General features: G+C 52.5%; 50 protein-coding genes, 1 pseudogene and 1 riboswitch (1 of these 52 cut by a window edge). Of the genes and pseudogenes, 33 read left to right on the forward strand and 18 right to left on the reverse strand.

Annotated features, from left to right (window positions below):
- Positions 1-333 precede the first annotated feature (333 nt).
- Entirely contained in the window at positions 334-1,179 is an 846-nt protein-coding gene (araC, locus tag ACLJXE_RS13465; RefSeq protein WP_410751134.1) for an arabinose operon transcriptional regulator AraC, read from the forward strand.
- A 119-nt stretch (positions 1,180-1,298) separates the two neighbouring features.
- Positions 1,299-2,066 (forward strand): DedA family protein, encoded by a 768-nt coding sequence (locus ACLJXE_RS13470; protein ID WP_410751135.1) that lies wholly within the window; start codon positions 1,299-1,301, stop codon positions 2,064-2,066.
- Positions 2,067-2,122: 56 nt separating this feature from the next.
- On the opposite strand, the gene thiQ is transcribed toward ACLJXE_RS13470, so the two are convergent.
- The 4 genes from thiQ to sgrR form a co-directional block, all read right to left on the reverse strand.
- A complete protein-coding gene (gene thiQ, locus ACLJXE_RS13475) occupies positions 2,123-2,824 on the reverse strand; it encodes a thiamine ABC transporter ATP-binding protein ThiQ (protein ID WP_410751136.1) in 702 nt (233 codons plus the stop codon).
- Positions 2,808-4,418, reverse strand: a complete 1,611-nt coding sequence (gene thiP / locus ACLJXE_RS13480) for a thiamine/thiamine pyrophosphate ABC transporter permease ThiP (RefSeq protein ID WP_410751137.1) — start codon at positions 4,416-4,418, stop codon at positions 2,808-2,810. Before thiP ends, thiQ begins: the two co-directional genes overlap by 17 nt.
- Entirely contained in the window at positions 4,394-5,377 is a 984-nt protein-coding gene (gene thiB / locus ACLJXE_RS13485; RefSeq protein WP_410751138.1) for a thiamine ABC transporter substrate binding subunit, read from the reverse strand. Before thiB ends, thiP begins: the two co-directional genes overlap by 25 nt.
- A 31-nt stretch (positions 5,378-5,408) precedes the next feature.
- Positions 5,409-5,621: riboswitch (TPP riboswitch) on the reverse strand.
- A gap of 33 nt (positions 5,622-5,654) precedes the next feature.
- Positions 5,655-7,310, reverse strand: coding sequence for an HTH-type transcriptional regulator SgrR (sgrR, locus tag ACLJXE_RS13490; protein WP_410751139.1), 1,656 nt, complete (start codon positions 7,308-7,310; stop codon positions 5,655-5,657).
- Positions 7,311-7,409: 99 nt separating this feature from the next.
- Between sgrR and sgrT the strand changes: the two genes are divergently transcribed.
- On the forward strand, positions 7,410-7,532 hold the full coding sequence (gene sgrT, locus ACLJXE_RS13495; protein WP_410751140.1) for a glucose uptake inhibitor SgrT: 123 nt from the start codon (positions 7,410-7,412) through the stop codon (positions 7,530-7,532).
- A 175-nt stretch (positions 7,533-7,707) separates the two neighbouring features.
- Positions 7,708-8,886, forward strand: coding sequence for a sugar efflux transporter (locus ACLJXE_RS13500; RefSeq protein WP_410751141.1), 1,179 nt, complete (start codon positions 7,708-7,710; stop codon positions 8,884-8,886).
- Between the two features lie 90 nt (positions 8,887-8,976).
- Here ACLJXE_RS13500 and leuD read toward each other — a convergent pair whose 3' ends face one another.
- The 5 genes from leuD to leuL all read right to left on the reverse strand — a co-directional run bounded on the left by leuD (position 8,977) and on the right by leuL (position 13,834).
- Entirely contained in the window at positions 8,977-9,582 is a 606-nt protein-coding gene (gene leuD / locus ACLJXE_RS13505; protein WP_286630740.1) for a 3-isopropylmalate dehydratase small subunit, read from the reverse strand.
- A 10-nt stretch (positions 9,583-9,592) separates the two neighbouring features.
- Positions 9,593-10,993, reverse strand: coding sequence for a 3-isopropylmalate dehydratase large subunit (gene leuC / locus ACLJXE_RS13510; protein WP_286630741.1), 1,401 nt, complete (start codon positions 10,991-10,993; stop codon positions 9,593-9,595).
- A 2-nt stretch (positions 10,994-10,995) separates the two neighbouring features.
- Positions 10,996-12,087, reverse strand: coding sequence for a 3-isopropylmalate dehydrogenase (leuB, locus tag ACLJXE_RS13515; RefSeq protein ID WP_271440489.1), 1,092 nt, complete (start codon positions 12,085-12,087; stop codon positions 10,996-10,998).
- Positions 12,087-13,658, reverse strand: coding sequence for a 2-isopropylmalate synthase (gene leuA / locus ACLJXE_RS13520; RefSeq protein ID WP_410751142.1), 1,572 nt, complete (start codon positions 13,656-13,658; stop codon positions 12,087-12,089). Before leuA ends, leuB begins: the two co-directional genes overlap by 1 nt.
- A gap of 89 nt (positions 13,659-13,747) precedes the next feature.
- Positions 13,748-13,834, reverse strand: coding sequence for a leu operon leader peptide (leuL, locus tag ACLJXE_RS13525; protein WP_075551415.1), 87 nt, complete (start codon positions 13,832-13,834; stop codon positions 13,748-13,750).
- Positions 13,835-14,486: 652 nt separating this feature from the next.
- On the opposite strand from leuL, the gene leuO reads away from it, so the two are divergent.
- The 23 genes from leuO (at position 14,487) to mutT (ending at position 41,683) form a co-directional block, all read left to right on the forward strand.
- Complete coding sequence (leuO, locus tag ACLJXE_RS13530; protein ID WP_410751143.1) at positions 14,487-15,434, forward strand: transcriptional regulator LeuO; 948 nt, start codon at positions 14,487-14,489, stop codon at positions 15,432-15,434.
- 319 nt (positions 15,435-15,753) lie between these two features.
- On the forward strand, positions 15,754-17,478 hold the full coding sequence (gene ilvI / locus ACLJXE_RS13535) for an acetolactate synthase 3 large subunit (protein ID WP_410751144.1): 1,725 nt from the start codon (positions 15,754-15,756) through the stop codon (positions 17,476-17,478).
- Positions 17,479-17,480: 2 nt separating this feature from the next.
- The gene (gene ilvN, locus ACLJXE_RS13540; RefSeq protein WP_410751145.1) at positions 17,481-17,972 is read left to right on the forward strand and encodes an acetolactate synthase small subunit; all 492 of its coding nucleotides are present in this window, start codon (positions 17,481-17,483) and stop codon (positions 17,970-17,972) included.
- 252 nt (positions 17,973-18,224) lie between these two features.
- Entirely contained in the window at positions 18,225-19,229 is a 1,005-nt protein-coding gene (cra, locus tag ACLJXE_RS13545) for a catabolite repressor/activator (protein ID WP_003018794.1), read from the forward strand.
- Positions 19,230-19,838: 609 nt separating this feature from the next.
- Positions 19,839-20,297, forward strand: coding sequence for a division/cell wall cluster transcriptional repressor MraZ (gene mraZ / locus ACLJXE_RS13550; RefSeq protein WP_271440493.1), 459 nt, complete (start codon positions 19,839-19,841; stop codon positions 20,295-20,297).
- Position 20,298: 1 nt separating this feature from the next.
- Complete coding sequence (gene rsmH / locus ACLJXE_RS13555) at positions 20,299-21,240, forward strand: 16S rRNA (cytosine(1402)-N(4))-methyltransferase RsmH (RefSeq protein ID WP_286630746.1); 942 nt, start codon at positions 20,299-20,301, stop codon at positions 21,238-21,240.
- On the forward strand, positions 21,237-21,602 hold the full coding sequence (ftsL, locus tag ACLJXE_RS13560; protein WP_000625651.1) for a cell division protein FtsL: 366 nt from the start codon (positions 21,237-21,239) through the stop codon (positions 21,600-21,602). The genes rsmH and ftsL overlap by 4 nt, the downstream gene beginning before the upstream one ends.
- Before the next feature lie 15 nt (positions 21,603-21,617).
- Entirely contained in the window at positions 21,618-23,384 is a 1,767-nt protein-coding gene (gene ftsI / locus ACLJXE_RS13565) for a peptidoglycan glycosyltransferase FtsI (protein WP_286630747.1), read from the forward strand.
- Positions 23,371-24,858 carry a UDP-N-acetylmuramoyl-L-alanyl-D-glutamate--2,6-diaminopimelate ligase gene (gene murE, locus ACLJXE_RS13570; protein WP_410751146.1) on the forward strand — a complete coding sequence of 496 codons (1,488 nt, stop codon included), beginning with the start codon at positions 23,371-23,373 and terminating at the stop codon, positions 24,856-24,858. Before ftsI ends, murE begins: the two co-directional genes overlap by 14 nt.
- Positions 24,855-26,213 carry a UDP-N-acetylmuramoyl-tripeptide--D-alanyl-D-alanine ligase gene (gene murF / locus ACLJXE_RS13575; protein ID WP_410751147.1) on the forward strand — a complete coding sequence of 453 codons (1,359 nt, stop codon included), beginning with the start codon at positions 24,855-24,857 and terminating at the stop codon, positions 26,211-26,213. Before murE ends, murF begins: the two co-directional genes overlap by 4 nt.
- On the forward strand, positions 26,207-27,289 hold the full coding sequence (mraY, locus tag ACLJXE_RS13580; protein ID WP_213134512.1) for a phospho-N-acetylmuramoyl-pentapeptide-transferase: 1,083 nt from the start codon (positions 26,207-26,209) through the stop codon (positions 27,287-27,289). Before murF ends, mraY begins: the two co-directional genes overlap by 7 nt.
- 2 nt (positions 27,290-27,291) lie before the next feature.
- Positions 27,292-28,608 (forward strand): UDP-N-acetylmuramoyl-L-alanine--D-glutamate ligase, encoded by a 1,317-nt coding sequence (gene murD, locus ACLJXE_RS13585; RefSeq protein ID WP_410751148.1) that lies wholly within the window; start codon positions 27,292-27,294, stop codon positions 28,606-28,608.
- Entirely contained in the window at positions 28,608-29,852 is a 1,245-nt protein-coding gene (gene ftsW, locus ACLJXE_RS13590; protein WP_271440499.1) for a cell division protein FtsW, read from the forward strand. The genes murD and ftsW overlap by 1 nt, the downstream gene beginning before the upstream one ends.
- Complete coding sequence (murG, locus tag ACLJXE_RS13595) at positions 29,849-30,916, forward strand: undecaprenyldiphospho-muramoylpentapeptide beta-N-acetylglucosaminyltransferase (RefSeq protein WP_410751149.1); 1,068 nt, start codon at positions 29,849-29,851, stop codon at positions 30,914-30,916. The genes ftsW and murG overlap by 4 nt, the downstream gene beginning before the upstream one ends.
- A gap of 51 nt (positions 30,917-30,967) precedes the next feature.
- Positions 30,968-32,443 (forward strand): UDP-N-acetylmuramate--L-alanine ligase, encoded by a 1,476-nt coding sequence (murC, locus tag ACLJXE_RS13600; RefSeq protein WP_003837436.1) that lies wholly within the window; start codon positions 30,968-30,970, stop codon positions 32,441-32,443.
- Positions 32,436-33,356 (forward strand): D-alanine--D-alanine ligase, encoded by a 921-nt coding sequence (locus ACLJXE_RS13605; protein WP_410751150.1) that lies wholly within the window; start codon positions 32,436-32,438, stop codon positions 33,354-33,356. Before murC ends, ACLJXE_RS13605 begins: the two co-directional genes overlap by 8 nt.
- 1 nt (position 33,357) lies before the next feature.
- Positions 33,358-34,191 (forward strand): cell division protein FtsQ, encoded by an 834-nt coding sequence (gene ftsQ, locus ACLJXE_RS13610; protein ID WP_271440502.1) that lies wholly within the window; start codon positions 33,358-33,360, stop codon positions 34,189-34,191.
- Positions 34,188-35,450, forward strand: a complete 1,263-nt coding sequence (ftsA, locus tag ACLJXE_RS13615) for a cell division protein FtsA (RefSeq protein WP_003018755.1) — start codon at positions 34,188-34,190, stop codon at positions 35,448-35,450. The genes ftsQ and ftsA overlap by 4 nt, the downstream gene beginning before the upstream one ends.
- Positions 35,451-35,511: 61 nt before the next feature.
- Positions 35,512-36,663 (forward strand): cell division protein FtsZ, encoded by a 1,152-nt coding sequence (ftsZ, locus tag ACLJXE_RS13620; protein WP_003018753.1) that lies wholly within the window; start codon positions 35,512-35,514, stop codon positions 36,661-36,663.
- A gap of 100 nt (positions 36,664-36,763) precedes the next feature.
- The gene (gene lpxC, locus ACLJXE_RS13625; RefSeq protein WP_048212691.1) at positions 36,764-37,681 is read left to right on the forward strand and encodes a UDP-3-O-acyl-N-acetylglucosamine deacetylase; all 918 of its coding nucleotides are present in this window, start codon (positions 36,764-36,766) and stop codon (positions 37,679-37,681) included.
- A gap of 283 nt (positions 37,682-37,964) precedes the next feature.
- A complete protein-coding gene (secM, locus tag ACLJXE_RS13630) occupies positions 37,965-38,471 on the forward strand; it encodes a secA translation cis-regulator SecM (protein WP_271440503.1) in 507 nt (168 codons plus the stop codon).
- Between the two features lie 60 nt (positions 38,472-38,531).
- Positions 38,532-41,237, forward strand: coding sequence for a preprotein translocase subunit SecA (gene secA, locus ACLJXE_RS13635; protein ID WP_286630755.1), 2,706 nt, complete (start codon positions 38,532-38,534; stop codon positions 41,235-41,237).
- Between the two features lie 56 nt (positions 41,238-41,293).
- Positions 41,294-41,683: an 8-oxo-dGTP diphosphatase MutT gene (mutT, locus tag ACLJXE_RS13640; RefSeq protein ID WP_410751151.1), complete on the forward strand. Its 390-nt coding sequence runs from the start codon at positions 41,294-41,296 to the stop codon at positions 41,681-41,683.
- A gap of 88 nt (positions 41,684-41,771) precedes the next feature.
- On the opposite strand, the gene yacG is transcribed toward mutT, so the two are convergent.
- Genes yacG through coaE form a run of 3 tightly spaced genes read right to left on the reverse strand, consistent with a single transcriptional unit; the run spans position 41,772 to position 43,339 of the window.
- Positions 41,772-41,966 (reverse strand): DNA gyrase inhibitor YacG, encoded by a 195-nt coding sequence (yacG, locus tag ACLJXE_RS13645; protein ID WP_005124648.1) that lies wholly within the window; start codon positions 41,964-41,966, stop codon positions 41,772-41,774.
- A 9-nt stretch (positions 41,967-41,975) separates the two neighbouring features.
- Positions 41,976-42,719, reverse strand: coding sequence for a cell division protein ZapD (gene zapD, locus ACLJXE_RS13650; RefSeq protein ID WP_271454457.1), 744 nt, complete (start codon positions 42,717-42,719; stop codon positions 41,976-41,978).
- Positions 42,719-43,339 carry a dephospho-CoA kinase gene (gene coaE, locus ACLJXE_RS13655; protein WP_410751152.1) on the reverse strand — a complete coding sequence of 207 codons (621 nt, stop codon included), beginning with the start codon at positions 43,337-43,339 and terminating at the stop codon, positions 42,719-42,721. The genes zapD and coaE overlap by 1 nt, the downstream gene beginning before the upstream one ends.
- Before the next feature lie 225 nt (positions 43,340-43,564).
- On the opposite strand from coaE, the gene ACLJXE_RS13660 reads away from it, so the two are divergent.
- A complete protein-coding gene (locus ACLJXE_RS13660) occupies positions 43,565-44,608 on the forward strand; it encodes a GMP reductase (RefSeq protein WP_286630758.1) in 1,044 nt (347 codons plus the stop codon).
- Between the two features lie 107 nt (positions 44,609-44,715).
- Here the strand turns inward: ACLJXE_RS13660 and hofC are convergent, their stop codons facing one another.
- The 4 genes from hofC to nadC form a co-directional block, all read right to left on the reverse strand.
- Complete coding sequence (hofC, locus tag ACLJXE_RS13665; RefSeq protein WP_410751153.1) at positions 44,716-45,918, reverse strand: protein transport protein HofC; 1,203 nt, start codon at positions 45,916-45,918, stop codon at positions 44,716-44,718.
- Positions 45,908-47,293: a type II secretion system protein GspE gene (gspE, locus tag ACLJXE_RS13670; protein ID WP_410751154.1), complete on the reverse strand. Its 1,386-nt coding sequence runs from the start codon at positions 47,291-47,293 to the stop codon at positions 45,908-45,910. Before gspE ends, hofC begins: the two co-directional genes overlap by 11 nt.
- 9 nt (positions 47,294-47,302) lie before the next feature.
- Positions 47,303-47,740 (reverse strand): prepilin peptidase-dependent pilin, encoded by a 438-nt coding sequence (gene ppdD / locus ACLJXE_RS13675; protein ID WP_410751155.1) that lies wholly within the window; start codon positions 47,738-47,740, stop codon positions 47,303-47,305.
- 236 nt (positions 47,741-47,976) lie between these two features.
- Positions 47,977-48,870 carry a carboxylating nicotinate-nucleotide diphosphorylase gene (gene nadC / locus ACLJXE_RS13680; protein WP_410751156.1) on the reverse strand — a complete coding sequence of 298 codons (894 nt, stop codon included), beginning with the start codon at positions 48,868-48,870 and terminating at the stop codon, positions 47,977-47,979.
- An 87-nt stretch (positions 48,871-48,957) separates the two neighbouring features.
- On the opposite strand from nadC, the gene ampD reads away from it, so the two are divergent.
- Both ampD and ampE read left to right on the forward strand, forming a co-directional pair.
- Positions 48,958-49,521 carry a 1,6-anhydro-N-acetylmuramyl-L-alanine amidase AmpD gene (ampD, locus tag ACLJXE_RS13685; protein ID WP_410751157.1) on the forward strand — a complete coding sequence of 188 codons (564 nt, stop codon included), beginning with the start codon at positions 48,958-48,960 and terminating at the stop codon, positions 49,519-49,521.
- Positions 49,518-50,372: a beta-lactamase regulator AmpE gene (gene ampE / locus ACLJXE_RS13690; protein ID WP_410751158.1), complete on the forward strand. Its 855-nt coding sequence runs from the start codon at positions 49,518-49,520 to the stop codon at positions 50,370-50,372. Before ampD ends, ampE begins: the two co-directional genes overlap by 4 nt.
- 75 nt (positions 50,373-50,447) lie before the next feature.
- On the opposite strand, the pseudogene ACLJXE_RS13695 reads toward ampE, so the two are convergent.
- Both ACLJXE_RS13695 and aroP read right to left on the reverse strand, forming a co-directional pair.
- Positions 50,448-50,531, reverse strand: a pseudogene (locus ACLJXE_RS13695) (glycosyl hydrolase); the annotation flags it as partial.
- A 138-nt stretch (positions 50,532-50,669) separates the two neighbouring features.
- Positions 50,670-52,043, reverse strand: a complete 1,374-nt coding sequence (aroP, locus tag ACLJXE_RS13700; protein ID WP_410751159.1) for an aromatic amino acid transporter AroP — start codon at positions 52,041-52,043, stop codon at positions 50,670-50,672.
- 564 nt (positions 52,044-52,607) lie between these two features.
- Between aroP and pdhR the strand changes: the two genes are divergently transcribed.
- From pdhR to aceF, 3 genes are all read left to right on the forward strand, one after another.
- A complete protein-coding gene (gene pdhR / locus ACLJXE_RS13705) occupies positions 52,608-53,372 on the forward strand; it encodes a pyruvate dehydrogenase complex transcriptional repressor PdhR (RefSeq protein WP_137383704.1) in 765 nt (254 codons plus the stop codon).
- Positions 53,373-53,538: 166 nt separating this feature from the next.
- A complete protein-coding gene (aceE, locus tag ACLJXE_RS13710) occupies positions 53,539-56,202 on the forward strand; it encodes a pyruvate dehydrogenase (acetyl-transferring), homodimeric type (protein ID WP_286630766.1) in 2,664 nt (887 codons plus the stop codon).
- A 14-nt stretch (positions 56,203-56,216) separates the two neighbouring features.
- Positions 56,217-57,671, forward strand: partial view of a pyruvate dehydrogenase complex dihydrolipoyllysine-residue acetyltransferase gene (gene aceF / locus ACLJXE_RS13715; protein WP_410751160.1) — the 5' portion only. The gene runs 426 nt beyond the window's last position; the window shows 1,455 of its 1,881 coding nt (coding positions 1-1,455); its start codon is at positions 56,217-56,219; its stop codon lies off the right edge, out of view.

A 57,671-nucleotide genomic window follows, 5' to 3' on the forward strand; every position in this document is an offset into this window, starting at 1 on the left:
ACTCCATCCAAAAATACGGGTATGGATAAACAGTAGATAGTGGGGATAAAAACCGTCAGGCAGGATCCGCTAATCTTATGGACTAAAATGCTGTGACATCAGAAAGTGTGACGCCGTGCAAATATTCAATGTGGACATTTCTGCCGTAGTTATAGACACTTTTGTTAGCCGTTTTTGTCGCTGGCATCGTACAGGTTTTTAACAAAGTGCTTTTCACAAGCGGGGTTGATGGTCTATTGCTGACGTCATGGCGACGTGCAGGGACGGCGGCGATGAAGTCTCACACAATATGGACAAATTGTTTCTTATCAGAACAGAGGGAGTATTGAAATTATGGCTGAACCGCAAAACGATCCCCTGCTACCTGGGTATTCGTTTAATGCGCATTTGGTGGCGGGTTTAACCCCCATTGAGGCGAACGGGTATCTGGATTTTTTTATCGACAGGCCGTTGGGCATGAAAGGTTATATCCTGAACCTCACCATCCGGGGCGAAGGGATCATCAATAATCAGGGTAAGCAGTTTGTCTGTCGACCTGGCGATATTTTGCTGTTTCCACCCGGCGAAATTCACCACTACGGACGCCATCCCGATGCCAGTGAATGGTATCACCAGTGGGTTTACTTCCGACCGCGAGCCTACTGGCAGGAGTGGCTGGCCTGGCCGGCAATCTTTGCCCAGACCGGTTTTTTCCGCCCGGACGAAGCGCACCAGCCGCATTTTAATGAACTGTTTGGACAGATCATTCATGCCGGACAGGGGGAAGGGCGCTATTCCGAACTGCTGGCGATTAACCTGCTGGAGCAATTATTGCTCAGGCGTATGGAAGCGATTAACGAATCGCTGCATCCCCCGATGGATAACCGCGTGCGCGATGCCTGCCAGTACATCAGCGATCATCTGGCGGACAGTAATTTTGACATTGCCAGCGTTGCGCAGCATGTCTGCCTGTCACCGTCCCGGCTGTCGCATCTGTTCCGTCAGCAGTTGGGCATCAGCGTATTAAGCTGGCGCGAGGATCAGCGTATCAGCCAGGCCAAGTTACTGCTGAGTACCACACGTATGCCTATTGCTACGGTGGGTCGTAATGTTGGCTTTGACGACCAACTCTATTTCTCCCGCGTATTCAAAAAATGCACCGGTGCCAGTCCGAGCGAGTTTCGCGCTGGATGTGAATAAAAAGTGAATGATGTGTCCTGAAAGTTGTCATAACTCGCAATCTATTCAGACAATTGATGGCTTGACGAAGTTGAGAAGGGTTAGCAGAATCCCTGCTTCGTAAATCTGACGGACACATTATGCAAGCATTGCTGGAACACTTTATTCTCCAGTCCGCCATGTACTCTTTGATAGCTGTGCTTCTGGTGGCTTTTTTAGAGTCTCTGGCGCTGGTTGGCCTGATTCTACCTGGCACCGTGATGATGGCGGGGTTGGGTGCCTTAATTGGCAGTGGTGAACTGAATTTCTGGCATGCCTGGCTTGCGGGCATCGTCGGTTGCTTGTTGGGGGACTGGATCTCTTTCTGGCTGGGCTGGCGTTTTAAAAAGCCGTTGCACCGTTGGTCCTTCATGAAAAAGAACAAGGCGTTGCTGGACAAGACCGAACACGCGCTACACCAGCACAGCATGTTTACTATTTTGGTGGGGCGTTTTGTTGGCCCGACGCGTCCACTGGTACCAATGGTTGCGGGAATGCTGGATCTGCCCGTCGCCAAATTCATCGTCCCCAATATCATTGGCTGTGTGCTGTGGCCACCGTTCTATTTCCTGCCGGGTATTTTGGCGGGCGCGGCAATCGATATTCCTTCCGATATGCAGAGCGGAGATTTCAAATGGCTGTTGCTGGCGACTGCATTGCTGCTGTGGGTTGGTGGCTGGCTGTGTTGGCGACTGTGGCGCAGTGGCAAAGCCGCTGTCGATCGTTTAACCGCATATTTACCGCGAGGCCGCCTGCTGTATCTGGCGCCGCTGACGCTTGGGGTTGGCGTAGTCGCGCTGGTGGCGTTATTACGTCATCCACTGATGCCGGTGTATCTCGATATTTTGCGCAAAGTGGTGGGTTACTAAGAGGTGGACTGCCGGATGGCGCTGACGCTTATCCGGCTTACACAATATCAAATCGATTACCCGGTTTTGATGCCCAATAGTGCCGAAGCGCTGGCTTGCCCACTCAATAACGCCTCCGTATTTCCTTGCCATGCAATGCGCCCATCGGCGACCACAATTGAGCGTGGCGCAATGCGTGCCGCATCTTCAACGCTATGGGAGACCATCAGCATCGTCAGTTGTTTGTCACGACAGACCTCGGCAACCAGCGATAGCATCTCCTGGCGCAACGCCGGGTCGAGTGCAGAAAACGGCTCATCAAGCAGTAAAACGGGTTGTTCGCGAACCAGACAACGTGCCAGCGCTACACGTTGCCTTTGGCCGCCGGAAAGCTCGCCGGGGAGTCTGTCCAGCAGGTTATCAAGACCCATTTGTTGGGCGATGTGCTGTAGTTTTTCATGCTGAGACGCGTTCAGTCTTAATCCCGGATTCAAACCCAGGCCGATGTTTTGCTGCACGTTCAGATGGTTGAACAGGTTGTTTTCCTGAAACAGCATGGAAACAGGACGACGAGAGGGCGGTGTGACGGTGTGATCTTCGCCTTCAATCATCATTGTGCCGCTGGCAGGCGTCAGAAATCCGGCAATCAGATTCAATAGCGTGCTTTTCCCGGCGCCGCTGGGCCCGAGCACCGCGACTTGCTCACCGCGCGCTACCGATAATGTGAAACGCATGGGTAAGTGGTGATAAAGCCATGTAATATCAATCAGTTTTAACATTTCGTCCCGGCAATTTTTCAATAACGGTAAACAGTGTAAAGCACAGGATCAGCAGCAATAACGCAGTAACAGCGCCATCCTGACTGCGGTAAGATCCAATCTGCTGATACAGATAAAACGGTAGCGTGCGGAAATCCTCGTTGCCAAACAGTGCCACCACACCAAAATCGCCAATCGACAGTACGCAGGCAAAGGCCATCGCCTGCGCCAGCGGGCGCTTCAGGGCCCGTAGTTCAACCACTTTCAGCCGTGACCATCCTTCAATACCCAAAGACTGACACAACATACTGTAGCGTGCGGTCACATCGCGCATCGGGTTTTCCAGCACCTTCAGTGCGTAAGGGATCGCCATCAGCGCATTGGTGAAAATCACGATGGCGTCAGCCGATTCCGGCAATCCAATGCTGTTATTGAGCAGCAAAAAGAACCCGGTGGCCAGCACGATACCCGGCATGGCGAGTATCATCATGCCGCTCAGTTCCAGTGCCTGACCTGCCAATACCTGCTGCCGGGCACGCAGTTCGCGGCTACTCCACAGCAGCATCATAGTCAGAATGACGCACAATATGCCTGCCGCCAGCGCGATGCGCAGTGACGTCCCCAGTGCTTGCCACAGCACTGGCTGCGTAAGCACATCCAGCACATTGCGGTTTAAACCATCGACAATCACCGCCAGCAACGGTGGAAGCAACAGCAACAGAGCGAGAGCAATCAACATTAAGTCAGCCAGTCGGCTGTGTAGACGATCGTCGGGATCGCGCCAGCCTTGTACCAGCGTAGTACCGGGTGCGATTGCGCGACTCAACCGTTGGCTGATTAGTACCAGCGCTAAACAGCAAACCATTTGGATCAGGGCCAGCATAGCCGCCCGCGCGGGATCGTAATCAAAGCTCAGTGCCTGATAGATAGCCAGCTCGATAGTGGTTGCCTGCGGCCCGCCGCCGAGCGACAGCACGGTGGCGAAGCTGGCGAAACACAGCATAAAGATAAGTGCTGCTACGGGAAGGATCTGACGACGCAGCCACGGCCACTCAACAAAACGGAAGAAATGCCAGCCGCGCATCCCTAACTGCGCCGCGAGCTGGCGTTGCTCGCCGGGGATGTTCTCCAGCGATTGCAGCAGTAAACGACTGGCCATCGGCAGGTTGAAAAAGACATGCGCCAGCAGAATACCCTGTAAGCCGTATGGCGAAAACGTCCACTCCAGCCCGAATGTGTGCCAGAGCGAGGCCAGCCAGCCCTGACGACCATATACGCTAAGGATGCCGAATACGGCGACCAGCACCGGCAAGATCAGCGTCATCGCGCACAGGCGCAACAGGGCCAGACGTCCGGGAAAGCGCCGGCGATAGAGCGCTCTGGCGAGGAAAATCGCCGGGATAACGGACAACACTGCGGATAAAAATGCCTGCCAGAAAGAAAAGCGCACCACGTGCCACAGGTAGCTGTCCTGCCAGAGCGATAACCATTCTCCCTGCGGTGCGTTAAACCACAGTGCCAGAAATGCGGCCAGCGCGACAGCCACCATCAATGTGGCAGCTGAAAGCCCTGGGATCAGCCAGCCGGGAATTAACGGCTGACGGCGCGTTGCCATTCGCTAATCCATGCCTGGCGCTGGGCAGCAACTTGCTGCGGGGTAAATTCCAGTGCGTTGACCGGTTTTTCCAGTTGCTCAAATCCTGGCGGCAGGGTGACCTGCGTCACCGGATACATCCAGTTGCCCGTTGGGATCGCATTCTGGAATGCCGGAGATACCATAAATTTCAGGAATTTTTCCGCCAGCTCTGGTTGCTTGCTGGCAGCGGTACGCGCGGCAACCTCCACCTGCAGATAGTGACCTTCGCTAAAGTTGGCGGCGGCGTAGTTACCCTTTTTCTCTTCGATAATATGATAGGCCGGGGAGGTGGTATAACTCAGCACCAGATCGCTTTCACCCTTCAGGAACAGGCCGTAAGCTTCACTCCAGCCTTTGGTGACGGTGACGGTTTTGGCTGCCAGTTTCTGCCAGGCTTCTGGCGCTTTATCACCATAAACTTTCTGCATCCACAGCAGCAGTCCCAGACCCGGCGTGCTGGTGCGCGGGTCCTGATAAATCACACGCCATTTCTGGTCGCTTTCGACCAGTTCTTTCAGGCTTTTCGGCGGGTTTTTCAGCTTGTTTTTATCATAAACGAAGGCGAAATAACCGTAATCAAACGGGACAAAGGTGTCGTTTTTCCATCCGCCTGGCACACTGACTGCACTCTCCGGCACGTTGCTTTTAGCGAACAGCCCGGTTTGCGTAGCGGCTGACAGAAGGTTGTTGTCCAGCCCCAGTACGATGTCAGCTTTGCTATTTTTTCCTTCCATACGCAGGCGGTTCAGCAGCGATACGCCATCCTCCAGCGCGACCAGTTTCAGTTCGCAGTTGCAGTCAGCTTCGAAGGCTTTTTTGATGGTTGGGCCGGGGCCCCAGTCGGCGGCGAATGAATCATAGGTATAGACAGTCAGAACGGGTTTAGCGAAGGCAGGCGCTGCGCACAATAACAGCAGGGGAAGACATTTTTTTAACACTTTGCACCTCAAGAGTTGGGTGGCAAAGGACTTGAGTTGCAGCCTCAAATCCCTTCGCCGGCATTATCCGGATCAGGTTCGACGGGTATTTTCTCAGCCCATACGCGTCATCCTTCACGCTGCCTGCGTTCGCTCACCCCAGTCACATAGTTATCTATGCTCCTGAGGATTCACTCGCTTGCCGCCTTGATGCATCATGAACGATTTAGCGTATATTTGTTTTCTGGCACCCCGTTGAGAACGGCGTTAGTGTAATGATTTTGTTGCCCGGCAGCAATTAAGGATCCGGCGGCGCAAACCAGGCCGATTTAAAATCAAACCAGCCGAGGGTATTCATCCGTAGGCCACGCATACTGCGCTGCCCCTGAATGATCAACCAGTGATGGATCAATGGCACAATGGCTTTAGTGGCGAGTAGCTGTTGACACCACGAAGCCAGACTCATTTCACCGGTTCGCCAGCGGGCGGCATCGTTTTCCCAGTCTCGCGAGATACAGTTTTGCAGCAGCGGGACTTCACATAAATGGGCGAACAGTGAGAAGTCCAACGGCAAGGTGAAGTTAGCGCTGTTGAGCCAGATATCACTGCTGACATCACCCGCATGCCATTGATCGTAGTCGATCTCCTGAATGGTTAACTGTACCTCATGCGCTGCCAGTAACGTCTGCATAATCTGCGCGATGACCCGATGCTCAATATGATCGCGATAGTAGGTGAGCGTCAGGGTTTCCAGCCCGGCGGGCTTTTCACCATGACCAGGCCTGGCGTGATGCCAGCGGGGCAACAATCCGTAAGCAGGGAACCAGTGTCGTTGATACTGCTCGTCAGCGTGGTAGATCAAATTTGTCGGAGAGAGCACGCGGCTTACCCACTCCCGGACATCCTGCCTGGCGCCACGCGCAGTACGTGCATCAAACAGCAGGTAGTAGCATCCTTCTTCCAGCCGGCTCTCGATTGCCTTTTCATCTTCTGTTGGGCCCTGGAGCGTTAACCCGCCTCCGGGTTCTTCACCAATGTCAGGTAACACCCAAACGTTCACTTCGTCGATCAGCGCCCGGTAGCCAAAATAGTCATCGAACGCGTGAATTTTCAGCTGGTTACTGGTGTTGCGCATTACCGCATACGGGCCAGTACCGATGGGATGGCTGGAAAAATTACTCAGCGTTTCCCATTCTCGCGGCAGGATCATGGCGGGCACTTGCCCCAGTAACCAGGGAAGCCAGCGATCCGCTTGCGCAAGATGAATATCCAGCGTCCAGGCCGTGGGGGAGACGATATGCGTAATGTGCGAGTACAGCGGCAACGTATTAATGCGGGTTAGTGAGGCGATCACATCGTCCATTTCCAGCTCGCGGCCGTGGTGAAAATGGATCCCCGGGCGTAGAAAGAATCGCCAGTGCAAAGGTGAAATCTGCTGCCAGTGATGCGCGATGTCAGGTTCCAGTTCCCCATTTTCCTCATTTACACGAATTAAGGCGCTGAAGATTTGCCGGGCGATATGGGTTTCGGAACGGCGTAATGCTGTTCCAGGTAGCAGGTTGCGCATCGGTCGATAATACAGGACGCGCATGATGTGCCGCCCCTGGCGAAAGCTACGGCCGAGGTGGGAAACCAGCATCTGTCGCACGGCCGTTTTGTCGCCGACCAGTTGTACCAGCTGATCGATGCGATCCTGCTCCAGCAGGTCTTCCGCTCGCTGTTGCTGGAGCGCCAACCCGGTATAGAGGAATGTCAGGCGTGAGCGTTTACCCCGGCCGACCTCCGCTTCCCATGTTAACCAGCCACGTTCCTGCATGGTATTGAGCAGGGTTCGCATATGACGGCGAGAGCAGCTAAGCAACTCCGCCAGCTCGTTCAGCGTAGTGTCTTGCGTTTTGCCGTCACAGCATTGCCACAGACGGATAAACTGTTGTTGCAAACGACCAGAAGACATAAAAGGGGAACTCCTGCACAAAACTCAGCAATTTTATTATCCCTATATTAAGCCAATAATAGATTCCGATGAAGCGATGAGACAACGAAGGGGTCATCTATGCGTCAGTTCTATATGAAGTACTTTACCGCGGCAGAGAAATCGTCCTGGTTGGCTTGCCTGAGCGCGCCGCAGCGCTTAAAGATGCTCGAAGAACTGATGCAGTGGGAGGTGACAGCCTGACCTCTGAATTGAGAATTGCAGACATCATGTGTGACTGAGTATTGGTGCAGGCTGTGTCCTGCCATTCTACCCAGCGTCGATGCCAGGTATAATGGCAGGATACAGCCTCTATTCACCCGCCAGCAGATTTTTTCTGCTGGCTTTTTTCGTATCAGCCCAGCCAATAGGGATAAAAATGCTCTGGATTATGACCATGGGACGGCGCCTCAATGGCGTTTACGCGGCATTTATGTCGGTTGCTTTTATGATGGGCGTGGCGGGCGCGTTACAGGCACCCACGCTGAGTCTGTTTCTGAGCCGTGAGGTCGGGGCGCAGCCATTCTGGGTAGGGTTGTTTTATACCGTCAATGCGATTGCCGGGATCGTGGTCAGCCTCGGGCTTGCAAAACGTTCCGATAACCAGGGCGATCGACGAAAGCTGATCATGTTCTGCTGTCTGATGGCTGTTGGTAACGCGCTGCTTTTTGCCTTTAATCGTCATTATCTCACGTTGATTACCTGTGGTGTGCTGCTGGCCTCGCTGGCCAATACTGCGATGCCGCAGTTGTTTGCGCTGGCGCGGGAATATGCGGATAACTCCGCGCGCGAAGTGGTGATGTTTAGCTCAGTGATGCGCGTACAGCTTTCGTTGGCCTGGGTTATTGGGCCACCGCTGGCATTCATGCTGGCACTGAATTACGGTTTCACGGTGATGTTCTCTATTGCGGCTGGTATTTTCGCGATTAGCCTCGTGCTGATTGCGCTGATCCTGCCCTCTGTTCCCCGGGTGGATCAACCTGTTGATCTACCGCCTGAACAAGCGGGGGGCTGGCAGGATAAAAATGTACGCATGCTGTTTATTGCCTCCACGTTGATGTGGACCTGCAACACGATGTACATCATCGATATGCCGCTGTGGATAAGCCTTGAACTGGGTTTACCCGACAAGCTTGCAGGGCTCCTGATGGGGACAGCTGCCGGGCTGGAAATACCGGCGATGATTCTGGCCGGTTACTCTGTGAAGCGTTTTGGTAAACGGCGAATGATGATTACCGCCGTGGCAGCGGGGGTGCTGTTTTACCTTGGTCTTATTTTCTTTCACAGCCATATGGCGTTGCTTATTTTGCAGCTATTTAACGCCGTATTCATCGGTATTATCGCTGGGATAGGGATGCTGTGGTTTCAGGATCTAATGCCGGGACGCGCGGGTTCTGCCACCACATTATTTACCAACAGTATTTCAACGGGGGTCATTCTGGCGGGGGTGATTCAGGGAGCAGTGGCGCAAAGCTACGGACATTTTGCCGTTTACTGGGTAATCGCGGCGATTTCTGTGGTTACGCTGGTGATGACCGGGCGGGTGAAAGACGTTTAATGATGTTGCCGAATGCGCTGCGCTTATCCGGCCTACACATAATCCATACCTGTAGGACGAAAAAGCGCAGCGCATCCGGTACAACAAGCGCTAGCGCATAAATGCAGGTTGCTTGTGTTCGTACTCGGTAATCGCCGCTTCGTGTTGCAGCGTCAGTCCGATGCTGTCGAGACCATTCAGCATGCAGTGGCGACGGAAAGCGTCAATTTCGAATGGATACGCTTTGTCTCCGGCTTTCACCTCCTGCGCTTCCAGATCAACCTCAAAACGGATGCCCGGATTTGCCTGTACCAGTTTGAACAGCTCATCGACTTCTTCATCGCTTAATTTCACCGGCAGCAGTTGGTTGTTGAAGCTGTTGCCGTAGAAGATGTCGGCGAAGCTCGGCGCAATGACCACTTTGAAACCATAATCGGTCAGCGCCCAGGGCGCATGCTCACGTGAAGAGCCGCAGCCAAAGTTTTCCCGCGCCAGCAGAATTGACGCACCTTTATATTCCGGGAAGTTCAGCACGAACGCCGGATTAGGCTGTTGCCCCTTTTCGTCCAGGAAACGCCAGTCGTTAAACAGATGAGCGCCAAACCCGGTGCGTGTTACTTTCTGCAAAAACTGTTTGGGAATAATGGCATCGGTATCGACGTTGGCGGCATCCAATGGGACAACCAGGCCGGTATGCTGGGTAAATTTCTCTGCCATGGTAGTTTCCTTATTTGATGCTGCGAATGTCGGCAAAATGGCCGGTAACGGCGGCAGCGGCGGCCATTGCCGGGCTGACTAAGTGTGTGCGTCCACCGCGGCCCTGACGGCCCTCAAAATTACGATTGCTGGTAGAAGCACAGCGCTCACCCGGATTCAGACGATCGTTGTTCATGGCCAGACACATGGAACAGCCTGGTAAGCGCCATTCAAAACCGGCTTCAATGAAAATCTTATCCAGACCTTCTGCTTCCGCTTGCGCTTTTACCGGACCAGAACCTGGAACAACCAGTGCCTGAACGCCCGGGGCGACTTTACGACCTTTGGCAATTTCTGCCGCGGCGCGTAAATCTTCAATACGTGAGTTGGTGCAGGAGCCGATGAAGACTTTATCGATAGCGACTTCGGTTAATGGAATACCGGGTTCCAGCCCCATATAAGCCAGCGCTTTTTCTGCTGAAGCGCGTTCCACGGGATCGGTAAATGATGCCGGGTCGGGGATATTATCGTTCACTGAGATGACCTGGCCAGGGTTCGTTCCCCATGTCACCTGCGGCGCGATCTCTTCTGCCTGCAAGGTGACAATGGTATCAAACGTTGCGCCATCGTCGGTTTTCAGCGTTTTCCAGTACGCAACTGCATTGGCAAAGTCGTCACCTTTCGGGGCGTGCAAACGGCCCTGCACATAGTTGAACGTGGTTTCATCCGGTGCGACCAGGCCCGCTTTGGCACCCATTTCAATGGCCATGTTGCACAGCGTCATACGGCCTTCCATGCTCAGTGCGCGAATGGCTTCGCCGCAAAACTCAACGACATGTCCGGTACCGCCTGCGCTACCGGTTTTACCGATAATGGCCAGCACGATATCTTTGGCGGTGATGCCCGGAGCGGCTTTACCATTAACTTCGATCTTCATGGTCTTCGCGCGCCCCTGTTTCAGGGTCTGAGTGGCCAGGACGTGCTCTACCTCGGAGGTCCCGATTCCAAACGCCAGTGCACCGAACGCGCCGTGGGTGGCGGTATGCGAGTCACCGCAGACGATGGTCATGCCCGGTAACGTTACACCTTGTTCTGGCCCCATCACGTGGACGATGCCCTGATATGGGTGGTTCAGATCGTACAGTTCCACGCCAAATTCATTGCAGTTTTTGATCAGCTCCTGCATCTGAATACGCGCCATTTCGCCTGAGGCGTTAATGTCTTTAGTTTGCGTCGAAACGTTGTGGTCCATCGTGGCAAAGGTTTTACCCGGCTGGCGAACCTGGCGGCCATGCGCACGCAAACCATCAAATGCCTGCGGAGAGGTCACCTCATGCACCAGATGTCTGTCGATATATAACAGTGGGGTTTCATTTTGCGCCTCAAAGACGACGTGCGCATTAAACAATTTTTCGTATAACGTCTTAGCCATGATTACACCCCTTCAGCGACGTAGCGAGCGATGATATCGCCCATCTCATCGGTACTGACTGCGGCAGCGCCACGGGCTAAGTCACCGGTGCGAATACCTTCTTCTAATGCGCGGTTGATGGCGCTCTCAATTGCGGTTGCCGCATCATTGGCATCCAGGCTGTAACGCAACAGCAGGGCCAGCGACAGAATTTGGGCGATCGGGTTTGCAATATTTTTCCCTGCGATATCGGGTGCAGAACCGCCAGCCGGCTCGTACAGGCCAAAGCCCTGCTCATTCAGGCTGGCAGACGGTAACATGCCCATTGAGCCAGTGATCATGGCGCACTCATCAGACAGAATGTCACCAAACAGGTTTGAACACAGCAGTACGTCGAACTGAGACGGGTCTTTGATTAATTGCATTGTCGCGTTGTCGATATACATATGCGCCAGTTCAACATCCGGGTATTCGTTGGCGATTTCATTGACGATTTCACGCCACAAGATGGATGTTTGCAGCACGTTGGCTTTATCAATCGACGTGACTTTACGACGACGCTGGCGCGCGGACTCAAACGCGATACGGGCAATACGCTCGATCTCGAAACGGTGATAAACCTCAGTATCAAAGGCTTTTTCATGTTGCCCGCTGCCTTCGCGGCCTTTAGGTTGACCGAAATAGATCCCACCCGTCAGTTCACGTACGCACAGGATGTCGAAACCGTTAGCTGCAATGTCGGCGCGCAGCGGGCAAAAGGCTTCCAGCCCCTGGTACAACTTAGCCGGACGCAGGTTACTGAATAATTTAAAGTGCTTACGCAACGGCAGCAGTGCACCACGCTCGGGTTGCTGGTTAGGCGGCAGATGTTCCCATTTCGGGCCGCCAACTGAGCCAAACAGAATGGCGTCGGCTTGCTCACAGCCTTCAACCGTTGCCGGTGGCAGCGGCTGACCGTGGTTATCGATAGCGGCTCCGCCTACGTCATAGTGGCTGGTGGTAATGCGCATGCCAAAACGGTTGCGAATTGCGTCCAGTACTTTCAATGCTTGCGCCATCACTTCCGGACCAATACCGTCACCCGGCAAAACAGCAATATGATAATTCTTCGACATCACACGGTTTCCTTGTTGTTCTCGTTGTTCTGAGCTTTGCGTTGCAATTCTTTTTCGACTTCTTCAGCGCGCCAGATGTTGTTCAGCACATGTACCATCGCTTTGGCGGAAGACTCGACGATATCTGTTGCCAGACCGACGCCGTGGAAGCGGCGACCGTTATAGTTGGCGACGATATCCACCTGACCCAGCGCATCTTTACCGTGGCCTTTAGCGGTCAGGCTATATTTGACGAGTTCGACGTTATATTCCGTCACGCGGTTAATAGCCTGATAAATGGCATCGACCGGGCCGTTACCGTTAGCCGCTTCGGCTTTGACTTCTTCGCCACAGGCCAACTTGACGGAGGCAGTGGCAATATCATTAGAGCCAGACTGCACACTGAAATAGTCCAGACGGAAGTGTTCTGGTTCTTCCTGCTGTTTGTTAATAAAGGCCAGCGCTTCCAGGTCGTAGTCGAACACTTGACCTTTTTTATCTGCCAGCTTCAGGAACGCGTCATACAGATTGTCCAGGCTGTATTCGCTTTCTTTGTAGCCCATCTCATCCATACGATGTTTCACCGCAGCGCGTCCTGAACGGGAGGTCAGGTTCAACTGTACCTGGTTCAAACCGATGGATTCAGGCGTCATGATTTCGTAGTTTTCACGGTTTTTCAGTACGCCGTCCTGATGGATACCGGAGGAGTGAGCAAAGGCACCACTACCCACAATCGCTTTGTTGGCAGGAATCGGCATGTTGCAGATTTGGCTGACTAACTGGCTGGTACGCCAGATTTCCTGATGATTAATACGGGTTTGCACGTTCAGGATATCTTTGCGGACCTTGATCGCCATGATCACTTCTTCCAGTGAACAGTTGCCCGCGCGTTCGCCGATACCGTTCATCGCACCTTCAACCTGACGAGCACCCGCATGAACAGCCGCCAGTGCGTTACCGACGCCCAGGCCTAAATCGTCATGGGTGTGTACAGAAATAATGGCTTTATTGATGTTTGGCACCCGCTCATACAGACCTGAAATGATTGCGCCAAATTCGAAAGGCATGGTGTAACCGACGGTATCGGGAATGTTGATGGTTCTGGCACCGGCGTTAATGGCCGCTTCTACCACGCGAGCCAGATCGGCTATCGGGGTACGGCCTGCGTCTTCACAGGAGAATTCCACGTCATCAGTGTAATTACGTGCCCGCTTAACCATGTAGACGGCGCGTTCAATCACCTCATCCAACGTACTGCGCAATTTTGTCGCGATGTGCATCGGTGACGTGGCAATGAATGTGTGAATGCGGAAAGCTTCAGCCACTTTCAGGGATTCTGCTGCCACATCGATATCTTTTTCCACACAGCGAGCTAATGCGCAAACACGGCTGTTTTTAACCTGACGGGCAATGGTCTGTACTGATTCAAAGTCACCCGGTGAAGAAACAGGGAACCCCACCTCCATCACGTCAACGCCCATACGCTCGAGGGCCAGAGCTATCTGCAGTTTTTCTTTCACACTCAGGCTTGCCTGTAACGCCTGTTCACCATCGCGTAAGGTGGTATCGAAAATAATGACTTGCTGGCTCATGGTTTGGGTCCTTGGTGTTTAGGGCGCCTTGCTTCGAGCATAAAAAAACCCGCGCAATGGCGCGGGTTTTTGTCTTAACTGGAGCTGACTTAATGCTGAATGTCGTCCACCAGTCTACCGCGCAATGAGAATGCGTTTAGTAGTAGTAGACCGTTAAAACGAGCAATGTAAGTCATCAATCAAGCTCCAGGCGAATGCGATATGCTTTTAGTGGTACTGGATATGAAGATTGATGTCAACCCCATCCCCTAAAAACGCCCCCATTCGGCGAAAAATATCTCCTGAACTTTGAGCGAATTGTGCTGAATTTTTATGGTTGTATAAAATAAATCAGCGTGAGGATTACATACTTTTAACGGTTTGACATATTTGAGCATATTTGTTTTCAGCTATTGTCACGGTATATTGAAGAGACAATTTGTGGATGGATTTTTTATCTTTATGATTTATCGGTTTTTATACTAATTTTGAATGGATGTGAGGTGAGGAGGGAAACATGATTGATAAATAAATGTTAAGCATTGCGGTGTTAATGATATAAACATTTAATTAAATCTTAAATATATATTCACCATTCGTATGATTGTGTATTTGCCATGGTTATGGTTATATTGTTTTCGACACTTAAACGTATGAGTCATCGTGCAGTGACTTCTGCCACACTGCGCTCGCATTGGTTTTTGTTTATTCAGGCTAGTGCCTTTATGTTTTCCTAATTTTAATGCTTTCCCTTTTTCTTATTTTATATGCATGGTAAATCATATTAGCGGAGGTTATTTCTGAGCTCCGTCTGGGAAAAGGGAGTTTAGAGTGACAGTGGAGTTAAATATGCCAGAAATAAAAATAATAGATAAACCTAATCTTTTAGAGATGGGGAAGCCGCAGCTACGCATGGTTGACCTTAATTTATTAACCGTTTTTGACGCGGTGATGCAAGAACAGAATATTACTCGCGCAGCGCATTCTTTGGGGATGTCGCAGCCTGCAGTCAGCAACGCAGTCGCGCGTCTGAAGGTTATGTTTAATGATGAGCTCTTTGTGCGCTATGGTCGAGGCATCCAGCCAACAGCACGGGCTTTTCAGCTATTTGGCTCTGTTCGTCAGGCGCTGCAATTGGTGCAAAATGAATTGCCAGGGTCCGGTTTTGAACCCACCAGCAGCTCACGAGTATTTAATCTCTGCGTCTGTAGCCCATTGGATAATATTCTCACGTCTTTGATTTACAATCGCGTTGAGCAAGTTGCGCCTAATATTCATGTCGTATTTAAATCATCGCTCAACCAAAATACAGAACATCAATTACGGTATCAGGAAACAGAATTCGTTATTAGTTATGAAGAATTTCGCCGCCCTGAATTTACCAGCATTCCGTTATTCAACGATGAGATGGTGTTAGTCGTAAGTAAAAAACACCCGCGCATTAGCGGTCCATTACTGGAGAGTGATGTCTATAATGAACAGCATGCGGTAGTTTCTCTCGATCGCTTTGCGTCATTCAGTCAACCCTGGTATGACACTCAGGATAAACAAGCCTGCGTCGCTTATCAGGGAATGGCATTAATCAGCGTACTGAATATTGTATCTCAAACTCATTTGGTTTCTATTGCGCCACGCTGGTTAGCTGAAGAGTTCTCCGGGGCTTTAGAACTGCAAATATTACCTCTACCTTTAAAATTGAATAGCCGGACTTGTTATCTTTCCTGGCATGAAGCCGCTGGTCGGGATAAAGGACATCAATGGATGGAAGAGCTGTTAGTCTCCATCTGTAAGCAGTGACCTATGGCAGAGTAAATCCGATGATGCATCTGGTTTATTCTGCTTTTTTATTTTTATTTGAAATTTTATGCTGAAATCTGCTTTTGGTTTTTGCCTGTGAGGGTGAAAAAATAGAGTAATCGCTGTAAGTGCTCATTTTTAAGCGATTATTTGTCATTTCATTTGCTTATACTGGTTTAATTCTCCGTTTATTCGGTTCTTTCCTCCGTTTTATTCTTATCCGCTGTTACACCACCACTTCGGTGTCAATTGCCATGCCTTATCGTCAGCGGTTAATGTGTTGTTAAACCGTTATTCATTATAAGAGTGGAGGCAAGCCATGGAGATGTTGTCTGGAGCCGAGATGGTCGTCCGATCGCTCATCGATCAGGGTGTGAAGCAGGTATTCGGGTATCCCGGGGGCGCAGTCCTCGATATTTATGATGCTTTGCATACGGTCGGTGGTATTGATCATGTGCTGGTTCGCCATGAGCAAGCCGCGGTCCATATGGCTGATGGTCTGGCACGTGCCACGGGGGAAGTGGGCGTTGTGTTGGTCACCTCAGGGCCGGGAGCAACCAATGCGATCACTGGTATCGCAACGGCGTACATGGACTCCATCCCGCTGGTGATCCTCTCCGGGCAGGTGGCTACCTCTCTGATTGGCTACGATGCCTTTCAGGAGTGCGATATGGTGGGGATATCCCGTCCGGTGGTGAAGCACAGCTTTCTGGTCAAGCAAACGGAAGATATACCTCAGGTGCTGAAGAAAGCCTTTTGGCTGGCCGCAAGCGGTCGCCCCGGTCCTGTGGTTGTGGATTTGCCAAAAGATATCCTGAATCCTGCGAAGAAATTGCCTTATAGCTGGCCTGAATCAGTAAGTATGCGTTCGTATAATCCGACGACGACAGGGCATAAGGGACAGATAAAACGGGCGCTGCAAACGCTGGTGGCGGCTAAAAAACCGGTGGTTTATGTTGGTGGCGGTGCAGTGAATTCGGCCTGTCATGAGCAACTGGGGCAGATTGCTGAAGCCCTTAACCTGCCTGTCGTGTCCTCGTTGATGGGATTAGGCGCATTTCCGGCAACACATCGTCAGGCATTGGGCATGCTGGGCATGCACGGTACTTATGAAGCGAATATGACGATGCATTATTCGGATGTGATATTTGCGGTCGGCGTTCGCTTTGACGATCGTACAACCAATAATCTGGCAAAGTATTGCCCGAATGCGACCGTGTTACATATCGATATCGACCCCACCTCTATTTCAAAAACCGTTACTGCGGATATTCCAATCGTTGGCGATGCTCGCCTGGTGCTTGAGCAGATGCTGGAACTGCTACCGCAGGAGAAATCACAGCAACCGCTGGATGATAACCGTGACTGGTGGCAACAGATTGAGCACTGGCGCGCCCGGCAGTGCCTGAAATATGACACCCAGAGTGAGAGTATTAAACCACAGGCTGTCATTGAAACCATCTGGCGCCTGACGAAAGGCGATGCGTATGTCACTTCAGATGTGGGCCAGCATCAGATGTTTGCTGCACTTTACTATCCGTTTGATAAACCTCGTCGTTGGATTAACTCAGGCGGCCTTGGCACCATGGGATTCGGTTTACCTGCCGCGTTAGGGGTGAAGATGGCACTGCCGAATGAAACGGTAGTCTGCGTTACCGGTGATGGCAGTATTCAGATGAATATCCAGGAGCTGTCGACGGCGCTGCAATATGAGCTGCCGGTGCTGGTCCTCAACCTTAACAACCGCTATCTCGGTATGGTGAAACAGTGGCAGGACATGATCTATTCCGGGCGTCATTCGCAGTCTTATATGCAGTCGCTACCCGATTTTGTCCGTCTTGCTGAGGCATATGGGCATATTGGTATCCAGATAAATCATCCGGATGAGCTGGAAAGCAAACTGGGTGAAGCACTGGAACATGTGCGCAACCACCGGCTGGTATTTGTTGATGTCACCGTCGATGGCAGTGAGCATGTCTACCCGATGCAAATTCGAGGTGGTGGTATGGATGAGATGTGGTTAAGCAAAACGGAGAGGACCTGATTATGCGCCGGATATTATCAGTATTACTGGAAAACGAGTCTGGGGCATTATCGCGCGTGATAGGCCTCTTCGCCCAGCGCGGTTACAACATTGAAAGCCTGACCGTCGCGCCGACTGACGATCCGACATTATCGCGGATGACGATTCAGACCGTGGGCGATGAAAAAGTCCTTGAGCAAATTGAAAAGCAACTGCACAAGCTGGTGGATGTCCTGCGGGTGAGTGAGTTAGGGCAAGGTGCTCACGTTGAACGAGAGATCATGCTGGTGAAGATTCAGGCCAGTGGTTATGGTCGGGAAGAGGTGAAACGAAACACGGAAATTTTCCGTGGACAAATTATCGATGTCACGCCGTCTATTTACACGGTGCAGCTGGCGGGAACCAGTGACAAACTGGACGCCTTCCTGGCAACACTGCGTGAAGTCGCCAGGATTGTAGAAGTGGCCCGTTCCGGTGTGGTGGGACTCTCCCGAGGCGATAAAATCATGCGTTAACGTGCAGGGAGAACGTAGACCTGATAAGGCGCGCTAGCGTCGCCATCAGGCAATTATACCTTGCCGGATGGCGCGAACGTTTATCCGGCCTACGCGAGATGCATTGGCTATCGGTTGCTTTTTTTTGCGAAATCAGCAGTAACCAGAGACAAAAGCGGTTGCCGCAGTCATTATTCTGCGCTTAGATGTTAATAAATTTAACCCATGCCATCTTAAAGGTTATGGTTTGTACATTTTACGCAAGGGGCAATTGTGAAACTGGATGAAATCGCTCGGTTGGCCGGCGTTTCGCGAACGACTGCAAGCTACGTTATTAATGGCAAAGCAAAGCAATACCGCGTAAGCGACAAAACGGTCGAAAAAGTCATGGCGGTGGTGCGCGAACATAATTACCACCCTAATGCTGTGGCGGCCGGGCTCCGTGCTGGACGCACACGTTCTATCGGGTTGGTGATCCCGGACCTGGAGAATACGAGTTATACCCGCATTGCAAACTACCTGGAACGTCAGGCGCGTCAGCGTGGGTATCAACTGCTGATTGCCTGCTCTGAAGATCAGCCAGATAACGAAATGCGCTGTATTGAGCATCTTTTACAGCGTCAGGTTGACGCTATTATTGTGTCTACCTCATTACCGCCAGAACATCCGTTCTATCAGCGCTGGGCGAACAGTTCATTCCCGATTGTGGCGCTGGATCGTGCGCTGGATCGTGAACACTTCACCAGTGTTGTTGGCGCAGATCAGGATGATGCGGAAATGCTGGCGGAGGAATTACGTAAATTCCCGGCTGAAACGGTGCTCTACCTGGGGGCGCTCCCTGAATTATCGGTCAGTTTCCTGCGTGAACAGGGTTTCCGTACCGCGTGGAAAGACGATCCGCGTGAAGTGCATTTCCTGTATGCCAACAGCTATGAGCGGGAAGCAGCAGCACAGCTGTTTGATAAATGGCTGGAAACGCATCCGATGCCTCAGGCGCTGTTCACCACCTCATTTGCGCTATTGCAGGGGGTGATGGATGTGACATTGCGTCGCGATGGGCAACTGCCGTCCGATTTAGCCATTGCGACCTTCGGCGATCATGAACTGCTCGACTTCCTGCAATGCCCGGTGTTGGCAGTCGCACAGCGCCACCGTGATGTGGCTGAGCGTGTGTTGGAGATCGTCCTTGCAAGCCTTGATGAACCGCGTAAACCAAAGCCAGGATTAACGCGCATCCGGCGTAATCTGTACCGCCGCGGCATCCTTAGCCGTAACTAAGTGGTTGCTATTGATGGCATTGGGGAGAATGCTTTGATGCCATCAATATTTTATTCTCAGAAATAACCTTATTATATTTAAGAATATTCTTTAGAATTATCTGAAATTCATTCTTTAATTATCCTAATTTAAAAATGCAACTATCCTTTTTTGGGTTATTGATACGTAACGACGCGTTACGTTTGTATTATTTTGTTACATGCTTGTGTGGATTTGCCGAATTAACAAACACTTTGCCGCCGAATTGCGGTAATCTCTCGCCTTCCTTGGCCATACGGGCCGTACAGACCGATGAACTGGTACTGTTATCTCGCCGCATATTGTCCTAAAATGCCGCTCGCGTCGCAAACTGACACTTTATATTTTCCTCGGTTGATATTGAGTTGTTTTAAACAATGATGAGTTGTTGGATTTTTTTCTTACAAATATTCATGACGTTAATTTGCTTCGTTTGCTGTATGGAATTTGCTCAACACTGATATTAGCCGTAAACATTGGGTTTTTTGCTCCGCTGAGCGCCGTGACTTGCTTGACAAGGTTTTCCTCCGCTCCGTAAACTCCTTTAAGTGGGATTTTGTGGGATAAAGTGGTAATTGGGGGGAGACTGGCATGTTCCGGGGAGCAACGTTAGTTAATCTCGACAGTAAAGGGCGCTTATCGGTGCCTACCCGTTATCGGGATCAACTGCTTGAGAGCGCTACCGGTCAAATGGTTTGCACCATTGACATCCATCACCCGTGCCTGCTGCTGTACCCCCTGCCTGAATGGGAAGTTATCGAGCAGAAGCTATCTCGCCTGTCGAGCATGAATCCGGCTGAGCGTCGCGTACAACGCTTATTGTTGGGACATGCCAGCGAATGTCAGATGGATAACGCCGGTCGCTTATTGATTGCGCCTATTCTGCGACAACACGCGGGACTGACAAAAGAAGTGATGCTGGTTGGGCAGTTCAATAAGTTTGAGCTGTGGGATGAAACGACCTGGTATCAACAGGTCAAGGAAGATATCGACGCTGAGCAGTCTGTGACCGGCGCGCTGTCGGAACGATTGCAGGACTTGTCTCTATAAGATGATGGAAAATTATAAACACACAACGGTGTTGCTGGATGAAGCGGTAAATGGCCTGAATATTCGTCCAGACGGCATCTACATTGACGGGACATTTGGTCGCGGTGGTCATTCACGTCTGATCCTCTCACAGCTTGGTGAAGAGGGACGTTTACTGGCAATCGATCGCGATCCGCAGGCTATTGCCGTTGCCCAGACGATTACCGATCCCCGTTTCTCCATCATTCATGGACCTTTTTCTGCGCTGGCTGAGTACGTGAGCGAGCGTGGACTTACCGGCAAGATCGATGGAATCCTCCTTGATCTTGGCGTGTCTTCTCCGCAGCTTGATGATGCCGAACGCGGCTTTTCATTCATGCGTGACGGTCCGTTAGATATGCGTATGGATCCTACGCGCGGTCAGTCTGCCGCTGAATGGCTGCAAACCGCTGATGAAGCTGATATCGCCTGGGTGATTAAAACCTTTGGCGAGGAGCGCTTCGGCAAACGTATTGCCCGTGCCATCGTGGAGCGCAACCGCATAGAACCGATGACCCGAACCAAAGAACTGGCGGAAGTCATTGCAGCGGCAATGCCGGTAAAAGACAAATTCAAACATCCCGCGACCCGTACCTTCCAGGCGGTGCGCATTTGGGTAAACAGTGAACTGGAGGAGATAGAGCAGGCGCTAAAAAGCTCGCTCAGCGTGCTGGCACCAGGTGGTCGCCTTTCGATCATTAGTTTCCATTCACTCGAAGATCGCATTGTGAAGCGCTTTATGCGTGAACAAAGCCGCGGTCCTCAGGTTCCGGCTGGAATACCGATGACAGAAGCGCAGATCAAAAAACTGGGCGGTCGTGAGTTGAGAGCACTAGGCAAGTTGATGCCGGGTGAAGAAGAGGTAGCTGAGAATCCTCGTGCCCGTAGTTCAGTTCTGCGTATTGCAGAGAGGACGAACGCATGATCAGCAGAGTGACAGAAGCCCTCAGCAAAGTTAAAGGATCGATAGGAAGCAACGAGCGCCATGCCTTGCCTGGCGTGATCGGTGACGATCTTTTGCGGTTTGGGAAGCTGCCACTCTGCCTGTTCATTTGCATTATTTTGACGGCGGTTACTGTCGTAACAACCGCACACCATACACGGTTACTGACCGCGCAGCGTGAGCAGTTGGTTCTGGAGCGAGATGCGCTGGATATCGAATGGCGTAACTTGATCCTTGAGGAGAACGCGCTCGGTGATCATAGCCGTGTTGAACGGATCGCAACGGAAAAGCTGCAAATGCAGCATGTTGATCCCTCACAAGAAAATATCGTAGTACAAAAATAAGGATAAACGCGACGCATGAAAGCAGCGGCAAAAACGCACAAACCAAAACGTCAGGAAGAACAAGCCAACTTTGTCAGTTGGCGTTTTGCGTTACTGTGCGGCTGTATTTTGCTGGCGCTGGGTTTCCTGCTGGGGCGTGTTGCCTGGCTGCAAATCATCGCGCCAGACATGCTGGTGCGCCAGGGCGACATGCGTTCCCTGCGCGTACAGGAAGTTGCCACATCGCGCGGTATGATAACCGATCGTTTAGGTCGCCCGCTGGCGGTGAGTGTTCCCGTTAAGGCTATTTGGGCTGATCCAAAAGAAGTTCATGACGCGGGCGGTGTGAGCGTCGGCGAGCGCTGGAGAGCACTTTCAACCGCGTTGAACCTGCCACTTGACCAGTTGGCCAGCAGAATTAATGCCAACCCGAAAGGGCGCTTTATTTATCTTGCGCGTCAGGTAAACCCTGACATGGCCGACTACATCAAGAAACTGAAGCTGCCAGGTATCCATCTGCGCGAAGAATCCCGTCGTTACTATCCTTCCGGGGAAGTGACCGCTCACCTCATAGGTTTTACCAACGTTGACAGCCAGGGGATTGAAGGCGTTGAAAAGAGCTTCGACAAGTGGCTCACGGGGCAGCCGGGTGAACGTATCGTACGTAAAGACCGTTATGGTCGGGTCATTGAGGATATTTCCTCTACCGATAGCCAGGCGGCGCATAACCTTGCGCTGAGTATTGATGAGCGTTTACAGGCGCTGGTCTACCGTGAACTGAATAACGCCGTAGCGTTTAACAAGGCGGAGTCAGGTAGTGCGGTTCTGGTGGATGTTAATACCGGTGAAGTGCTGGCGATGGCCAACAGCCCGTCTTACAACCCTAATAATCTTACCGGTACGCCGAAAGACGCAATGCGTAACCGTACTATTACCGACGTTTTCGAGCCGGGTTCTACCGTTAAGCCCATGGTGGTGATGACGGCACTGCAACGTGGTGTGGTACGCGAAAATACCGTGCTGAACACCATCCCTTACCGAATTAATGGTCACGAAATTAAAGACGTGGCGCGTTATAGCGAATTGACCCTGACCGGGGTACTACAGAAGTCGAGTAACGTCGGTGTTTCCAAGCTGGCGTTAGCGATGCCGTCCTCAGCGTTAGTAGATACTTACTCACGTTTTGGGCTGGGAAAAGCGACCAATTTGGGGTTGGTCGGAGAACGCAGTGGCTTATATCCTCAAAAACAACGGTGGTCTGACATAGAGAGGGCCACCTTCTCTTTCGGCTATGGGCTAATGGTAACCCCGTTACAGTTAGCGCGAGTCTACGCAACTATCGGCAGCTATGGCGTTTATCGCCCGCTGTCGATTACCAAAGTTGATCCTCCTGTTCCGGGCGAGCGTATCTTCCCGGAATCTACCGTACGCACCGTGGTGCACATGATGGAAAGCGTGGCGCTGCCTGGCGGCGGCGGCGTGAAGGCGGCGATTAAAGGCTATCGCATCGCCATTAAAACCGGTACGGCGAAGAAAGTCGGGCCAGATGGCCGCTATATCAATAAATACATTGCTTATACCGCAGGTGTTGCGCCTGCGAGTCAGCCGCGCTTCGCGCTGGTGGTTGTTATCAACGATCCGCAGGCGGGTAAATACTACGGTGGCGCCGTTTCCGCGCCGGTCTTCGGTGCCATCATGGGCGGCGTACTGCGCACCATGAACATCGAACCGGATGCGCTGGCAACGGGCGATAAAAATGAATTTGTGAATAATCAAGGCGAGGCAACAGGTGGCAGATCGTAATTTGCGCGACCTTCTTGCTCCATGGGTGCCGGGTGCACCGGAGCGAGCACTGCGAGAGATGACACTCGACAGCCGTGTGGCTGCATCGGGCGATCTCTTTGTAGCAGTAGTGGGTCATCAGGCGGACGGGCGTCGATATATCCCGCAGGCGATAGCGCAAGGTGTGGCTGCCATTATTGCAGAGGCAAAAGATGAGGCCGCAGACGGCGAAATCCGTGAAATGCACGGCGTTCCGGTTATCTATCTCAGCCAGCTTAACGAGCGCTTATCTGCACTGGCGGGCCGCTTTTACCACGAGCCATCTGAAAATATGCGTCTGGTCGGTGTGACCGGAACGAACGGTAAAACCACCACCACCCAGTTGCTTGCACAGTGGAGCCAACTGCTTGGCGAAACCAGTGCAGTAATGGGAACGGTAGGTAATGGCCTGCTGGGTAAAGTGATCCCGACGGAAAATACCACTGGGTCAGCCGTTGACGTTCAGCATGTGCTGGCGGGGCTGGTTGAACAGGGCGCGACCTTTGGCGCGATGGAAGTTTCATCGCATGGCCTGGTTCAGCACCGTGTGGCTGCGCTGAAATTTGCGGCCTCAGTATTTACCAACTTAAGCCGTGACCATCTCGATTATCACGGCGATATGGAACACTACGAAGCCGCGAAGTGGTTGCTGTATTCCACGCACCACTGTGGACAGGCTATCGTCAATGCGGATGACGAAGTGGGTCGCCGCTGGCTGGCGAAGCTGCCGGATGCGGTAGCTGTCTCGATGGAAGACCATATTAATCCCAACTGTCACGGTCGTTGGCTGAAAGCCGTTGAGGTGAACTATCACGATAGCGGCGCAACGATTCGCTTTGCCTCTACCTGGGGAGAAGGCGAAATTGAAAGCCGCCTGATGGGGGCGTTTAACGTCAGCAATTTGCTGCTGGCACTGGCCACACTGCTGGCGTTGGGTTATCCGTTAGCGGAATTACTGAAAACGGCGGCACAGCTGCAGCCGGTCTGCGGGCGCATGGAAGTGTTTAGCGCGCCGGGCAAAACCACCGTTGTGGTTGATTATGCTCATACGCCGGATGCGCTGGAAAAAGCGCTGCAGGCGGCCCGTCTGCATTGCACCGGCAAGCTGTGGTGCGTCTTTGGCTGCGGCGGCGATCGTGACAAAGGCAAACGTCCGTTGATGGGCGCCATTGCTGAGCAGTTTGCCGATGTCGTTGTGGTTACGGATGACAACCCACGCACCGAAGAGCCTCGCGCCATTATCAATGACATTCTGGCGGGTATGCTGGATGCCGGGCAGGCAAAAGTGATGGAAGGTCGTGCTGAAGCGGTCACTAGCGCCATCATGCAGGCAAAAGAAAATGACGTGGTGCTGGTCGCTGGCAAAGGCCATGAAGATTATCAGATTGTCGGTGCCCACCGTCTCGACTACTCCGACCGCGTGACGGCAGCGCGTCTGCTGGGGGGTATCGCATGATTAACGTAACGCTCAGCCAACTGGCGGAAATCCTCGGTGGCGATATGAAAGGGGGCGATCTGACCCTCGATGCGGTCACGACCGATACGCGTAAAGTCACGCCAGGCTGTTTGTTTGTCGCACTGAAAGGTGAACGCTTCGATGCCCATGACTTTGCTGACACGGCAAAAGAGAATGGCGCGGGCGCGCTGTTGGTAAACCGTGCACTGGATACCGACCTTCCGCAGCTGATTGTAAAAGATACGCGTCTGGCATTTGGCGAGCTGGCGGCGTGGGTTCGCGCTCAGGTTCCGGCTCGTGTGGTGGCGCTTACTGGTTCGTCCGGTAAAACCTCTGTTAAAGAGATGACTGCCGCCATTCTGAGTCAGTGTGGCAACACGTTATATACCGCAGGCAATCTGAATAATGATATCGGCGTGCCGATGACGCTGCTGCGGTTAAACAACAATTATGACTATGCGGTGATTGAGCTTGGCGCGAATCACCAGGGTGAAATCGCCTGGACCGTTGGGCTGACGCGCCCGGAAGCGGCGCTGGTGAACAACCTGGCGGCGGCTCACCTGGAAGGTTTTGGCTCTCTGGCGGGTGTGGCGAAAGCGAAAGGTGAAATATTTACCGGTCTGTCGGCGAATGGTATTGCCATTATGAATGCCGATAACAACGACTGGCTGAACTGGCAGAACATCATCGGCGATCGCAAAGTCTGGCGCTTCTCTATGAATGCCGCCAATAGCGACTTTTCGGCGACTAACATCCATGTGACCACGCACGGTACTGAGTTTACTCTGCAAACACCGACGGGCAGCATTGATGTCCTGTTGCCATTACCGGGGCGTCACAATATTGCCAATGCTTTGGCGGCGACTGCGCTCTCGATGGCGGTTGGCGCAACGCACGAAGCCGTGAAAGCGGGTCTGAAGGATCTGCACGCGGTCCCAGGCCGACTGTTCCCGATTCAACTCGCAGAAAATCAACTGTTGCTGGATGACTCCTATAACGCCAACGTCGGTTCGATGACGGCTGCGGTACAGGTGCTGTCTGAGATGCCGGGCTACCGAGTATTGGTTGTGGGCGATATGGCAGAGCTGGGTGCGGAAAGCGAAGCATGCCACGTACAGGTGGGGATGGCTGCGAAAGCTGCGGGCATCGACCGTGTGCTGAGTACAGGGAAACTGAGTCAGGCGATCAGCGACACCAGCGGTGTTGGCGAGCATTTTGCGGATAAAACCGCGTTGGTCGCGCATCTTAAGACACTGATTGCCGAACATCAGATTATGACGATTTTAGTGAAGGGTTCACGTAGTGCCGCCATGGAAGAGGTAGTACGCGCATTACAGGAGAATGGAACATGTTAGTTTGGCTGGCCGAACATTTGGTCAAATATTATTCCGGCTTTAACGTCTTTTCCTATCTGACGTTTCGCGCCATCGTCAGCCTGCTGACCGCGCTGTTCATCTCGTTGTGGATGGGCCCGCGTATGATCGCCCGCTTGCAAAAAATGTCATTTGGCCAGGTCGTGCGTAACGACGGCCCGGAATCACACTTTAGTAAACGCGGTACGCCGACCATGGGCGGCATCATGATCCTCACCGCGATTGTGATTTCCGTTCTGTTGTGGGCCTACCCGTCTAACCCGTACGTCTGGTGCGTGCTGGTGGTGCTGGTTGGCTACGGTATTATCGGTTTTGTCGATGACTACCGCAAAGTGGTGCGTAAAGACACTAAGGGCCTGATCGCGCGCTGGAAATATTTCTGGATGTCGGTCATTGCATTAGGGGTCGCGTTTGCGCTGTATCTGGTGGGCAAAGATACGCCCGCTACGCAGTTGGTGGTGCCGTTCTTTAAAGACGTCATGCCACAGTTGGGTTTGTTCTACATCCTGCTGGCGTACTTCGTTATTGTCGGTACCGGGAATGCGGTAAACCTTACCGACGGCCTGGATGGTCTGGCGATTATGCCAACCGTGTTTGTGGCCGCCGGTTTTGCACTGGTGGCATGGGCGACCGGTAACATGAACTTTGCTAACTACCTGCACATTCCTTATTTACGCCATGCTGGCGAATTGGTGATTGTCTGTACAGCAATTGTCGGCGCCGGTTTAGGCTTCCTGTGGTTTAACACCTATCCGGCACAGGTCTTTATGGGCGACGTCGGTTCACTGGCTCTGGGGGGCGCGCTGGGCATTATTGCCGTACTGCTGCGTCAGGAATTCCTGCTGGTGATCATGGGCGGTGTATTTGTGGTGGAAACCCTGTCGGTCATTCTGCAGGTGGGTTCCTTTAAGCTGCGCGGACAGCGTATTTTCCGTATGGCGCCTATTCATCACCACTATGAACTGAAAGGTTGGCCGGAACCGCGTGTGATTGTGCGTTTCTGGATTATTTCGCTGATGCTGGTCCTGATTGGCCTGGCAACGCTGAAGGTACGTTAATCATGGCTGATTACCAGGGTAAAAAAGTCGTCATTATCGGTCTGGGTTTGACCGGGTTGTCCTGCGTGGATTTCTTTCTGGCACGTGGCGTCACGCCGCGCGTTATGGATACCCGCGCGACGCCGCCAGGCCTGGATAAATTACCGGAAGCGGTTGAGCATCATGTTGGCAGCCTGAATGATGACTGGCTGTTGGCCGCTGATTTAATCGTCGCCAGCCCTGGTATTGCCCTGGCGCACCCTTCGCTGAGCGCTGCCGCAGATGCGGGAATTGAGATTGTCGGCGACATCGAGCTGTTCTGCCGCGAAGCACAGGCCCCTATTGTCGCGATCACCGGTTCAAACGGTAAAAGTACCGTCACGACGCTGGTTGGCGAAATGGCGAAAGCGGCCGGAGTCAACGTCGGTGTAGGCGGTAATATTGGCCTGCCTGCTCTGATGTTGCTGGACGCTGAGCGCGAGTTGTATGTTCTGGAACTGTCCAGCTTCCAACTGGAGACGACCTCCAGTTTACGGGCTGTCGCGGCAACCATTTTGAATGTCACTGAAGATCACATGGACCGTTATCCGTTTGGACTGCAACAGTACCGTGCAGCCAAACTGCGCGTCTACGAGAATGCGAAAGTGTGCGTAGTCAATGCGGATGACGCGTTAACTATGCCGGTTCGCGGTGCCGATGAGCGCTGTGTGAGCTTTGGCATCAATATGGGTGACTATCACCTTAACCGCCAGCAGGGTGAAACCTGGCTGCGGGTGAAGGGTGAAAAAGTATTGAACGTGAAAGAGATGACCCTTTCCGGTCAACATAACTATACCAATGCGCTGGCAGCGTTAGCGCTGGCGGATGCTGCGGGTCTGCCGCGGGCGTCCAGCCTGAAAGCATTGACGACCTTTACCGGCCTGGCTCATCGCTTCCAGATGGTGCTGGAACATAACGGCGTTCGTTGGATCAATGACTCGAAAGCGACCAACGTCGGCAGCACCGAAGCCGCGCTGAATGGGCTGCACGTTGAGGGCACTTTGCACCTGCTGTTGGGCGGCGATGGGAAATCAGCCGATTTTTCTCCGCTAAGCCGTTACCTGAATGGCGATCGCATTCGACTGTACTGCTTTGGTCGTGATGGTGCGCAGCTTGCCGCGCTGCGACCGGAAGTGGCGGAACAAACAGAAACCATGGAACAGGCGATGCGTCTGCTCGCCCCGCGTGTTAAACCGGGCGACATGGTGCTGCTGTCTCCCGCCTGTGCCAGTCTCGATCAGTTCAAGAATTTTGAGCAACGTGGCGACGTCTTTACCCACCTGGCGAAGGAGTTGGGTTGATGCGATTATCTCTCCCTCGTCTGAAACTGCCGCGCGTACCGGGACTCGGAATCCTGGCGTGGGTCTTTGCGGCACTTAAAGGCTGGGTGATGGCTTCGCGTGAGAAAGACGCGGACAGCCTGATCATGTACGACCGCATGCTGTTGTGGTTGACGTTTGGTCTGGCAGCGATCGGCTTTATCATGGTGACATCGGCGTCAATGCCCGTTGGACAACGTCTGGCAGGCGATCCATTCCTGTTTGCTAAGCGTGACGCACTGTATATTTTTCTGGCGTTCTGTCTGGCGATGATTACCTTGCGCCTGCCGATGGAGTTCTGGCAAAAGTACAGCACCACGATGCTGATCGCGTCGATCATTATGCTACTGATCGTGCTGGTGGTGGGGAGCTCCGTAAACGGGGCATCACGCTGGATTGCGTTGGGGCCACTGCGTATTCAGCCTGCGGAGTTTACCAAGCTGTCGTTGTTCTGCTATCTCGCCAACTATCTGGTACGTAAGGTTGATGAGGTGCGTAACAACCTGCGCGGCTTCTTAAAGCCGATGGGCGTAATTCTGGTCCTGGCCGTGCTGCTGCTGGCGCAGCCTGACCTGGGTACAGTGGTCGTGCTGTTCGTCACGACGCTGGCGATGCTGTTTCTCGCCGGTGCGAAATTGTGGCAGTTCATCGCCATCATCGGCATGGGGATCTCAGCGGTTGTGCTGCTGATCCTTGCCGAGCCGTATCGTATTCGCCGTGTGACCTCGTTCTGGAATCCCTGGGAAGATCCATTTGGCAGCGGCTATCAGCTGACACAGTCTCTGATGGCTTTTGGTCGCGGTGAAGTGTGGGGCCAGGGATTGGGTAATTCAGTCCAAAAACTGGAGTATTTGCCGGAAGCGCACACCGACTTTATCTTCGCCATTATTGGGGAGGAGCTGGGTTATATCGGTGTGGTACTTGCTCTTTTAATGGTATTCTTCGTCGCTTTTCGCGCGATGTCGATCGGCCGTAAGGCGCTGGAAATTGACCACCGTTTTTCAGGTTTCTTAGCCTGCTCTATCGGGATTTGGTTTAGCTTCCAGGCTCTGGTAAACGTCGGCGCGGCGGCGGGCATGCTGCCAACGAAAGGGCTGACGCTGCCGTTGATCAGTTACGGTGGGTCGAGTTTGTTGATCATGTCGACAGCCATCATGTTTTTGTTACGTATTGATTATGAAACGCGTCTGGAAAAAGCCCAGGCGTTTACACGAGGTGCACGATGAGTGGTCAACCGAAGCGGTTAATGGTGATGGCAGGCGGTACCGGTGGGCATGTTTTCCCGGGGCTGGCGGTTGCGCACCATTTAATGGCCCAGGGCTGGCAGGTTCGTTGGCTGGGTACCGCCGATCGTATGGAAGCGGACTTAGTGCCGAAGCATGGCATTGACATTGACTTTATTCGCATCTCCGGTTTGCGTGGAAAAGGTCTCAACGCGCTGCTGGCTGCACCTGTGCGTATTTTTAATGCCTGGCGTCAGGCTCGCGCCATCATGAAGCAGTTTAAGCCCGATGTGGTGCTGGGCATGGGCGGTTATGTGTCTGGCCCTGGCGGCCTGGCGGCCTGGTCGTTAGGTATTCCGGTCGTACTGCATGAGCAGAACGGTATCGCCGGGTTAACTAACAAATGGCTGGCGAAGATCGCGACGAAGGTGATGCAGGCCTTCCCTGGTGCTTTCCCGAATGCGGAAGTGGTGGGGAATCCAGTGCGTACTGATGTCCTTGCACTGCCGTTACCCGAAGAACGTCTGGCTGGGCGTGAAGGTCCGGTGCGGGTGCTGGTTGTCGGTGGTTCGCAGGGCGCACGTGTGCTGAACCAGACGTTGCCGCAGGTCGCCGCAAAACTTGGTGACGCAGTGACTATCTGGCATCAGAGCGGTAAGGGCGCACAGCAGACCGTAGAGCAGGCTTACGTTGAGGCCGGTCAACCGCAGCATAAGGTCACTGAATTTATTGATGATATGGCAGCAGCTTACGCGTGGGCGGATGTTGTGGTCTGTCGTTCAGGCGCACTGACGGTGAGTGAGATTGCTGCCGCAGGTTTACCCGCGCTGTTCGTGCCGTTTCAACATAAAGACAGACAACAGTACTGGAATGCGCTGCCGCTGGAGAAAGCGGGTGCAGCCAAAATTCTTGAGCAGCCACAGTTTACTGTGGATGCCGTCGTCAGCACCCTGTCCGGGTGGTCACGAGAAACTTTATTAACCATGGCAGAACGTGCTCGCGCCGCATCCATACCGGATGCCACTGAGCGGGTTGCAACTGAAGTGAGCCGGGCTGCCCGGGTGTAATTGTGGTGATGCCTTTTGCATCACATGAACTGAGAAGTTAATGGCTAAAGAATGAATACACAACAACTGGCAAAACTGCGTTCCATCGTGCCCGAAATGCGTCGCGTTCGGCACATCCACTTTGTCGGCATCGGTGGTGCGGGTATGGGCGGTATTGCCGAAGTTTTGGCCAATGAAGGTTATCAGATCAGCGGTTCTGACTTAGCGCCGAATCCGGTTACGCAGCAACTGACGAATCTGGGTGCCACGATTTTTTTCAACCATCGCCCGGAAAACGTACGTGATGCGAGCGTGGTGGTGGTATCCAGCGCTATTTCTGCGGATAACCCGGAAATTGTTGCGGCCCATGAAGCGCGTATCCCGGTGATCCGCCGTGCGGAGATGCTGGCAGAGTTGATGCGTTTTCGTCACGGCATCGCCATTGCCGGGACCCACGGTAAAACCACGACCACTGCGATGGTCTCCAGTATTTATGCAGAAGCGGGTCTCGATCCGACTTTTGTGAACGGCGGTCTGGTGAAGGCAGCGGGCGTGCATGCACGTCTGGGTCACAGCCGTTATTTGATTGCGGAAGCCGATGAGAGCGATGCGTCGTTCCTGCATTTGCAGCCGATGGTGGCGATTGTCACCAATATCGAAGCTGACCATATGGATACCTACCATGGCGACTTCGAAAATTTAAAGCAGACGTTTATTAATTTCCTGCACAACTTGCCGTTTTATGGTCGTGCGGTGATGTGTGTCGACGATCCGGTGATCCGCGAACTGTTACCGCGCGTCGGGCGTCAGACCACCACCTATGGTTTCAGCGATGATGCTGACGTTCGCGTAGAAGATTACCAGCAGATTGGCCCACAAGGTCACTTCACGCTGCTGCGTCAGGGGATGGCCGATTTGCGTGTAACGTTAAACGCGCCAGGCCGTCACAATGCTTTAAACGCGGCGGCAGCCGTGGCAGTGGCAACGGAAGAGGGTATTGAAGACGACGCGATTCTGCGCGCGCTGGAAAGTTTCCAGGGGACCGGACGCCGCTTTGACTTCCTGGGGGAATTCCCGCTTGAGCCAGTAAACGGTAAAGCAGGAACAGCGATGCTGGTTGATGACTATGGCCATCACCCAACGGAAGTCGATGCCACGATCAAAGCCGCACGCGCAGGCTGGCCGGACAAAAATCTGGTGATGCTGTTCCAGCCGCACCGGTTTACGCGTACACGCGATCTGTACGACGACTTTGCCAACGTGCTGACCCAGGTTGATGCGCTGTTGATGCTGGATGTATATGCCGCGGGCGAAGCCGCGATTCCGGGGGCTGACAGCCGTTCGCTGTGCCGCACGATTCGTGGTCGCGGTAAGATCGATCCTATTCTGGTGTCCGATCCGGCTCAGGTGGCAGAAATGCTGGCACCGGTATTAACCGGTAACGATCTGATTTTGGTGCAGGGCGCTGGAAATATCGGCAAAATCGCGCGTTCCTTAGCTGAAATCAAACTGAAGCCGCAAAACCCGGAGGAAGAACAACATGGCTGATAAAATCGCGGTCCTGTTAGGGGGAACCTCCGCAGAGCGAGAAGTGTCGTTGAATTCTGGCGCAGCCGTACTGGCAGGGTTGCGCGAAGGGGGTGTGGATGCCCATCCGGTTGATCCAGGAGAGGTCGACGTTACGCTTCTGAAATCGATGGGTTTTCAGAAGGTGTTTATTGCGTTGCACGGTCGTGGCGGTGAAGATGGCACGTTACAGGGCATGCTGGAGCAGATTGGTTTGCCTTATACCGGTAGCGGTGTCATGGCATCTGCTATCTCAATGGACAAACTGCGCAGCAAACTGCTGTGGCAGGGTGCAGGTTTACCGGTTGCGCCATGGGTGGCATTGACCCGCGCTGAGTTCGAAAAAGGACTTAGCGATGAAGTGGTTACGAGCATTTCTGCGTTAGGCTTGCCGTTGATTGTGAAGCCAAGCCATGAAGGTTCCAGCGTCGGGATGTCAAAAGTTGAAGAAGAAAATGCTTTGCAAGCTGCATTAGCATTGGCTTTTCAGCATGATGAAGAAGTACTGATTGAAAAATGGCTCAGTGGACCGGAATTCACAGTTGCGATACTTGGCGAAGAAATTTTACCGTCAATACGTATCCAACCCGCAGGAACCTTCTATGATTATGAGGCGAAGTATCTGTCTGATGAGACACAATATTTCTGTCCTGCGGGTCTGGAAGTTGAACAAGAGACCGAATTACAGGCATTAGTCCTGAAAGCGTGGAACGCATTGGGCTGTAAAGGTTGGGGCCGTATTGACGCCATGCTGGACAGCGATGGCCAGTTTTATCTGCTGGAAGCGAATACCTCTCCGGGTATGACCAGCCACAGCCTGGTGCCGATGGCGGCGCGTCAGGCGGGCCTGAGCTTCTCGCAGTTGGTGGTACGAATTCTGGAGTTGGCGGACTGATATGTCGCAGGCTGCGCTGAACACGCGAAACGGTGATGAAGACGAGGTAGCCTCCTCACGCCGCAACAATGGAACGCGTCTTGCAGGAATACTGTTTCTGCTGACAGTGCTGTGCACCGTGTTTGTGAGCGGCTGGGTCGTGTTGGGATGGATGGAGGATGCGCAGCGTTTGCCATTGTCGAAGCTGGTATTGACCGGTGAGCGACACTACACGCGCAATGACGATATTCGTCAGTCCATCCTGGCGCTTGGCGCACCGGGAACCTTTATGACCCAGGATGTGAACATCATCCAAAGTCAGATTGAACGTCTCCCCTGGATTAAGCAGGCGAGTGTCAGAAAGCAGTGGCCTGATGAATTGAAGATTCATCTGGTTGAATATGTGCCGATAGCGCGTTGGAATGACCAACATATGGTGGATGCCGATGGAAATACGTTCAGCATACCAACCGGTCGGGCTAACAAGCAGGTATTACCTATGTTGTATGGCCCGGAAGGCAGCGCAAGTGAAGTGTTGCAAGGGTTCCGCGATATGGGGCAGGTGCTGGCTAAGGATAGATTCACCCTGAAGGAAGCGGCGATGACCGCTCGTCGTTCCTGGCAGTTAACGCTTAATAACGATATTAAGCTCAACCTGGGCAGGGGCGATACGATAAAACGTTTGGCTCGCTTTGTGGAACTCTACCCGGTTTTACAGCAGCAGGCGCAAACCGATGGCAAACGGATTAGCTACGTTGATTTGCGTTATGACTCAGGAGCAGCAGTAGGCTGGGTTCCCTTGCCTCCTGAGGAATCTAATCAGCAACAGAATCAGGCACAGGCAGAACAACAATGATCAAGGCGACGGACAGAAAACTGGTAGTTGGACTGGAGATTGGCACCGCGAAGGTAGCCGCTTTAGTAGGGGAAGTTCTGCCCGACGGTATGGTCAATATCATTGGCGTGGGCAGTTGCCCATCGCGAGGTATGGATAAAGGCGGGGTGAATGACCTTGAGTCAGTGGTGAAATGCGTACAACGCGCCATTGACCAGGCTGAACTGATGGCAGACTGCCAGATTTCCTCGGTGTATCTGGCACTTTCAGGTAAACATATTAGCTGCCAGAATGAAATTGGTATGGTACCCATTTCCGAAGAGGAAGTGACCCAGGAAGATGTGGAAAATGTTGTGCATACGGCAAAGTCCGTACGTGTGCGCGATGAGCATCGTGTACTGCACGTTATTCCACAGGAATACGCCATTGACTACCAGGAAGGCATTAAAAATCCGGTCGGTCTTTCTGGCGTGCGTATGCAGGCAAAAGTCCATCTTATTACCTGCCACAACGACATGGCGAAGAATATCGTCAAAGCCGTTGAACGCTGTGGACTGAAAGTTGACCAACTGATATTTGCCGGGTTGGCAGCCAGTTATTCCGTGTTAACGGAAGACGAACGTGAGCTGGGTGTCTGCGTGGTCGATATTGGTGGTGGTACAATGGACATCGCCGTTTATACTGGCGGGGCGTTGCGCCATACCAAAGTCATCCCTTATGCAGGGAATGTGGTCACCAGCGACATCGCGTATGCCTTTGGTACGCCGCCGAGCGATGCTGAAGCCATTAAAGTTCGTCATGGTTGTGCGCTGGGTTCTATCGTTGGCAAAGATGAGAGCGTTGAAGTGCCAAGCGTTGGTGGTCGTCCGCCACGCAGTCTGCAACGTCAGACTTTGGCTGAGGTCATTGAGCCGCGTTATACCGAGCTGCTTAACCTGGTCAACGAAGAAATTTTGCAATTACAGGAACAACTTCGCCAGCAGGGTGTGAAACATCATCTGGCGGCGGGGATTGTGTTAACCGGTGGTGCTGCGCAAATTGAAGGTCTTGCGGCCTGCGCTCAGCGCGTGTTCCATACGCAGGTGCGTATTGGTGCGCCGCTCAATATTACCGGTCTGACAGATTATGCCCAGGAGCCGTATTATTCAACGGCAGTGGGGCTGCTTCATTACGGGAAAGAATCCCATTTAAGTGGTGAAGCTGAAGTTGAAAAACGTGTAACGGCATCAGTTGGCTCGTGGATTAAACGACTCAATAGCTGGCTGAGAAAAGAGTTTTAATTTTTTATGAGGCCGGCATCGATTACGGTCTCAGGCGACAGGCACAACGGAGAGAGAAACTATGTTTGAACCTATGGAACTGACCAATGACGCGGTGATTAAAGTCATCGGCGTCGGCGGCGGCGGCGGTAATGCCGTTGAACACATGGTGCGTGAGCGCATCGAAGGTGTTGAATTCTTCGCGGTGAATACCGACGCTCAGGCGTTGCGTAAAACGGCGGTTGGACAGACCATTCAGATTGGTAGCGGCATCACCAAGGGTCTGGGCGCGGGTGCAAACCCGGAAGTCGGTCGCAATGCGGCAGACGAAGACCGTGAAGCTCTGCGTGCAGCGCTTGACGGCGCAGACATGGTGTTTATCGCAGCAGGCATGGGCGGCGGTACCGGGACCGGTGCAGCGCCAGTGGTGGCTGAAGTAGCAAAAGATTTAGGTATTCTGACCGTTGCTGTCGTGACCAAGCCTTTCAATTTTGAAGGCAAGAAGCGTATGGCATTCGCGGAGCAGGGTATCACCGAGTTGTCCAAACATGTGGACTCTCTGATCACTATCCCGAACGACAAACTGCTGAAAGTCCTGGGTCGCGGTATTTCCCTGCTGGACGCGTTTGGCGCAGCGAATGACGTGCTGAAAGGCGCGGTTCAGGGTATCGCTGAGCTGATCACCCGTCCGGGTCTGATGAACGTCGACTTTGCAGACGTGCGCACCGTGATGTCCGAAATGGGCTATGCGATGATGGGCTCTGGCGTTGCGAGCGGTGAAGACCGTGCAGAAGAAGCGGCTGAAATGGCTATCTCTTCCCCGCTGCTGGAAGACATCGATCTGTCTGGCGCACGCGGCGTGCTGGTCAACATCACGGCGGGCTTCGACCTGCGTCTGGATGAGTTCGAAACCGTAGGTAACACGATTCGTGCATTTGCATCGGATAATGCGACTGTGGTTATCGGTACTTCTCTGGACCCGGATATGAACGACGAACTGCGCGTTACCGTTGTTGCCACTGGAATTGGTATGGACAAGCGTCCTGAAATCACTCTGGTGACCAACAAGCAGGTTCAGCAGCCGGTAATGGATCGTTACCAGCAGCACGGTATGGCGCCATTGACGCAAGAGCAGAAACCGGTAGCAAAAGTGGTTAACGACAATACGCCGCAGACCACCAAAGAGCCGGATTATCTGGATATCCCCGCATTCCTGCGTAAGCAAGCTGATTAAGAATTAGCTGGAATTTGGGAATTGTGGCTCTTTGTGCTAAACTGGCCCACCGAATGTATAGTACACTTCGGTTGGATAGGTAATTTGGCGAGATTATACGATGATCAAACAAAGGACTCTTAAACGTATCGTTCAGGCGACTGGCGTCGGTTTGCATACCGGCAAAAAAGTCACCCTGACATTACGCCCTGCGCCGGCCAACACCGGGGTCATCTATCGTCGCACCGACTTGAATCCTCCGGTAGATTTCCCGGCCGATGCCAAATCTGTGCGTGATACCATGCTCTGTACGTGTCTGGTCAATGAGCATGATGTACGGATTTCAACCGTTGAGCACCTGAATGCTGCTCTGGCGGGCTTAGGTATCGATAACATCGTTATTGAGGTTAATGCCCCGGAAATCCCGATCATGGATGGTAGTGCTGCTCCGTTCGTCTACCTGCTGCTTGACGCAGGTATTGAAGAACTGAACAGTGCGAAGAAATTTGTCCGCATCAAAGAGACTGTTCGCGTCGAAGATGGCGACAAGTGGGCTGAGTTTAAGCCGTATAATGGTTTTACGTTGGATTTCACCATCGACTTTAACCACCCGGCGATCGACTCCAGCACGCAGCGCTATGCGATGAACTTCTCTGCTGATGCGTTCATGCGCCAGATCAGCCGTGCGCGTACTTTCGGCTTCATGCGTGATATCGAATATCTGCAGTCCCGCGGTCTGTGCCTGGGCGGCAGCTTCGATTGTGCCATCGTTGTTGACGATTATCGCGTACTGAACGAAGACGGCCTGCGTTTTGAAGATGAATTCGTTCGTCACAAAATGCTCGACGCGATCGGTGACTTGTTCATGTGTGGTCACAACATTATTGGTGCATTTACCGCGTATAAATCCGGTCATGCATTGAATAACAAACTGTTGCAGGCGGTCCTGGCAAAACAGGAAGCCTGGGAATATGTGACCTTCCAGGACGACGCAGAACTGCCGCTGGCGTTCAAAGCGCCTTCGACTGTACTGGCATAACGACACAAACTGTCGTATAAATTCGACTGGTAAATCTGGCACTCTCTCCGGCCAGGTGAGCCAGTCGTTTTTTTTATTCTCCGATAGCTCACCGTCTTTTCCGATGCGACTTTTTCCCCGCTGTCAGATTAAAATACAGAGCGATCGCTGTTTTCTTAAGCATATTTAACCGCGACTTGCTGTCATTACTGCTGTGGAATGCACGCTTTAATGATAAGATTTGTGCGCAAAAATCGTTTTGAATTTAAAACCCCAAATGCAGGGTAGATCAGGTGGCACTAACGTGAGTGGAATACTGACGCGCTGGCGACAGTTAGGCAGACGGTACTTCTGGCCGCATCTCTTATTAGGGATGGTCGCGGCGAGTTTTGGCCTGCCCGCGATCGGTAATGCCGCTGAACCGAATACGCCCGCGAAAGCGACCGCCAGCAACCACGATCAATCCGCTAAGGTTAACTTTAGCCAGCTTGCTTTGCTGGAAGCCACTAACCGTCGCCCGAATTTTACTGTCGATTATTGGCATCAGCATGCCATTCGTACGGTTATACGTCATCTTTCCTTTGCAATGGCTCCTCAGGCACTGCCCGTTGCCGAAGAGCCTTTGCCAATCCAGGCGCACCATCTGGCTTTACTGAATACGCTCAGCGCGCTGCTGACGCAGGAAGGCAGACCTCCGGCGACTGTAAGTCGCGTGACATATGCCCATTTCACTTCTCAGGCCGCGTTTAGTGTTCCTGTCTGGATAAGCCAGCAGCAGGGGATCCGCGCTGGCCCTCAACGCCTCAGCTAAAAAAGAACCTTCCAACTTATAATTTTTGACTCCGCACCGCGGGGCGTTTGAGATTTTATTATGCTAATCAAATTATTAACGAAAGTATTCGGTAGCCGTAACGAGCGTACGCTGCGTCGTATGCGCAAAGTGGTCAACGTCATTAACGCGATGGAACCGGAGATGGAAAAACTCTCCGATGATGAGCTGAAAGCGAAGACGGCGGAATTCCGCGCGCGCCTGGAAAAAGGTGCCAGCGTTGAAAGCCTGATCCCGGAAGCATTTGCGGTCGTCCGTGAAGCCAGTAAGCGTGTGTTTGGCATGCGTCACTTTGACGTGCAGTTGCTGGGCGGTATGGTCCTCAACGATCGCTGTATCGCAGAAATGCGTACCGGTGAAGGTAAAACACTGACCGCAACGTTGCCGGCCTACCTGAACGCACTAAGCGGCAAAGGTGTACACGTCGTTACCGTGAACGACTATCTGGCTCAGCGTGACGCCGAAAATAACCGCCCACTGTTTGAGTTCCTCGGCATGACCGTAGGTATCAACATGTCAGGTCTGCCGGCACCGGCCAAACGTGAAGCTTACAACGCTGACATCACTTACGGTACCAACAACGAATACGGCTTTGACTACCTTCGCGACAACATGGCGTTTAGCCCGGAAGAGCGCGTTCAGCGTAAACTGCACTATGCGTTGGTGGATGAGGTCGACTCCATCCTGATCGATGAAGCACGTACTCCACTGATCATTTCCGGCCCGGCTGAAGATAGCTCGGAAATGTACAAGAAAGTGAACAAAATCATTCCAAACCTGATCCGCCAGGAGAAGGAAGATTCTGACACGTTCCAGGGTGAAGGCCACTTCTCTGTCGATGAGAAAGCGCGCCAGGTTAACCTTACCGAACGTGGTCTGGTTCTGATTGAAGAACTGCTGGTGAAAGAAGGCATTATGGATGAAGGCGAGTCGTTGTACTCTCCGGGCAACATCATGCTGATGCATCACGTGACTGCCGCACTGCGCGCACATGTGCTGTTCACCCGAGATGTAGACTACATTGTGAAAGACGGCGAAGTTATCATCGTCGACGAACACACGGGTCGTACCATGCAGGGGCGTCGCTGGTCCGACGGTCTGCACCAGGCTGTTGAAGCCAAAGAAGGCGTAGAAATTCAGAACGAAAACCAGACGCTGGCTTCCATTACCTTCCAGAATTACTTCCGCTTGTACGAAAAACTGGCCGGTATGACCGGTACGGCAGATACTGAAGCGTTCGAATTCAGTTCTATCTACAAACTGGATACCGTAGTGGTGCCAACTAACCGTCCGATGATTCGTAAGGATTTGCCGGATCTGGTGTACATGACTGAAGCGGAAAAAATTCAGGCGATCATTGAAGATATTAAAGAGCGTACAGCAAAGGGTCAGCCGGTGCTGGTTGGTACGATCTCCATTGAAAAATCGGAAGTGGTTTCCAACGAGCTGAACAAAGCGGGTATCAAGCACAACGTGCTGAACGCCAAGTTCCACGCTAACGAAGCGGCAATCGTCGCTCAGGCGGGTTACCCGTCAGCTGTGACTATCGCCACTAACATGGCCGGTCGTGGTACTGATATCGTGTTGGGGGGGAGCTGGCAGGCCGAAGTTGCCGAGCTGGACGATCCGACGCCAGAGCAGGTTGCACAGATCAAAGCCGAGTGGCAGGTTCGCCATGACGCGGTGCTGGCTGCCGGCGGTTTACATATCATCGGTACTGAGCGTCATGAATCTCGTCGTATCGATAACCAGTTACGCGGCCGTTCCGGCCGTCAGGGTGATGCGGGTTCCTCTCGTTTCTACCTGTCTATGGAAGATGCGTTGATGCGTATTTTTGCCTCCGACCGTGTGTCGGGCATGATGCGTAAACTGGGCATGAAGCCAGGTGAAGCAATCGAACACCCATGGGTAACGAAAGCAATTGCTAACGCCCAGCGTAAAGTAGAAAGCCGTAACTTCGATATTCGTAAGCAACTGCTGGAATACGATGACGTTGCGAATGACCAGCGCCGCGCTATTTATACCCAGCGTAACGAACTGCTGGACGTGACTGACGTTAGCGAAACCATCAACAGTATTCGCGAAGATGTCTTTAAAGCGACTATTGATGCGTACATTCCGCCTCAGTCGCTGGAAGAAATGTGGGATATTCCGGGCCTGCAGGAACGTTTGAAAAACGACTTTGATCTCGATATGCCGATTTCAGAGTGGCTGGACAAAGAGCCTGAGCTGCATGAAGAGACGCTGCGTGAGCGTATTCTGGCTAATGCCATTGAAGTGTATCAGCGTAAAGAAGAGGTTGTGGGTGCAGAAATGATGCGCCACTTCGAAAAAGGCGTGATGCTGCAAACTCTCGACTCCCTGTGGAAAGAGCATCTGGCGGCGATGGATTACCTGCGTCAGGGTATTCACCTGCGTGGTTATGCGCAGAAAGATCCGAAGCAGGAATACAAACGCGAGTCCTTCTCTATGTTTGCTTCGATGCTGGAATCACTGAAATATGAAGTGATCAGTACCCTGAGCAAAGTTCAGGTGCGTATGCCTGAGGAAGTGGAAGCAATGGAGTCGCAGCGTCGTGAAGAAGCTGAGCGCTTAGCGCAGATGCAGCAACTGAGTCATAAAGATGACGACTCCGCTGTTGCAGAAGAGCTGGCCGCACAAACCGGCGATCGTAAAGTGGGACGTAATGATCCGTGCCCTTGTGGCTCCGGTAAAAAATACAAGCAGTGTCATGGCCGTCTGAGCTAAGAAAATAACTTACTGAAAAGGCGCAGAATTCTGCGCCTTTTTTATGGACGATAAATATGAAAGTACTGCAAATCGCTGTTGGAATTATTCGTAATAAGCACAATGAGATTTTTATCACTCAGCGTGCCGCCGATGCTCATATGGCAAACAAACTGGAATTTCCCGGTGGCAAAATTGAACCGGGTGAAACGCCAGAGCAGGCGTTAAGTCGTGAGTTACAGGAGGAGGTGGGGATTACACCCGTTAATTGCTCACTGTTCGAAAAACTGGAGTACCAGTTCCCCGACAGACATATCACTTTATGGTTCTGGCTGGTTGAAAGCTGGGAAGGTGAACCGTGGGGGAAAGAGGGGCAACCCGCGCAGTGGATTGTGCAAGATGCGCTAAATGTGGACGATTTCCCGCCAGCAAATGCACCAGCGATTGAAAAGCTGATTGCAGGATAACGTTTTTCGTAGGCCGGATAAGGCAACGCCGCTATCCGGCACATGATGGCGGGGGCGCTGCGCTTACCCGCCCTATGTTTGCGCTCAATTACTTCTGCTCTTCGCTCCAGTCATCGCTTTCTGACAGATCGCCGGAGCTTGGGATTCGCTTCTCTTCCGCGGCCCATTCACCCAGGTCGATTAACTGACAACGTTTGCTGCAGAATGGACGAAACGGACTGACTTCTGCCCACACGACAGCTTTACCGCAGGTTGGGCAGTTTACGATAGTTTGTTCAGACATGTTAACTCCTTAACAGCACGCCAGATCGAAATCGAGGCGCTCAGGCACCTGACCGTTTTCGCTATCCAGCGGCATAAAGCGAATGGCAAAGCGGCTCTTATGACCTGATATTTGCGGATAAAGCTGTGAAGCGAGCGGCAACTGTAAACGCAGTAGATCTGCATCATCGCCATTGTCCTGGTAAAAACCATTCAGGCTGGTTTGCTTACGAAACGGCGCCGAGTTGCGGATTAAATCCAGCACCAGAGACAATGCCTGGTTAAGAGGATTCAGGCTGGCAAGCCAGGTCTCAACCTGAGCGTCACGCTGAGTCTGTGGCAGATGCAGCCAGATATGTAAAGTCGGCAAATCAAAGCTGCAGCATCCGCCGGGAATACTTAAACGCTGACGAACAAGGCCAATCAGACGGTCTTCACGCAGAGTTTGACCGATGCGTGGGGCTGAAATCAGAATGCTGCCCGTACTTTTTAACTGCTGACGTAAAGAGTCGATTCTGCTTTGATCGACGCCGGGAACTTCAACCCAGGCCTGAAGTTTTCGCTGCTGTCTTTCCAGCTCTTTGAGGAGTTCAGTTCGGACTTCGCCACGTTCAAATACATCCAGTAAATCCCCCACATTGCGGAAAAAATGCAGTGCACCTGCGTGATCCACAATGGGTAAATTAATGGAGAGTTGCTGGATCAGAAACTCAATGCGCAGCCATGTACGCATCTTCTCATTGAGAGGGTGTTCAAAAAGGACCTGGGTGTGCATTACGGTTTTTCCTGTGAGACAAACTGCGACGCGAATTGCAAATAGCGCGCGTGCAGGCGGGCGACATCCGAGACGATGGCATCCGGTGCGCCATTATTATCAATAACATCATCTGCCACGGCAAGGCGCGCTTCACGTGTTGCCTGGGCAGCCAAAATTTGTTCAACATGCTCGCGTGTAACATCATCACGCTGCATGGTTCGCCTGAGTTGAGTCTCAGGGGTGACATCTACGACGAGTATGCGATCGGCTTTTTTATACAGCGCGTTTTCTACCAACAAGGGGACGACCCATAACAGATAAGGAGAGGTCGCTTGCTGAAACTGACGCTGTGTTTCCTGCTGAATAAGTGGGTGGAGCAAGGCATTTAGCCATTTTTTCTCATCAGGATCGGAAAAAATGCGTTCGCGTAAAATTCGCCGTTGTAACGAGCCATCCGCAGCAATAACGTCGGAACCAAAATGGTTTGCAATTGCCTGTAGGGCAGGCGTACCGCGTTCGACCACCTGGCGCGCAATGATATCCGCATCAATCACGTTTATTCCGAGGTCAGCGAATGCATTTGCAACGGTACTTTTACCACTGCCAATGCCGCCGGTTAAGGCTACCGTATACCTCATAGATCCAGATCCTGGAGTTTTGGTTTGATTATCAAACAGTTAAAAATTAAGCATGCGAAGGCGAAGCTGATGCAGGATTAACCTACTAATCGCCAGGTAAATTTATGGGATTGTAGCGTAAAAAAAGAGAATTTCGCAGTCTTGCGCGGCATTGATTAGTGCGTATGATAGCGTCACTGGAGTTGTGAGTTTCGATTTTTCGCCATTAACCCCAGGAATCCGCACATGCGTATCGAAGAAGATCTGAAGTTAGGTTTCAAAGACGTTCTTATCCGCCCTAAGCGTTCTACTCTCAAAAGTCGTTCCGATGTTGAACTGGAACGTCAATTCACCTTTAAACATTCAGGTCAGACCTGGTCCGGCGTGCCGATTATTGCCGCGAACATGGACACCGTCGGGACGTTTGCCATGGCAACGGCGCTTGCCTCCTTCGACATCCTGACTGCTGTGCATAAGCACTATTCTGTTGAAGACTGGGCCGCTTTCATTGCGGATTCCTCTGCCGATGTACTGAAACACGTGATGGTTTCAACCGGGACTTCGGACACTGATTTCGAAAAAACGAAACAGATTCTGGCACTGAATCCCGCACTGAACTTTATCTGCATTGATGTGGCAAATGGCTACTCAGAGCACTTTGTTCAGTTTGTGTCGAAAGCACGTGAAGCATGGCCGACGAAAACAATCTGTGCGGGTAACGTGGTCACTGGTGAGATGTGTGAAGAGTTGGTACTTTCCGGTGCTGATATCGTCAAAGTGGGTATTGGCCCAGGTTCCGTATGTACCACCCGCGTAAAAACCGGCGTTGGCTATCCGCAGCTTTCTGCCGTCATTGAATGTGCTGATGCAGCGCACGGCCTGGGCGGCATGATTGTCAGCGACGGTGGCTGCACAATGCCTGGTGATGTGGCAAAAGCGTTTGGCGGTGGGGCGGACTTCGTGATGCTCGGCGGCATGCTGGCCGGTCATGAAGAAAGCGGCGGTAAAATCGTTGAAGAGAACGGTGAGAAATTCATGCTGTTCTACGGTATGAGCTCTGAGTCTGCTATGACGCGCCATGTTGGTGGTGTTGCTCAGTATCGTGCCGCTGAAGGTAAAACCGTTAAGTTGCCGCTGCGTGGCCCGGTTGATAACACTGCTCGTGATATCCTTGGCGGCCTGCGTTCAGCCTGTACTTATGTCGGTGCATCTCGCCTGAAAGAGCTGACCAAACGGACAACCTTTATTCGCGTACAAGAACAAGAAAACCGCGTTTTCAATAGCCTGTAAGAGCAGGTCGTACTGTTAACTGACTGATGACGCAACGCTTATCAGGCCTACGCTCATGCTCTGTGTAGGTCTGATAAGGACTTTATGCCGCCATCCGGCAGTTGAATTTATCCAACACCACTCATTGCATCTCCCAGATGAAAAATCGGTAAATACATCGCCACAACCAGTGTACCGATAATCAACCCTGTAATGACAAGCAAGGCTGGCTCAAGTAATGCTGCCAAATTTTCGGCCTGAGACAGCGTGTATTCGCTGTGATGTCGGGCGAGATTTTGCAACATTGCATCCAGAGAGCCGGAAGCTTCACCGGTTCTCACCAGCTGTATGCACAGCGGACTAAATTCACCGCTATTTTTAAGTGCCAGCCAGACTGGCTTCCCGGCACTGATATCGTGATGCACCTGTGCCAAACGTTGGGCCCAGTAAGGGCAGTTAAGGGTTTCAGAGACGCTTTCCAGTCCTTGCAGAAAGGGAATGCCTGCGTTTTGTGTTAATGACAGTACGGTGAAGATCTGTGTGAGTTTTTGCCCTCTGACCATCGGCCCGATGATGGGGAAGTGCAGCAGTATTTTCTGGCGCAGAATAAGCCAATAAGGCTTCTGTTTTATCAACCCGTATGCTGTTCCCAGTCCCAGGCAGAGCAACCCTGCCAGCCATCCCCATCGACTGCTGTAGTGTGCCGCGGCCATAATCCACTGAGTGAGCGTCGGAAGCGGGGTGTTGAACGTGCGATAGATGGCGGCAAATTCAGGTAACACAAAATGCAGCATCGCCAGCACGACCATTATCGCCATGGCAAGAATGATAATGGGATAACGTAGCGCTTTTTTAACTTCATCCGCCAGTTGTTGTTGGTTTTTTTGCTGACGGGCAAGTTCAAAGCAGCAGTCGTCCAGTTTTCCCGTTAGCTCTCCGGTGCGGATCATTGCCTGGTACAGCGGGGGAAATACGTGTTGCCACCGCGAAAGTGAGGCTGACAACGCAATGCCTTGTTCCATATCGTAAGCCAGCGTGCGCAGCAATGCCTGCCACTGGTTGCTGGGATGCTGTTCAGCGAGCAGAGTTAACCCAGCGGAAAGCGTCAATCCCGCTTTAAGCAATGTTGCCAACTGGCGTATGGCTTCGGCACTGTTTGTTCTGCTCCAGTGCGAGGTTTTAACGCGCATCTTGTTAATGCGAATCGGTGTAATCTGCTGTTGTTCGAGCACAAACAGGAGCGATGGCCGGGTATCAGCCCATAGCATTCCTGCTACAGGCTGACCTTCGCGCGTTATTCCTTGCCAGCGCCATAGCTGTTTAGCTGACATGGGGCGTGCCCAGTACGCGGATCAGTTCTTCAAATGTCGTTAACCCTTGCTCAACAGCCTGACAGCCATCCTCGAAAAGAGTACTCATGCCCGCTTGCTGAGCATCTGATTCCACAACATCTGTGGATGAGCCATCGGCAATACGTTGCCGCAATGCTGGCGTAATGGGCAGGACTTCAAACAGAGCGGTTCGCCCATAGAATCCGTGATAGCAGTGTTGGCAACCGGGTGCCTGCCAACGAGGTAGTGGCGTGGGCCAAAGTGTTGCCGGGAGTGCTATGGGTGTATCAAGTCGTCGCCGACAATGTGGGCATAATTTTCTGACTAACCGCTGGGCAACAATTAACGTCAGCGCGGAGGCAATCATCCAGCGTGCCACCCCCATTTGCTGCAGCCGTATCAGTGTTTCACTGGTGGAATTGGTATGCAGTGTCGAAAGAACCAGATGACCGGTTTGTGCGGCTTTTAGGGCAATCTCAGCGGTTTCGCCGTCGCGGATTTCACCCACCATAATAATGTCGGGATCCTGGCGTAGCAGTGCACGTAATACACCCTGAAAATTAAGCCCTGCGCGAGGATGTATTTGTGTCTGATTGAGCCCTTCAATGGGGATCTCGACCGGATCTTCTACGCTACAGAGATTCACGTCAGGGGTGTTTCGGGTTTGTAGCGCACTGTACAGGGTAACCGTTTTGCCGCTCCCGGTCGGCCCGGTGACCAGAATCAATCCCTGTGGTTGCTGTAATGCTTGTGAAAACGCAGCCAACTGCGCCCCATGCATGCCCAGTGCGTTGATCTCCAGCGTTTGATTAACCTGATGAAGCAGGCGTAGCACTACTTTCTCGCCCCATCGGCAAGGCAGCGTGGCGATGCGAAACGAAATGGGGTCACCTGAAATTTCCACGGTAAATTGCCCATCTTGCGGGAGCCGGTGCTCGGCAATATCCAGACTACCTAATACCTTTAATCTTGCGGTGAGAGCAATGCCCATCTCTGTGGTGACTTCCGGTAATGTGTGTAGTACGCCATCCACGCGCATCCTGATCCGGTAGTGATTCTCCGCAGGTTCAATATGAATATCAGAAGCCCGTTGTGCCAACGCGGATTGAAAAGTATGGTCCAGCAACCCCGCAGCAGTTGCGCTGCTTTCTGTGATGATGGCCGGGAGCATTTTACGCGGCGTGTGTGTGTGGCCCTCCATTTGCTGACGTGTCCAGCACACAATATCGATACGCCTGGTCGTTGCAAAATGCAGTGCATCCAGCAGTTCGTGAGAAGGGGCATCCACAACGGCGATATGCACCACGTCATTGTCTGCATCCAGCAATACTCCCTGATAACGTTGGCAAAGAGCCGTCAGTTGTGTGGTATTCATCTCTTTTCCTTAGTTGGCATCAAAGCGAAAAACGTCTTCACAAGCCTGTTTCAGCGCGCTGTCATTCTGGATAGCGCAGTTGCGATTCCAGCCAGTTATACCGTTGGCGTTGTCCCAACCCGGTGTCATGGTGATGCTTAGCCCATTCAGACTTTCCTGCCCAGTGAGGCTGACGATACCTTTTTCAACGCTCATACCTGAGACATAGCGGGTGGTGGTCGGAGAGGGGATCCCATTTGTTCCGGCATCACAGGTTTCTGTTCCGCCGTGTTCCAGCGCGCAGAGTTCGACGGCAGTACGGTAGGGGACAAAGGTTTGCAGCATGTCTGTCAGCGCGGCTTTGCGCAGATAGTTTTGATAAGCCGGGATACCGATAGCGCTGAGGATGGCAATGATGCCAATAACCACCATCAGTTCGATAAGCGTGAAGCCTCGTTGCTTGTCCATTGTTGATTTGCTCCTTGAGTTAGCTGGCGCTACTTTTGCAAATCGAAGGGATTTTAGGCGAGGGGGAAAAAATAGAACGAGAAGGCTGGTTCAGAGGAATTTTACGCAATTACAGAATCAGACAACGTATTTGCGAGGGTACTCGAATAAACAGCCAGACCGCGGCGTATAAGGCTTATCTGGCTGGGGACTGTAGGCCCGATACGCGAAGCGCCATCGGGCAGAACAGTCAGCGATTAGCGAAAACGCATCGAGAGGTCGAGTGCGCGGACATGTTTGGTCAGTGCGCCCACAGAGATGAAATCCACGCCGGTTTCCGCGAATTCGCGTAGCGTTTCATAAGTGACGTTACCAGATACTTCCAGACGCGCCTGGCCGTTGGTACGTTTGACCGCTTCGCGCATTTGGTCGGGTTCGAAGTTGTCCAGCATGATGATGTCCGCTCCGGCTTTCAACGCATCGTCCAGTTCATCCAGGCTTTCCACTTCCACTTCAACCGGAACATCCGGGTGTAGCCAGAAGGCTTTCTCCACGGCCTGACGTACTGAACCGGAAGCAATAATGTGGTTCTCTTTAATCAGGAAGGCGTCAGAAAGACCTAAACGATGATTCGCGCCGCCGCCACAGAGCACCGCGTATTTCAGCGCTGTACGCAGCCCAGGTAGCGTTTTACGTGTATCCAGCAGTTGAGTTTTTGTCCCGGTCAGCAGGTCGACGTATTTACGCACTTCGCTTGCAACGCCAGACAGTGTCTGCACAAAGTTGAGTGCGGTACGTTCGCCGGTGAGCAACACGCGGGAAGGGCCGTCCAGTTCAAACAGCGGTTGGTTAGCCTTAATGCTGTCGCCATCTTCAACATGCCAGTTGATGCTGACATCATCGCCAGCAAGCTGAATAAAGACCTCTTCCACCCAGCGTTTCCCACAAAAAACACCCTCTTCGCGTGTAATGACGATGGCATGGGAACGCATATCTTCAGGTAAAAGCTGTGCGGTGATATCGTTATTGGCATCAACTTCTCCGCCTAAATCTTCGCGCAGCGCCTGGGCAACCGCGGCAGGGATATCGAGATTTATGCGTTCCAACAGCGCGTCACGTCGGTAGTCAGGGTTATAGCGGCGAGGCGGCATGATAAAACTCCAAATTGCTAACGAATCATAAGGTAGAAACATGCTACCCTGAACCTGATATGAGCACCACCAATAAGGAGATTCTGCATGTTGTTAGACGAGGGCTGGCTGGCAGAGGCGCGACGCGTTCCCTCTCCTCATTATGATTGCCGCCCGGATGACGAAAGCCCTTCTTTGCTGGTAGTGCATAATATCAGCCTGCCACCCGGTGAATTTGGCGGCCCATGGATAGACGCGTTATTTACTGGAACAATTGATCCCAACGCCCATCCTTTTTTTGCACAAATTGCCCATTTGCGCGTTTCTGCCCATTGTCTGATCCGCCGTGATGGTGAGGTCGTGCAATATGTTCCCTTTGACAAACGTGCCTGGCATGCAGGCGTCTCTTGCTATCAGGGGCGTGAACGCTGTAATGATTTTTCAATTGGTATTGAGCTTGAAGGTACGGATACGCTGGCTTATACCGATGTGCAGTACCAGCAACTGGCTGCCGTGACGCAGACGCTGATTCAGCGTTATCCGGCGATTGCCAGCAACATGACCGGGCATTGCAATAGTGCGCCTGAACGGAAGACCGACCCTGGGCCATCTTTTGACTGGGCAAGGTTTCGCGCCCTGGTCACCCCCTCGTCACACAAGGAGATGACATGACGCTGTTTACAACATTACTGGTGCTGATTGTTGAGCGCTTGTTTAAGCTGGGTGAGCACTGGCAGCTTGATCACCGGATTGAGGCTTTTTTCCGGCGGGTTAAGCATTTCTCTATGGCGCGAACGTTAGGAATGACCATTATTGCGATGGTGTTGACATTCCTGTTACTGCGCGCGCTGCATGGGTTGTTGTTTAATGTTCCGCTGTTGGTGGTGTGGATCTTAATTGGTTTGCTGTGCATCGGTGCTGGTAAGGTGCGTCTTCATTATCATGCTTACCTGAATGCGGCTTCACGCAATGATGCGCACGCCCGTGAGGCGATGGCCAGCGAGCTGACGCTGATTCATGGTGTGCCACCGGATTGTGATGAACGAGAGTTTCTGCGTGAGCTACAAAACGCGCTGTTATGGAACAACTTTCGCTTTTATCTGGCTCCGCTATTCTGGTTGATCGTAGGTGGTCCATGGGGACCGGTGACGCTGGTCGGCTATGCTTTTTTACGTGCCTGGCAGTCCTGGCTGGCGCGCTACCAGACGCCGCATCAGCGTCTGCAGTCAGGTATTGACGCGATCCTGCATGTCCTGGACTGGGTTCCGGTACGTCTGGCGGGTGTGGTCTATGCGCTGTTAGGACACGGTGAGAAGGCGTTGCCCGCCTGGTTTGCCTCGCTGGCGGATATGCATACTTCGCAGTATCAGGTGTTGACGCGTCTGGCGCAGTTCTCGCTGGCGCGTGAGCCACATACTGATAAGGTCGAAACGCCGAAAGCAGCCGTTGCAATGGCGAAGAAAACGTCGTTTGTCGTGGTTGTGGTGATTGCGCTGCTGACAATTTATGGCACGCTGATCTAGCGATTGTTGCCGGATGGCGGCGTAACCGCGTTATCCGGCCTGGCGCATGTGTAGACCGGATAACGGTGTAACGACTTAATACGTATCCGTTGGTGGCACGCCAAAATCCGGCATTCCGTTCTCATCCCAGCGTACAAGCTTCAGGCGGGTGTGGCGATGTGATATGGAGAGAATTATTGTCTGGTGCTGGTGTTTTTGCGTTGCAGGATAGCGCCGCTGATATGAACTACACAGTCATCTGTGGGAAAGTGTGAAGCAGATAACAACCCCCACCTGGTGCAGGTGGGGGAGGGAAAATTAATGCGCTTTCACGGCGCCGGCCGTTTTCTGTTTACACAGATAGCCAATGCCAAGAATGGCTATCCAGACCGGGATCAGGTACACAGAGATCGCCATGCCCGGCGTCATCAGCATAATCACCAGTACTGCGGCCATGAAAATCAGGCAGATCCAGTTACCCAGCGGGTAGAGCAGTGCCGGGAAGCGAGTGGCGACGCCCTGCTGCTGCTTTGCTTTGCGGAACTTAATATGCGCAAGGCTAATCATTGCCCAGTTGATGACCAATGCGGAAACCACCAGTGCCATCAGCAAGCCAAACGCAGATTCCGGTGCCAGATAGTTAATCAGTACGCACAGTGCGGTAACCAGTGCGGAAACCAGAATCGTGTTCACCGGTACGCCGCGTTTATCGACACTCATCAACGCTTTCGGCGCGTTACCTTGCTGAGCCAGGCCGAACAGCATACGGCTGTTGCAGTACACGCAGCTGTTATAGACAGAAAGGGCGGCAGTCAGTACCACGATGTTAAGCGCGTTAGCCACAAACGTGTCGCCCAGTTCGTGGAAGATCAGGACAAACGGGCTGACGTCAGCGGTCACACGCGTCCATGGCATCAGAGAGAGCAGGACGGCCAGCGAACCCACATAGAAAATCAGGATACGGTAGATAACCTGGTTAGTGGCTTTCGGGATGCTTTGCTCCGGGTTATCTGCTTCTGCTGCGGTGATCCCGACCAATTCCAGACCGCCAAAAGAGAACATGATGATAGCCATCATCATTACCAGCCCGCTAAAGCCGTGTGGCAGGAATCCACCCTGGCTCCACAGGTTACTGACGCTGGCCTGCGGGCCGCCGTTGCCGCTGAACAGCAGCCAGCCGCCGAAGATGATCATCGCGACTACGGCAATGACTTTAATAATGGCAAACCAGAACTCCATCTCACCGAACACTTTCACGTTGGTCAGGTTAATGGCGTTGATGATCACAAAAAAGGCTGCTGCCGAAGCCCATGTTGGGATCTCCGGATACCAGAATTGAATGTATTTACCTACAGCGGTTAGCTCAGCCATGGCAACTAATACGTACAATACCCAGTAGTTCCAGCCAGAGGCGAAACCCGCGAAACTGCCCCAGTATTTATAAGCAAAGTGGCTAAAGGAGCCTGCTACCGGCTCTTCCACCACCATTTCACCTAGCTGACGCATAATCAGAAAAGCGATAAATCCGGCGATAGCGTAACCCAGAATAATCCCCGGCCCTGCAGACTGAATAACGGATGCGCTTCCGAGAAATAACCCGGTACCAATCGCGCCACCCAGCGCGATAAGCTGTATATGGCGGTTTTTAAGGCCGCGCTTTAGCTGATCGCCATGCTGTTGACTTTCCATCATGAAACCTCGTGTGTGGTTTTACTCTTCATCTTTCGAGTACTTATATTTTGAACCACGCAGTGACGCGTGTGTAAGTTTGCAATTCCGTTTGTTGTATTAATTTATTTACAGTAATGAATTATGAAATGTTGCCTAAAGACTTTTGTCTTGATCAGAATAATGTTATGCGAGCGCGAATGCACCTGCTTTATGCGGCGTGAGTGACGAGTTGAATAAAAAGAAACCATTTGTAAGCGCGAGTTTATCTACCACAAAATTTCCAATTTGAATTTTTATTCGGAAATAATGATTGATAAATCGATAAATAGGCAGGTGAATCGGTTCAGATAATATATTTTTTCGTTTCAATTCGGTTAAAACTACCTCGGGATGGGTAAATTTAACATTTGTGCATAGTTACATGTTTGAAACGTTATTTCTGTAATGTTGTTAAAATATGCCTCCTTTACTGATTTCAATCAAAACCTGTATGGACAGAAGGTGAATACTTTGTTACTTTAGCGTCAAGAACATGAAATTGGTAAGACCAATTGACTCCGGGCAAATGGCTTAAGACAGGAAATCATGGCCTACAGCAAAATCCGCCAACCAAAACTCTCCGATGTGATTGAGCAGCAGCTGGAGTTTTTAATTCTTGAGGGGACACTTCGCCCCGGAGAAAAACTCCCACCGGAACGCGAGCTGGCAAAACAGTTCGACGTTTCCCGCCCCTCCTTACGTGAGGCGATCCAACGCCTCGAAGCGAAGGGCTTACTGCTTCGTCGTCAGGGCGGTGGCACTTTTGTTCAGAGCAGCCTGTGGCAGAGCTTTAGCGACCCACTGGTAGAGTTGCTCTCCGACCATCCTGAATCCCAGTTTGACCTGCTCGAAACGCGCCATGCGTTGGAAGGTATTGCGGCATATTACGCCGCACTGCGCAGCACGGATGAAGACAAAACGCGTATCCGTGAACTTCATCAGGCGATCGAGCTTGCTCAACAGTCCGGCGATCTTGACGGTGAATCTGATGCCGTACTTCAGTATCAAATTGCTGTCACCGAAGCGGCACATAATGTGGTACTGCTCCATTTGCTAAGGTGTATGGAGCCGATGCTGGCCCAGAATGTCCGTCAAAACTTTGAATTGCTGTATGCGCGTCGCGAGATGCTGCCGCTGGTAAGCAGTCACCGCACCCGCATTTTTGAAGCAATTATCGCCGGGAAGCCGGAGGAGGCGCGTGAAGCGTCGCACCGTCACCTGGCATTTATCGAAGAGATTCTCCTGGACAGAAGCCGTGAGGAAAGTCGTCGTGAACGCGCCTTACGCCGCCTGGAGCAACGAAAGAATTAGTGATTTTTCTGGCAGAACGTTAACCAGAAGATGTTGTAAATCAAGCGCGAATGTAAAGCGCGCGGCAACTAAACGCAGAACCTGTCTTATTGTGGTCTCGCGAGCGAGAACACAATGGGACAGGTTCCAGATAACTCAACGTATTAGATAGATAAGGAATACCCCCATGTCAGAACGTTTCCCAAATGACGTGGATCCGATCGAAACTCGCGACTGGCTACAGGCGATCGAATCGGTCATCCGTGAAGAAGGTGTTGAGCGTGCTCAGTATCTGATCGACCAACTGCTTTCAGAAGCCCGCAAAGGCGGCGTGAAAGTAGCGGCAGGTGCAGGGGCCAGCAATTATGTAAACACTATTGCCGTTGAAGATGAACCGGAATACCCGGGCAATCTGGAGCTGGAACGTCGTATTCGTTCTGCTATCCGCTGGAACGCCATCATGACCGTACTGCGTGCGTCTAAAAAGGATCTTGAGCTGGGTGGCCATATGGCATCCTTCCAGTCCTCCGCAACGGTATATGATGTTTGCTTCAACCACTTCTTCCGTGCACGCAACGAGCAGGACGGTGGCGATCTGGTGTACTTCCAGGGTCACATCTCCCCGGGCATCTACGCACGCGCATTCCTGGAAGGTCGTCTGACTGAAGAGCAGATGAACAACTTCCGTCAGGAAGTCCATGGTAAAGGCCTGTCTTCCTACCCGCACCCGAAACTGATGCCGGAATTCTGGCAGTTCCCGACCGTATCTATGGGTTTGGGTCCAATCGGTGCTATCTACCAGGCTAAATTCCTGAAATATCTGGAACACCGTGGCCTGAAAGATACCTCTAAACAAACCGTTTACGCTTTCCTGGGCGACGGTGAGATGGATGAGCCCGAATCTAAAGGTGCGATCACCATCGCGACCCGTGAAAAACTGGACAACCTGGTCTTTGTTATCAACTGTAACCTGCAGCGTCTTGACGGCCCGGTCACCGGTAACGGCAAGATTGTTAACGAACTGGAAGGCATCTTCGCGGGCGCAGGCTGGAACGTGATCAAAGTCATGTGGGGCGGTCGTTGGGATGAGCTGCTGCGTAAAGATACCAGCGGTAAGCTGATCCAGCTGATGAACGAAACCGTTGACGGCGACTACCAGACCTTCAAATCCAAAGACGGCGCTTACGTACGTGAGCACTTCTTCGGTAAATACCCGGAAACCGCAGCACTGGTTGCTGACTGGACTGACGAGCAGATCTGGGCTCTGAACCGTGGTGGTCACGATCCGAAGAAAGTCTACGCTGCACTGAAAAAAGCGCAGGAAACCAAAGGCAAAGCAACTGTAATCCTCGCCCATACCATCAAAGGTTACGGCATGGGTGACACTGCCGAAGGTAAAAACATCGCTCACCAGGTTAAGAAAATGAACATGGACGGCGTGCGTTATATCCGCGACCGTTTCAATGTGCCAGTAACCGATGAGCAGGTTGAAAACCTGTCTTACATTACCTTCCCGGAAGGTTCTGAAGAGCATACCTATCTGCACGCTCAGCGTCAGAAACTGCACGGCTACCTGCCTGCTCGCCAGCCGAACTTCACTGAGAAGCTGGAACTGCCGGCGCTGGAAGACTTTGGCGCGCTGCTGGAAGAGCAGAACAAAGAAATCTCCACCACTATCGCTTTCGTTCGTGCCCTGAACGTGATGCTGAAGAACAAGTCGATCAAAGATCGTCTGGTTCCAATCATTGCCGACGAAGCGCGTACTTTCGGTATGGAAGGTCTGTTCCGTCAGATCGGTATTTACAGCCCGAACGGCCAGCAGTACACCCCGCAGGACCGTGAGCAGGTTGCTTACTACAAAGAAGACGAGAAAGGTCAGATCCTGCAGGAAGGTATCAACGAACTGGGTGCAGGCGCGTCCTGGCTGGCTGCTGCAACATCTTACAGCACCAACGATCTGCCGATGATCCCGTTCTACATCTACTACTCCATGTTCGGGTTCCAGCGTATCGGCGACCTGTGCTGGCAGGCAGGCGACCAGCAGGCTCGTGGCTTCCTGATTGGTGGGACTTCCGGTCGTACCACGCTGAACGGCGAAGGTCTGCAGCACGAAGATGGTCACAGCCATATTCAGTCTCTGACTATCCCGAACTGTATCTCTTACGATCCGTCTTACGCGTACGAAGTTGCGGTCATCATGCATGATGGTCTGGAGCGTATGTACGGTGAGAAACAAGAGAACGTTTACTACTACATCACCACGCTGAACGAAAACTACCATATGCCGGCAATGCCAGCAGGTGCCGAGGAAGGTATCCGTAAAGGTATCTACAAACTCGAAACCCTCGAAGGTAGCAAAGGTAAAGTTCAGCTGCTGGGCTCCGGTTCTATCCTGCGTCACGTCCGTGAAGCAGCACAGATCCTGGCGAACGACTACGGTGTAGGTTCTGACGTATACAGCGTAACGTCCTTCACTGAACTGGCGCGTGATGGCCAGGATTGTGAACGTTGGAACATGCTGCACCCGATGGAAACTCCGCGCGTTCCGTACATCGCTCAGGTGATGAACGACGCTCCGGCAGTGGCATCGACTGACTATATGAAACTGTTTGCCGAACAGGTTCGTACTTATGTACCGGCTGATGATTATCGCGTACTGGGTACTGACGGCTTCGGTCGCTCTGACAGCCGTGAAAACCTGCGTCACCACTTCGAAGTTGATGCTTCCTACGTGGTTGTAGCGGCTCTGGGCGAACTGGCTAAACGTGGCGAAATCGATAAGAAAGTGGTTGCTGACGCAATCATCAAATTCAATATCGATGCAGATAAAGTTAACCCGCGTCTGGCGTAAGAGGTAAAAGAATAATGGCTATCGAAATCAATGTACCGGACATTGGGGCTGATGAAGTTGAAATCACCGAGATCCTGGTCAAAGTGGGCGACAAAGTTGAAGCTGAACAGTCGCTGATCACCGTAGAAGGCGACAAAGCCTCTATGGAAGTTCCGTCTCCTCAGGCTGGTATCGTTAAAGAGATCAAAGTCTCTGTTGGCGACAAAACTGAGACCGGCAAACTGATCATGATTTTCGATTCCGCCGACGGTGCAGCAGCAGCTGCACCTGCTCCGGCAGAAGAGAAGAAAGCAGCCGCTCCGGCCGCTGCACCCGCTGCAGCAGCGGCAAAAGACGTACACGTACCGGACATCGGTGGCGACGAAGTTGAAGTTACCGAGATCATGGTTAAAGTGGGCGACACCGTTGCGGCTGAACAGTCTCTGATCACCGTAGAAGGCGACAAAGCGTCTATGGAAGTTCCGGCGCCGTTCGCAGGAACCGTTAAAGAGATCAAAATCAACACTGGCGACAAAGTGTCTACCGGCTCCCTGATTATGGTCTTCGAAGTCGCAGGCGCAGCGCCTGCTGCTGCACCGGCTCAGGCTGCGGCTCCTGCTGCAGCGGCAGCTCCGGCGGCAACGGGTTCTAAAGAAGTTAATGTACCGGATATCGGCGGTGACGAAGTTGAAGTGACCGAAGTGATGGTCAAAGTGGGCGATAAAATTGCCGCTGAGCAGTCACTGATCACCGTAGAAGGCGACAAAGCGTCGATGGAAGTTCCGGCACCGTTCGCAGGTACCGTGAAAGAAATCAAAATCAGCACCGGTGATAAAGTGAAAACCGGTTCTCTGATTATGGTCTTCGAAGTTGAAGGCGCTGCACCTGCTGCTGCACCGGCACAAGCCGCGGCACCGGCTCCGGCCGCTGCACAAGCTGCTCCTGCTCCGGCTGCAAAAGCGGAAAGCAAATCTGACTTCGCAGAAAACGACGCTTACGTCCACGCAACTCCGCTGATCCGTCGCCTGGCGCGCGAATTTGGCGTGAATCTGGCGAAAGTGAAAGGTTCAGGTCGTAAAGGCCGTATCCTGCGCGAAGACGTTCAGGCATACGTGAAAGACGCGGTGAAACGCGCTGAAGCTGCTCCGGCGGCCGCTGCTGGCGGCGGTATCCCAGGCATGCTGCCGTGGCCGAAAGTGGATTTCAGCAAGTTTGGTGAAATTGAAGAAGTGGAACTGGGCCGTATCCAGAAAATCTCTGGTGCTAACCTGAGCCGTAACTGGGTGATGATCCCGCACGTGACCCACTTCGATAAGACCGATATCACCGATCTGGAAGCGTTCCGTAAACAACAGAATGCCGAAGCTGAGAAACGTAAACTGGACGTGAAATTCACCCCAGTGGTCTTCATCATGAAAGCGGTTGCTGCCGCTCTGGAACAGATGCCTCGCTTCAACAGTTCTCTGTCTGAAGACGGTCAGCGTCTGACC

Source organism: Citrobacter sp. U14242 (assembly GCF_046555775.1).
Taxonomy (GTDB): Bacteria; Pseudomonadota; Gammaproteobacteria; order Enterobacterales; family Enterobacteriaceae; genus Citrobacter.

Excerpts from the sequence above, each read along its gene's own strand:
- araC (WP_410751134.1), top strand. The coding sequence starts at position 334 with ATGGCTGAACCGCAAAACGATCCCCTGCTACCTGGGTATTCGTTTAAT.
- ACLJXE_RS13470 (WP_410751135.1), top strand. The coding sequence starts at position 1,299 with ATGCAAGCATTGCTGGAACACTTTATTCTCCAGTCCGCCATGTACTCT.
- thiQ (WP_410751136.1), bottom strand. The coding sequence starts at position 2,824 with ATGTTAAAACTGATTGATATTACATGGCTTTATCACCACTTACCCATG.
- thiP (WP_410751137.1), bottom strand. The coding sequence starts at position 4,418 with ATGGCAACGCGCCGTCAGCCGTTAATTCCCGGCTGGCTGATCCCAGGG.
- sgrR (WP_410751139.1), bottom strand. The coding sequence starts at position 7,310 with ATGTCTTCTGGTCGTTTGCAACAACAGTTTATCCGTCTGTGGCAATGC.
- sgrT (WP_410751140.1), top strand. The coding sequence starts at position 7,410 with ATGCGTCAGTTCTATATGAAGTACTTTACCGCGGCAGAGAAATCGTCC.
- ACLJXE_RS13500 (WP_410751141.1), top strand. The coding sequence starts at position 7,708 with ATGCTCTGGATTATGACCATGGGACGGCGCCTCAATGGCGTTTACGCG.
- leuD (WP_286630740.1), bottom strand. The coding sequence starts at position 9,582 with ATGGCAGAGAAATTTACCCAGCATACCGGCCTGGTTGTCCCATTGGAT.
- leuC (WP_286630741.1), bottom strand. The coding sequence starts at position 10,993 with ATGGCTAAGACGTTATACGAAAAATTGTTTAATGCGCACGTCGTCTTT.
- leuB (WP_271440489.1), bottom strand. The coding sequence starts at position 12,087 with ATGTCGAAGAATTATCATATTGCTGTTTTGCCGGGTGACGGTATTGGT.
- leuA (WP_410751142.1), bottom strand. The coding sequence starts at position 13,658 with ATGAGCCAGCAAGTCATTATTTTCGATACCACCTTACGCGATGGTGAA.
- leuL (WP_075551415.1), bottom strand. The coding sequence starts at position 13,834 with ATGACTTACATTGCTCGTTTTAACGGTCTACTACTACTAAACGCATTC.
- leuO (WP_410751143.1), top strand. The coding sequence starts at position 14,487 with ATGCCAGAAATAAAAATAATAGATAAACCTAATCTTTTAGAGATGGGG.
- ilvI (WP_410751144.1), top strand. The coding sequence starts at position 15,754 with ATGGAGATGTTGTCTGGAGCCGAGATGGTCGTCCGATCGCTCATCGAT.
- ilvN (WP_410751145.1), top strand. The coding sequence starts at position 17,481 with ATGCGCCGGATATTATCAGTATTACTGGAAAACGAGTCTGGGGCATTA.
- mraZ (WP_271440493.1), top strand. The coding sequence starts at position 19,839 with ATGTTCCGGGGAGCAACGTTAGTTAATCTCGACAGTAAAGGGCGCTTA.
- rsmH (WP_286630746.1), top strand. The coding sequence starts at position 20,299 with ATGATGGAAAATTATAAACACACAACGGTGTTGCTGGATGAAGCGGTA.
- ftsL (WP_000625651.1), top strand. The coding sequence starts at position 21,237 with ATGATCAGCAGAGTGACAGAAGCCCTCAGCAAAGTTAAAGGATCGATA.
- ftsI (WP_286630747.1), top strand. The coding sequence starts at position 21,618 with ATGAAAGCAGCGGCAAAAACGCACAAACCAAAACGTCAGGAAGAACAA.
- murF (WP_410751147.1), top strand. The coding sequence starts at position 24,855 with ATGATTAACGTAACGCTCAGCCAACTGGCGGAAATCCTCGGTGGCGAT.
- mraY (WP_213134512.1), top strand. The coding sequence starts at position 26,207 with ATGTTAGTTTGGCTGGCCGAACATTTGGTCAAATATTATTCCGGCTTT.
- murD (WP_410751148.1), top strand. The coding sequence starts at position 27,292 with ATGGCTGATTACCAGGGTAAAAAAGTCGTCATTATCGGTCTGGGTTTG.
- ftsW (WP_271440499.1), top strand. The coding sequence starts at position 28,608 with ATGCGATTATCTCTCCCTCGTCTGAAACTGCCGCGCGTACCGGGACTC.
- murG (WP_410751149.1), top strand. The coding sequence starts at position 29,849 with ATGAGTGGTCAACCGAAGCGGTTAATGGTGATGGCAGGCGGTACCGGT.
- murC (WP_003837436.1), top strand. The coding sequence starts at position 30,968 with ATGAATACACAACAACTGGCAAAACTGCGTTCCATCGTGCCCGAAATG.
- ACLJXE_RS13605 (WP_410751150.1), top strand. The coding sequence starts at position 32,436 with ATGGCTGATAAAATCGCGGTCCTGTTAGGGGGAACCTCCGCAGAGCGA.
- ftsQ (WP_271440502.1), top strand. The coding sequence starts at position 33,358 with ATGTCGCAGGCTGCGCTGAACACGCGAAACGGTGATGAAGACGAGGTA.
- ftsA (WP_003018755.1), top strand. The coding sequence starts at position 34,188 with ATGATCAAGGCGACGGACAGAAAACTGGTAGTTGGACTGGAGATTGGC.
- ftsZ (WP_003018753.1), top strand. The coding sequence starts at position 35,512 with ATGTTTGAACCTATGGAACTGACCAATGACGCGGTGATTAAAGTCATC.
- lpxC (WP_048212691.1), top strand. The coding sequence starts at position 36,764 with ATGATCAAACAAAGGACTCTTAAACGTATCGTTCAGGCGACTGGCGTC.
- secA (WP_286630755.1), top strand. The coding sequence starts at position 38,532 with ATGCTAATCAAATTATTAACGAAAGTATTCGGTAGCCGTAACGAGCGT.
- mutT (WP_410751151.1), top strand. The coding sequence starts at position 41,294 with ATGAAAGTACTGCAAATCGCTGTTGGAATTATTCGTAATAAGCACAAT.
- yacG (WP_005124648.1), bottom strand. The coding sequence starts at position 41,966 with ATGTCTGAACAAACTATCGTAAACTGCCCAACCTGCGGTAAAGCTGTC.
- zapD (WP_271454457.1), bottom strand. The coding sequence starts at position 42,719 with ATGCACACCCAGGTCCTTTTTGAACACCCTCTCAATGAGAAGATGCGT.
- coaE (WP_410751152.1), bottom strand. The coding sequence starts at position 43,339 with ATGAGGTATACGGTAGCCTTAACCGGCGGCATTGGCAGTGGTAAAAGT.
- ACLJXE_RS13660 (WP_286630758.1), top strand. The coding sequence starts at position 43,565 with ATGCGTATCGAAGAAGATCTGAAGTTAGGTTTCAAAGACGTTCTTATC.
- hofC (WP_410751153.1), bottom strand. The coding sequence starts at position 45,918 with ATGTCAGCTAAACAGCTATGGCGCTGGCAAGGAATAACGCGCGAAGGT.
- gspE (WP_410751154.1), bottom strand. The coding sequence starts at position 47,293 with ATGAATACCACACAACTGACGGCTCTTTGCCAACGTTATCAGGGAGTA.
- ppdD (WP_410751155.1), bottom strand. The coding sequence starts at position 47,740 with ATGGACAAGCAACGAGGCTTCACGCTTATCGAACTGATGGTGGTTATT.
- nadC (WP_410751156.1), bottom strand. The coding sequence starts at position 48,870 with ATGCCGCCTCGCCGCTATAACCCTGACTACCGACGTGACGCGCTGTTG.
- ampD (WP_410751157.1), top strand. The coding sequence starts at position 48,958 with ATGTTGTTAGACGAGGGCTGGCTGGCAGAGGCGCGACGCGTTCCCTCT.
- ampE (WP_410751158.1), top strand. The coding sequence starts at position 49,518 with ATGACGCTGTTTACAACATTACTGGTGCTGATTGTTGAGCGCTTGTTT.
- aroP (WP_410751159.1), bottom strand. The coding sequence starts at position 52,043 with ATGATGGAAAGTCAACAGCATGGCGATCAGCTAAAGCGCGGCCTTAAA.
- pdhR (WP_137383704.1), top strand. The coding sequence starts at position 52,608 with ATGGCCTACAGCAAAATCCGCCAACCAAAACTCTCCGATGTGATTGAG.
- aceE (WP_286630766.1), top strand. The coding sequence starts at position 53,539 with ATGTCAGAACGTTTCCCAAATGACGTGGATCCGATCGAAACTCGCGAC.